This is a genomic window from Arenibacter troitsensis (genome assembly GCF_900177645.1).
Classification (GTDB): Bacteria; Bacteroidota; Bacteroidia; order Flavobacteriales; family Flavobacteriaceae; genus Arenibacter; species Arenibacter troitsensis.
In genome coordinates this window covers 115,343-163,161 of sequence record NZ_FXAO01000010.1, presented here as the reverse complement: position 1 = coordinate 163,161, position 47,819 = coordinate 115,343, and the positions used below count along the sequence as shown (strand labels likewise).

General features: G+C 40.8%; 36 protein-coding genes (1 of these 36 cut by a window edge). 2 read left to right on the top strand and 34 right to left on the bottom strand.

Features of this window, described 5'->3' with window-relative positions:
• From B9Y87_RS19290 to B9Y87_RS19170, 24 genes are all read right to left on the bottom strand, one after another.
• A partial coding sequence (locus B9Y87_RS19290; protein WP_176225686.1) for a carboxypeptidase-like regulatory domain-containing protein occupies positions 1-699 on the bottom strand: 699 nt, incomplete at its 3' end.
• Positions 700-933: 234 nt separating this feature from the next.
• Entirely contained in the window at positions 934-2,223 is a 1,290-nt protein-coding gene (locus B9Y87_RS19285) for a DUF5690 family protein (protein ID WP_085500589.1), read from the bottom strand.
• 164 nt (positions 2,224-2,387) lie between these two features.
• Positions 2,388-4,889 carry a heavy metal translocating P-type ATPase gene (locus B9Y87_RS19280; protein WP_085500588.1) on the bottom strand — a complete coding sequence of 834 codons (2,502 nt, stop codon included), beginning with the start codon at positions 4,887-4,889 and terminating at the stop codon, positions 2,388-2,390.
• Between the two features lie 74 nt (positions 4,890-4,963).
• Positions 4,964-5,527: a helix-turn-helix domain-containing protein gene (locus B9Y87_RS19275; RefSeq protein ID WP_085500587.1), complete on the bottom strand. Its 564-nt coding sequence runs from the start codon at positions 5,525-5,527 to the stop codon at positions 4,964-4,966.
• 254 nt (positions 5,528-5,781) lie between these two features.
• The gene (locus B9Y87_RS19270; RefSeq protein ID WP_217807549.1) at positions 5,782-6,363 is read right to left on the bottom strand and encodes a RidA family protein; all 582 of its coding nucleotides are present in this window, start codon (positions 6,361-6,363) and stop codon (positions 5,782-5,784) included.
• A 36-nt stretch (positions 6,364-6,399) separates the two neighbouring features.
• The gene (locus B9Y87_RS19265) at positions 6,400-7,614 is read right to left on the bottom strand and encodes an aminotransferase class V-fold PLP-dependent enzyme (protein ID WP_085500586.1); all 1,215 of its coding nucleotides are present in this window, start codon (positions 7,612-7,614) and stop codon (positions 6,400-6,402) included.
• Positions 7,615-7,680: 66 nt separating this feature from the next.
• Positions 7,681-8,934 carry an amidohydrolase/deacetylase family metallohydrolase gene (locus B9Y87_RS19260; protein ID WP_245808759.1) on the bottom strand — a complete coding sequence of 418 codons (1,254 nt, stop codon included), beginning with the start codon at positions 8,932-8,934 and terminating at the stop codon, positions 7,681-7,683.
• Positions 8,935-8,976: 42 nt separating this feature from the next.
• Complete coding sequence (locus B9Y87_RS19255; protein ID WP_085500585.1) at positions 8,977-10,695, bottom strand: PQQ-dependent sugar dehydrogenase; 1,719 nt, start codon at positions 10,693-10,695, stop codon at positions 8,977-8,979.
• Between the two features lie 335 nt (positions 10,696-11,030).
• Positions 11,031-11,759, bottom strand: a complete 729-nt coding sequence (locus tag B9Y87_RS19245; protein ID WP_085500583.1) for a carbohydrate-binding family 9-like protein — start codon at positions 11,757-11,759, stop codon at positions 11,031-11,033.
• 88 nt (positions 11,760-11,847) lie between these two features.
• Entirely contained in the window at positions 11,848-12,867 is a 1,020-nt protein-coding gene (locus tag B9Y87_RS19240) for an LLM class flavin-dependent oxidoreductase (RefSeq protein ID WP_085500582.1), read from the bottom strand.
• Positions 12,868-13,034: 167 nt separating this feature from the next.
• Entirely contained in the window at positions 13,035-14,441 is a 1,407-nt protein-coding gene (locus tag B9Y87_RS19235) for a c-type cytochrome domain-containing protein (RefSeq protein ID WP_085500581.1), read from the bottom strand.
• 5 nt (positions 14,442-14,446) lie between these two features.
• The gene (locus B9Y87_RS19230; protein WP_085500580.1) at positions 14,447-15,391 is read right to left on the bottom strand and encodes a beta-propeller domain-containing protein; all 945 of its coding nucleotides are present in this window, start codon (positions 15,389-15,391) and stop codon (positions 14,447-14,449) included.
• A gap of 27 nt (positions 15,392-15,418) precedes the next feature.
• A complete protein-coding gene (locus tag B9Y87_RS19225) occupies positions 15,419-16,870 on the bottom strand; it encodes a DUF1501 domain-containing protein (protein WP_245808758.1) in 1,452 nt (483 codons plus the stop codon).
• Positions 16,870-19,845: a PSD1 and planctomycete cytochrome C domain-containing protein gene (locus B9Y87_RS19220; protein WP_245808757.1), complete on the bottom strand. Its 2,976-nt coding sequence runs from the start codon at positions 19,843-19,845 to the stop codon at positions 16,870-16,872. Before B9Y87_RS19220 ends, B9Y87_RS19225 begins: the two co-directional genes overlap by 1 nt.
• Before the next feature lie 176 nt (positions 19,846-20,021).
• Positions 20,022-20,666, bottom strand: coding sequence for an HAD family hydrolase (locus tag B9Y87_RS19215; RefSeq protein WP_085500579.1), 645 nt, complete (start codon positions 20,664-20,666; stop codon positions 20,022-20,024).
• A gap of 28 nt (positions 20,667-20,694) precedes the next feature.
• Positions 20,695-21,699: a Gfo/Idh/MocA family protein gene (locus B9Y87_RS19210; RefSeq protein ID WP_085500578.1), complete on the bottom strand. Its 1,005-nt coding sequence runs from the start codon at positions 21,697-21,699 to the stop codon at positions 20,695-20,697.
• 18 nt (positions 21,700-21,717) lie between these two features.
• Positions 21,718-23,493: a purple acid phosphatase family protein gene (locus tag B9Y87_RS19205; protein WP_085500577.1), complete on the bottom strand. Its 1,776-nt coding sequence runs from the start codon at positions 23,491-23,493 to the stop codon at positions 21,718-21,720.
• Positions 23,494-23,542: 49 nt separating this feature from the next.
• A complete protein-coding gene (locus B9Y87_RS19200) occupies positions 23,543-24,361 on the bottom strand; it encodes a glycerophosphodiester phosphodiesterase (RefSeq protein ID WP_085500576.1) in 819 nt (272 codons plus the stop codon).
• A 54-nt stretch (positions 24,362-24,415) separates the two neighbouring features.
• On the bottom strand, positions 24,416-25,699 hold the full coding sequence (locus tag B9Y87_RS19195) for a DegT/DnrJ/EryC1/StrS family aminotransferase (RefSeq protein WP_085500575.1): 1,284 nt from the start codon (positions 25,697-25,699) through the stop codon (positions 24,416-24,418).
• A gap of 30 nt (positions 25,700-25,729) precedes the next feature.
• Positions 25,730-26,821, bottom strand: coding sequence for a sialidase family protein (locus tag B9Y87_RS19190; protein ID WP_085500574.1), 1,092 nt, complete (start codon positions 26,819-26,821; stop codon positions 25,730-25,732).
• Between the two features lie 59 nt (positions 26,822-26,880).
• The gene (locus B9Y87_RS19185; protein WP_085500573.1) at positions 26,881-29,451 is read right to left on the bottom strand and encodes a glycosyl hydrolase 2 galactose-binding domain-containing protein; all 2,571 of its coding nucleotides are present in this window, start codon (positions 29,449-29,451) and stop codon (positions 26,881-26,883) included.
• 12 nt (positions 29,452-29,463) lie between these two features.
• Positions 29,464-29,694, bottom strand: coding sequence for a hypothetical protein (locus tag B9Y87_RS19180; protein WP_084532464.1), 231 nt, complete (start codon positions 29,692-29,694; stop codon positions 29,464-29,466).
• A gap of 17 nt (positions 29,695-29,711) precedes the next feature.
• Entirely contained in the window at positions 29,712-29,927 is a 216-nt protein-coding gene (locus B9Y87_RS19175) for a hypothetical protein (RefSeq protein WP_031445978.1), read from the bottom strand.
• A gap of 1 nt (position 29,928) precedes the next feature.
• Positions 29,929-31,437 (bottom strand): sodium:solute symporter family protein, encoded by a 1,509-nt coding sequence (locus tag B9Y87_RS19170; RefSeq protein WP_085500572.1) that lies wholly within the window; start codon positions 31,435-31,437, stop codon positions 29,929-29,931.
• A gap of 457 nt (positions 31,438-31,894) precedes the next feature.
• On the opposite strand from B9Y87_RS19170, the gene B9Y87_RS19165 reads away from it, so the two are divergent.
• Entirely contained in the window at positions 31,895-35,308 is a 3,414-nt protein-coding gene (locus tag B9Y87_RS19165) for a SusC/RagA family TonB-linked outer membrane protein (protein ID WP_085500601.1), read from the top strand.
• A 28-nt stretch (positions 35,309-35,336) separates the two neighbouring features.
• A complete protein-coding gene (locus tag B9Y87_RS19160) occupies positions 35,337-37,031 on the top strand; it encodes a SusD/RagB family nutrient-binding outer membrane lipoprotein (RefSeq protein ID WP_085500571.1) in 1,695 nt (564 codons plus the stop codon).
• A gap of 112 nt (positions 37,032-37,143) precedes the next feature.
• Here B9Y87_RS19160 and B9Y87_RS19155 read toward each other — a convergent pair whose 3' ends face one another.
• The 10 genes from B9Y87_RS19155 to B9Y87_RS19110 all read right to left on the bottom strand — a co-directional run.
• Entirely contained in the window at positions 37,144-37,350 is a 207-nt protein-coding gene (locus B9Y87_RS19155; RefSeq protein ID WP_085500570.1) for a YgaP family membrane protein, read from the bottom strand.
• 21 nt (positions 37,351-37,371) lie between these two features.
• On the bottom strand, positions 37,372-37,677 hold the full coding sequence (locus tag B9Y87_RS19150) for a hypothetical protein (RefSeq protein ID WP_085500569.1): 306 nt from the start codon (positions 37,675-37,677) through the stop codon (positions 37,372-37,374).
• Between the two features lie 112 nt (positions 37,678-37,789).
• Complete coding sequence (locus tag B9Y87_RS19145; protein WP_085500568.1) at positions 37,790-40,987, bottom strand: efflux RND transporter permease subunit; 3,198 nt, start codon at positions 40,985-40,987, stop codon at positions 37,790-37,792.
• A gap of 308 nt (positions 40,988-41,295) precedes the next feature.
• On the bottom strand, positions 41,296-42,375 hold the full coding sequence (locus B9Y87_RS19140) for an efflux RND transporter periplasmic adaptor subunit (protein WP_085500567.1): 1,080 nt from the start codon (positions 42,373-42,375) through the stop codon (positions 41,296-41,298).
• A 74-nt stretch (positions 42,376-42,449) separates the two neighbouring features.
• Positions 42,450-43,754: a TolC family protein gene (locus B9Y87_RS19135; protein WP_085500566.1), complete on the bottom strand. Its 1,305-nt coding sequence runs from the start codon at positions 43,752-43,754 to the stop codon at positions 42,450-42,452.
• A 93-nt stretch (positions 43,755-43,847) separates the two neighbouring features.
• Complete coding sequence (locus tag B9Y87_RS19130) at positions 43,848-44,750, bottom strand: hypothetical protein (RefSeq protein WP_245808756.1); 903 nt, start codon at positions 44,748-44,750, stop codon at positions 43,848-43,850.
• Positions 44,751-44,824: 74 nt separating this feature from the next.
• The gene (locus tag B9Y87_RS19125; protein WP_245808755.1) at positions 44,825-45,502 is read right to left on the bottom strand and encodes a DUF6799 domain-containing protein; all 678 of its coding nucleotides are present in this window, start codon (positions 45,500-45,502) and stop codon (positions 44,825-44,827) included.
• Positions 45,503-45,745: 243 nt separating this feature from the next.
• Positions 45,746-46,375 carry a DUF2202 domain-containing protein gene (locus B9Y87_RS19120; RefSeq protein ID WP_085500563.1) on the bottom strand — a complete coding sequence of 210 codons (630 nt, stop codon included), beginning with the start codon at positions 46,373-46,375 and terminating at the stop codon, positions 45,746-45,748.
• Between the two features lie 299 nt (positions 46,376-46,674).
• Positions 46,675-47,415 carry an LOG family protein gene (locus tag B9Y87_RS19115; RefSeq protein WP_085500562.1) on the bottom strand — a complete coding sequence of 247 codons (741 nt, stop codon included), beginning with the start codon at positions 47,413-47,415 and terminating at the stop codon, positions 46,675-46,677.
• A 203-nt stretch (positions 47,416-47,618) separates the two neighbouring features.
• Positions 47,619-47,819, bottom strand: the 3' portion of a protein-coding gene (locus tag B9Y87_RS19110) for a Tll0287-like domain-containing protein (protein WP_085500561.1). 822 nt of this gene lie beyond the right edge of the window; only the last 201 of its 1,023 coding nucleotides appear in the window; the start codon falls outside the window, past its right edge; it ends in the stop codon at positions 47,619-47,621.

The following is a 47,819-nucleotide window of genomic DNA, read 5'->3' as shown; positions in this document are numbered from 1 at the left end:
GGCCCCATAAAGTGCCGCGGCGGCAGGACCTTTTAACACGTTGATCGATTCTATGTTCTCCGGGTTTATTTCCGAAGCTCCGTTTCCGTAATCCACATCCTGTGTGCCCGAACCGCTGGAACCTACAATTTCATTGCTGATCGGAGTACCATCCACAATGAACAAAGGAGAGTTGCCATTGATATTCAAGGAGGCATCGCCCCTTATGGACACCCTGGCAGAACCTCCAAGGCCCGAGGGACTGTTGGTAATCTGTAGACCGGCCACCTTTCCGGAAATACCGTTTAAAAGATTGGGCTCCCTGGCAGCGGATACCTGTTCGCCGTCCAGCTCCTGTGATGCATACCCCAAGGACTTCTTTTCCCTTTTTATACCCAAGGCCGTTACGACCACTTCATTCAATTTTTCAGAATCGGGAAGAAGGACTATTTCCGCCGATGTTTTTCCAGAGGTGGCAATTTCGGTTGGAATATATCCTAAATAGGTAACGAGTAGAATATCGTTTGCCGAATTTAATTCAATTTGAAAATTTCCGTCAAAATCGGTAGCTACCCCTTTGGAACTACCTTTAATGACCACCGATGCCCCTGGCAAAGGCGCATTGTTTTCATCCAAAACCTTTCCCGAAAATACCCCTTGGGAATGGCCCATGATAAATGCAAAAAAGGCAAATACCATAACAATACTTGTTTTGTTCATTCTTTTTAGTTTGTGATTTTATTAATTATTTAGTGAGCGCAAATATCCTAGGCATAGGTTAACTAAACCCTCAATTAATATTAAAAGATTGCAATGAAATCTGTCTATTTGTTAAAGCAACGTTAACAAAACTTTTAGGACAAAAGAATGAGCGCAAAAGTATTTAAGACAAGCCTAAAAAGGCTGATCTCCAGAAGTGGTGAGTTGATGAATGAGGAATAAGCGGGGAATAAATTATGCCTCCGCCAATTGTATTTCCGACTTTTCCACTAATAAATTCTTCTTGTATTTCCTTTTAAAGTAGAAAAGTGAAACTAAAGTAATAATAGACCCCAAAACGGCGATTAAATAAGTGCTGGCCATAAAGAATTTGAGCCAAGAAAGGGTACTCTGACCAAAATTCTTATAAAGCAGTACGCCCATACTGCCCAAATAACCAAAGGCATCCGCAATATATATAAGGTAACCTGCATTGCCCTTAATTCGGAAAGTAGCGATCATGCGATCGAAAAAAATGCAATTAAAAGGTACATAACATATATAGAGTCCAAAGCCAACACTGATCATCCAAAGAACAGGTGAAATTAAAGTCATTTGAAACAACAAGGTAGACAGCCCAATGGCAATAGTACCAAAAAGCAAAAGATAGTGATAGGAAACAAAGGCCTTATAATTATTTTTGATCACTCCCAAAAAACCTATGATGACCAATACCAATATGGCGATAGGCAATTCCGAGATGGTATATATTGCAGCATCACCCTCGAAACCTAGGGCATCCCAAATTTCCCGGGAAAAATTATCCCTGAAATCGCGCAATGCAGTTAAGAAAGTGTAGAAAAAAACCAAAATGATAATGGGGAACAGGAAGGTAAGAAAAACCCTTTTTCTATCCTTCCCTGTCATAGGTTTCCGTTCTGTTCTAAGTTCCTTATCCTCCTCTGTTGGTTGGGGCATCTTATTCAACAACCAGGCAAAAAATACAAAAGGAGCCAAAAAAACGCCACCGGTAACGGATGGCATCCAAAATTGGGATACCTGCCAATTTTCCATAACCAAAAGACCCACCGATTTTACAGCGCCACTAGATACTATAAAACTGGAGCACAAAGCCACTCCCAAAAATTCTGTAAACTTTCTACCTTCCAAATAAGAAAAAACAATTCCCCACACCATCCCCAATGGCAGGCCATTTAAAAACATGAATGCTATATTATAAGGCGCTGGGGTAAGGGCGAACAAAAGAAGACTTGCCTCTGCGGCAAGAATAAGCCCCAATAAATAAAATATGCGTTGATTGGGCTTTAGTTCTGAAATTACCTTAATCCCTATAAATTTTGAAAGCATGTACCCAAGTACTTGCGCAATGATCAAAATTATCTTGTAATCTACCCCCGCAAAGGAAAGGTCTTCAAATGTAGCTACCGTAAACGGTTTGCGAAAGGCGTACATGCAGAAATAAGTGCCAAAGGAGGCAAATGCCCCATATAGCAAAAACGAAAAATCTTTTTTTACTAGCTTCAAAAGTGTTGGCAGTTTGGTATAAAATTTCTCAAAAGATAAATATTAATAGACAATATTCACCCCTTTTTATGTTGAAATGAATTTTTTAAAGTTATTAGATCGTTATGTAAAGATTAAAATAATAAACCACTGCATATTTTGTCAATTTTCAGAATAAGTCCGGGTCAGGAAATATCGGCATTTCTCAATCTTAGCGCATTCGCAATAACGGAAACCGAACTAAAACTCATGGCCAATGCGGCGATCATAGGTGATAGTAGTAGCCCAAAAAATGGATAGAGCACACCAGCTGCTATGGGTACCCCAAGGGTATTGTAAATAAGTGCAAAAAATAAATTTTGTTTAATATTTCCCATCACTTTTACACTTAGGTTCCTAGCTTTTACAATTCCTTGTAAATCTCCTTTTACCAAAGTGATGGAGGCACTTTCAATAGCCACATCGGTACCTGTTCCCATAGCGATTCCAACCTCACTCTTCGCCAAGGCCGGAGCATCGTTTATGCCATCTCCTGCCACCGCAACTTTTTTACCTTGTGCTTGCAAGCTTTCCACTTCATTTAACTTATCTTGGGGAAGCATCCCCGCCTTAAAATCGGTAAGATCAAGTTCCTCCGCCACAGCCTTTGCCGTATCATAGTTATCACCGGTCAACATGATTACGGATATTCCCAAAGATTGCAAAGCCGAAATGGCCTTTTTGCTGGTTTCCTTTATTTTATCGGTAATCACAACAAATCCAACTACAATGCTATCTACAGAAATCATGGAAACCGTTTTACCCAGCTGCTGTTCAATTTTTACTTTTTTCATTAGCCCATTGGACATGGCAGCCTCCACTTCCTCCATCATGCTATCATTCCCCAATGCCAACTTTTTCCCATTGACAATTCCTGTTACGCCTTTCCCTGTGACCGAATTAAATTCTGACACCTTCAATATTTCCGCTCCCTGTTCCTTCCCGTATGCGACCGTTGCCTCCGCTAATGGGTGTTTACTCATTTGATTGAGGGATACAATGTATTGCAACACTTTTTCCTCAGGATATTCATCCGAGGTAACCACCACTTTTTCTACGGATGGCTTTCCCGCAGTAATTGTTCCTGTCTTATCTATAATTAGAGTATCAATTTTGTTCATTTTCTCCAATGCCTCCGCATTTTTGACCAATACCCCGGATTGCGCCCCTTTCCCTATTCCGACCATGACAGACATTGGTGTGGCCAAACCCAAGGCACAGGGACAGGCTATGATCAATACGGCAATAGCATTTACCAAGGCATAGACATATTTGGGTTCGGGGCCAAAAATAGCCCAAACGATGAAGGTAATAACAGAGACCAATACTACCACGGGAACAAAATATCCGGAAATCCTATCCGCCAATTTCTGAATGGGAGCCTGACTGCGACTGGCCTTATTGACCATCTCTATAATTTGTGCCAGCAAAGTGTCCGAACCCACCTTTTCTGCCTTCATTACAAAGGATTGGTTTCCATTGATAGTTCCGGAACTCACTTGGTCGCCTTCCTTTTTATCTACAGGTATGGGTTCTCCTGTAATCATGGATTCATCCAAGGAGCTCTCCCCTTCATGAATAATGCCATCGACAGGAATTTTATCACCGGGCTTAACCCTAAGCAAATCCCCTATTTTAATTTTATCGATAGCAATGACTTCTTCTTTCCCGTCCACCAGTTTAACAGCCTTATTGGGTGCCAATTTTAACAGCTCCTTCACCGCGTTGTTCGTCTTGCTATGGGCCCGGGCCTCCAAAAGTTGTCCCAATAATACTAGTGTCAAAATTACTGTAGCCGCCTCAAAATAAACGTGTACGGTACCGTGATGGGTTTTGAACTGGGAAGGGAAAACATCTGGAAAAAGCATCCCGAAAACACTAAATAACCATGCAACCCCAGATCCGATACCAATAAGGGTAAACATATTTAAATTCCATGTCTTTATTGATCGATATGCCCTCTCAAAAAACATCCAAGTAGCATGGAATACCACCGGAAGGGAAAGACCAAACTGGATCCAGTTCCAATATTTCATACCCAAAATAGTATACAATGGGTTGTTGGGTACCATTTCGGACATGGCAATAATAAAAATAGGCAGCGTAAAGGCAAGGGCTATCCAAAATTTCTTCGATAGCTTTTTATAGTTTTTCTCCTCTGCCGAAATATCTGTCTGTAATGGTACCAGATCCATTCCACAGATGGGACAGGATCCTGGTTCATCCTCGATAATTTCGGGGTGCATGGGACAGGTATATTGGGTGTTACCTCCATTATTTGCCTTTACCTCTTCCACCAAATCCATTCCACAAACCGGACAATCTCCCGGCTGATCATAGGTTTTATCCCCCTCACAATGCATGGGACAATAAAACGTTCCCGTCCCGGGACCACTAGGCTTTTGTTTCTTAGGGGAATGATACTCATGTTCTTCTCCTGGCATAGAAATACCATAGGCGCCGCCATCATCTTCCAATGCCTTTTTAAAGGTAGATAGAGGTATATGCCCGTCCATGTCAATTACAGCTTCAGCTTTTTCCAAAGCTACTGTTGCCTGGGTAACGCCTTCCACTGTATTTAAGGTATGCTCTACATGCGACCTACAACCGTTGCAGGTCATACCGTGTATCTTATAGGTGTGTCTCATATCCAAGCATTTTTAATTCGTAAGTAAAAATAGTCATATTGACATGGAACACTTTTTACAATTATGGAGTTTCTTTACACAATTTTGTCCAGCGGTTTTCTATCCCATTGTTGTAATTTTTTATACTCTCCCATAGACATACCCGTGACCGACTTAAACTGTGAGGCCAAATGACTACTGTTCCTGTAATTTAAGGCATACCCTATTTCAGAAAAATTGAGTTCGTTCATTTGGATAAGTTCCTTGGCTCGTTCAATTTTTAGATCGATATAGTATTTCTCAATGGTTACACCTTCCTTTTTACTGAACATTTTACTTAGGATGGAGTAATCTTTATTTAATTTTTTGGACAAGTAGGAGGACATGTTCCCCGCTATATCATTTTCTCCGTTGTTGATCGTATTGATTAATTGGATCTTTATGTTTTCAAGGATCATATCAGCTGTATCTTTAACCAATTCGAAGCCGTTATTTTTCAATATGCCTTCTATTATACCTTCCTCATTATCGGCATTTTCCTCATATACGATCTCCCCTAATTTTATAGATATAATTACAATCCCAGCCTTGGTAAACTCTTGTGCCAAAAGGGTTTTACATCTATCACAAACCATATTTTTGATTAGGAGTCTTTTCATCTGTTACAGATTTTAAATGTGGATATAGCCCAGCCTTAGTTGCGGACTTTTCCAAAAGCTATCATAAATAAAAATAACAATATTCCCCTTCACAGCTTTGGAAGGGGAATTCAGCAACATTCATTGCTCCTTGGTTACAAAGGTATAATTCCCAACCGCTCTATCAAGGAAATCCAATAGCTTTTGACCAGCGCTCTAGGCGGTTTATTGGTTGATGTTGGAAAAGAAGGAATATGCAATATTTGGCATCAAATTCATTCTGGCATTACCTCTACGATCATTTCGATCTCTACGGCGATATTTCCCGGAAGGGACCCCATACCTACGGCAGCGCGGGCATGTTTTCCCCTTTCTCCAAATACGGCTACCATTAAATCTGAATATCCATTGATTACCTTGGGATGATCGGGAAAATCCGGTCCTGCATTTACCATACCTAATACCTTGACCACCCTAACTACCTTATTTAAATTTCCCAATTCAGATTTTAAAACGGACAATTGATTAATACCCGTAATTTTGGCGGCCTCATATCCCTCCTCAATGGTTAGATCTGTCCCCACTTTACCCTCAATATTTTCGCCATTACTCTGAAGTGGCCCTTTTCCAGATAGAAAAATTAGATTTCCCGAGCGAACGGCATTGACATAATTGGCTACAGGAGCACTGGCTTCCGATAAGGTTATGCCCAGTTCCTTAAGTTTTTTCTCTGGGTCATAGTCGGCTGGAATTACTGGAGTTTCCTTTTCAACTGATGTTCCTACATCGCCCTTTTTTGCGTTACAGGAAATGATCATTATAGCCATTAAGGGGACTAAAAAATACTTGAAATTCATATGCTTGCTTTTAAAACTAATTTTTATTTAAACTAATTACACATTCTCCAATACGTCCTTAAGGCGTCTGGCCACTATTCTTTCCTGACCAGGATCCATCATCCAGGTAGTTATACCTATAGTTTCCTTATCTCCTACCGTAGCTATGGCAGGGTGGCCTTCCATTAACTTTTTCCTAGCTTCCTCTGGACTTATCTTAACCAAATTACTGTCCCATTTAATACGTAGGGAAGGGACATGATTGGCATAGGGCGGCACATGTATCTCTGTCTGCACCCCTTTTACGGATAAGGCACTATCGCTAATTAATTTAATTTGATTTTCCCAAAGCTCCCATTCCTTTTGATGATCCTTGGCCAAATACATTTCCAAGGCCACCAACATTCCCAAAACTTCCTCCTTGTTTACTTTCATGCCCCTACCAATAGTGCTTCCACGGGGTGGGGTATGTATTCTTGCCGCTTTTATCAGGTCCCTTTTGCCCAGCAATAATCCAGCGCTTTGAGGCCCTCTAATTCCTTTTCCTCCAGAAAATGCCACTAAATCGAACCCCATTTTAGTAAATTTAAACAAGTTCTCCACAGGAGGTACATCTGCTGCACAATCTATAAAAGTTGGAATGTTGTGTTTTTTTCCAATGGCGATAAACTCGTCATACTTAATTTCACCATTGTCCGTATTGGCATTTAAAAACCAGAGCATGGCCGTATTTTTGTTAATGGCCTTTTCCATTTCCTTCTTTGTTTTTACGGTGACTATTTTGGCGCCGACGTTCAATAGGGCATGGGTATAACCAATATTATGGCCTTCCTGTATTATTACCTCGTGCTTCAATCCTGTGGTATCCGGAAGTTGGGCGGCTATTTCGGAGTCCATTCCAGAAATTACCCCGGCAAGCCCAATGGACATGGCCCCGAAAGCTCCAGAGGATACCGTGGCATATTCGCACTCCAACAATTCTGCTATTCTCTCACCGACCTTGTCCTGTAGGTCGTCCAAATCTACATATTCCGTGGCCCCGAATACAATTGCCGAGGTAACCTCCTCGGACATTAGGGAACCGGTCATGGAAGTATAGGTTCCGGCAGCATTGATAAATGTACGTATGCCCAGCTCCTTGAAAAAATTCCGCTTTGCCGGTAGGCTTACTGTAGCACCAAGCAATTGTGGCGTTAATAATCCAGTACCTACCAATCCGCCCACCACTGGTACACTGGATAAGGTTTTTAATAATTTTCTCCTACTTAACATAATTAATTTTTTATAGATTAATCCAATTCAATGCACTTCCCATAGACTATTTTCAAATAAACGGGATTACTTTGCATTCCACATAGGTCTGGAAATACCGTTTAGATCCCAAACCACATCTCCCTCCCTTAGGGTAAGCTCACATTCCAATTTTTGGTCGCCCATCATTTTTTTCCCTTGTGTATCAATAAACCCAAAATTCCCTTTTTTAAGGTTTAAAATAGTTAGGTCTGCCACGGCCCCAACAGTCAGGTGCCCTAAATCCGTGCGTTTAATATACTGGGCAGGATTCCAAGTTGCAGTTTCAATTACCTGCTTTACCGGCATGCCCATATTGATAAATTTTGACATAATATTGAGGATATCCTTCATTCCCCCGTTCATACTTCCCGTGTGCAGATCCGTGCTTATGGAATTAGGTAAGAAACCTTGTTTTATGGCCGGAATGGCTTGCTCGAAGACAAAGCTGCCACCACCATGGCCAACATCAAAAATGATCCCTCGTTTTTGGGCATCAAAGACATACTTCCTAACCTTGCCACTTTCATCCACTACAGGAGTTCTTCCTTTTACGTGTGCATAGGCATGGGTAAAGATGTCTCCGGGACGAAGTTTTTCCATGAGCAATGTTTCCAAGGACAACTCCGGTTCACTGCCTCCAAAATCGATCATAACCGGGATATCGGCCATAGTCCCCGCTGCAACCACCCTATTTACAGGTTCCCAATCAAAACCACTATAATGGGCCAATTTCACTCCTACTATAGTCCCCTTGTTCTGCGAAGCAACATAGGCCGTTAATTTAGGATTCATATCCTCTATATTTTGCTCAATGGCGCCTCCCTTCATACCCGACCCAATAATATTTAAGAAAGACAATACTCTTGTTTTTGATTTATCTATCGTCTGCGTCTTAAAGGTTTTAAAATTCTTCCAACCGGCACCACCTACATCAACAATAGTAGTAACGCCACTTCTAAAAGTAAAGCCATCAGGGGGCAGGGCACTAAAACTGTTACTTAAATACGCATCTTCCTCGGTGCCAAAAAAATTGTGCCCATGTATATCCAAGAGTCCCGGGGCCACAATAAACCCCTTGGCATCTATCAATGTTTTCGCCTTATTTTCGGGAATTTTGGAATCGACTTTTGCAATTTTACCATCCTTAATGGCTACATCCATAACTTGGTCCAAATTGTTTTTTGTGTCTATAACATGTCCACCTTTTACCAAGATGTCATAGTCCTGTGCGGTCAAGGCAATAGTTGACGCTAACATTAAAATAATGGCCCAATTCCGTTTTTTTAGCATATTTTTCATTTTTAAAAGTATTGGTTGATTTAAACACTTGGTATGTGAATTCTATAAACTGCTTCTTAGCTTCCTTACTTCTTCTGGTTTTATCTCCCCCGCATCATTCCCAAAATTGGCCCTGATATAAGTCAGGACATCGGCCACTTCCTCATCACTTAAAAAACTATGTTGTGGCATTACCCCGTTATAAACCTCCCCGTTCACCTCCATGGAGCCTTCCATTCCATTCAAAACAATATTGATCAATCTCTCCTTGTCACCAATGACCCATTCCGTTCCGGTCAAAGGTGGAAATCTACCCGTTGCTCCCCTACCATCCTGTTGATGACATGTGCTGCAATAGGTATAATAAATTTTTTCACCTCCAGTAAATTTACCTGCCATAAGGTTATCCTTGGTTTCATCAGGTGTCCTTATATGCGACAATAGTTTTCTTTTTTCCATTCCCGCCAATTGATCATGGCCAAAATTATTTTTGTCGCCCTGGAATACTATCTTCCATATCTTTCCCTTTACCGAATCTGAAATATACATACTATCGTCTGCACCAAAAGCAATACCCATAGGCCTATATTCGGCATCTTTAACACTGACTATAGGATCTACCCCTGCAAAACCATCCGCGAAAACCTCCCAATCCCTGGAGGGCTTTCCGTCCTTAAAGGGGACAAATCCAACAAAATACCCAGATTGTGGATATGGAGCTCTATTAGTTGATCCATGGAAGGCTATAAATGCCCCATTTTTATATCTACTTGGTAGCTTATCCCCATTGTAAAAAACCAAATCGTTCGGGGCCCAGTGCCCAGGGAATCCCATTATAGGATTATCAAAATCCTGACATCTCCCGATTATTTTCCCATCACCCCCGTATTCCGGTGCAAGGACCTTTTTTTCCTGTATTTGGTCATAGTAACAATAGGGCCAGCCAAAATTTGAGCCTTCGGTTACCCTAATAAATTCTTCCGAGGGGAGCAGGGCACTTTCCCAACCGGAATAGATATTGGGAAATAGTCTAAGCAAATCATCCCGTCCGTGCATTACAATATAAAGATTCCCATCCTCAGAATTCCAATCCATTGCCACTACACTACGTATCCCCGAAGCATATTTGTAACCGTCCTTTTGGGTCTGACCCAGTTTATTGGCATCGAAACGCCAAACGCCGCCATGGTCCTCCAATTGTGGACATGGATCCATGCCCGGCGCTCCAGGGGTTCTTTTGGGGTTTTGACAAGCATTGGAAGGGGCACCAAAAGGAACATACATATACCCCTTGTTATCAAAAGCAATGGGCTTGCCTATATGTTCGTGCTTTCCATGCTCATGGTCATCGGTCATCACTATTTCCATTTCCCCTTCAGGTATTAAGGTTCCCGGTTTTAATTTATAGCGGTAAATGACCAATTCAGAACTAAAATACAAATAGCCATTATAGATCCTCATGGCTGTGGAATAACTCCATTTTTGAAGCGTACGATACGCGCCAAATTTTTGTATTATCTCTGCCTTTCCATCTTTATTTTTATCCTGTAATGCAACTATACCTCCATTTTCATTGGAATTTCTAAGTTTGCCATACACTATTCCATCGTTGGTCACGGCCAAATGCCGAACCCTTTCCTCTATGCTATCCACGACCACGACTGCCCTGAAACCTTCAGGTAAATAAAGACCTCCGTTAGGTGGTTGTACCTCACAATTCAACAGAGTCAAAATGGGCACTATACCAAAAAGTAATTTTTTGATTCGCGGGGAAATGGGCATTGATCGTATATTTAATAAACCTATGATTGACTCTCCATCATGGGTAATTTTCACCAATACCAACTATTCCCCAAATATGATTGGGATTGGAATTGAAGTTTTACCCGATAATAATATCCTCAGCCTGCATGTAGTTCCTGCCTTAAATTTTATAAGATGTGTTCGAACACATCTTAAATTTAATAATACTTTGAAGAATATGCCTATTATATTTCCAATATTTAACAATTAAATTGCCTAATTGAAATAAAAGTGTGATTTCTATTGAAAAATTACAAAAAATATCCCTTTAAAATATCTTGTTCCTGAAGCAACTCGGAATTACCTTGTTTTGTTTATTGAAAAATAAGTTTGCCAAAATATTCTGGCCTGTGATAATCGGGCTTTTCGGTTCCAACCGGATTCCAGGTTAAATAATGGCGTTGGGAAGTAGCGTCGCCACACTTATAAAAATTTGCAGTGCTCTCAAGGCCCTTTAATTTAATTTCAGGATTATGGGTCAGGATCCCAGCAGGTATTACAATGGTCAATTCCCAAGAAAAATCGCCCGTTCTTTCTGTGAAAGTCTGTGATCCCAAAGTACTTTGTACCTCGATTAATTTCCCAATGGTCTTTGGATCGACAAATTGACGCTGCCCTCTTCCAGGTCCGTAAGCCAAATGGACGGTGCCAATACAATTGAATTCAAAATTATAATAATTCCCGTTCCCCAAAGGGTCTAAAAAAAATTCCACGCAACTATCACGGGCCACTGGGCCATTGGTATCCCCAATACTGGCCAGAATGTTTTTTTCTTGGACATAATATTTTATCCAAATGGCATTATTGCTGTGCGCAATCCTAAAAGACACATTGGGCCTATAAGAAAATTGATCCCAATTTATTAAATCGATTGCCTGTAATTCAGTATGTTGCTCCAAAAGTTGGGATACCTCTTCCAAATCGGCTTGCCCCTTAAATTCTATTTCTTTAACCCTTAACATTTTCTCCTGACTATGTATTTCAGATTTGCATGCCATCATAAACCCACATAGGCACAATACTATATATTTCCGCTTATTCATATATGGCAAATCTATATAAGCACAAATTAACTAAAATTTGTCATCCAGAATCCACGAAACCATAAATATAACTTTAACAAAAGTAAATTTACTTCTCCGTAAGAAGACTACCCAAGATTTCATAGGACCTTAAGCGGTCCTGATGATCAAAAATATGGGATACTGCCATTATTTCATTGACCCTTGTAGCTTTAATAAAATTTGTAAGTTGTGCTTTTATGGTTTCCTTGGATCCTACAAAGCTATAGTGCATCATCCTTTGAATTTGGACTTTTTCCACCTCATGCCATAATCCATCCATAGTCTTCACTGGTGGTGGTAAAGGTTTTCTGGTATTCCTTATAATTCCCAAAGCCAATTGCTGAAGGCTGGTCTCCAAAAACTTGGCCTTTTCATCTGTTTCTGCGGCAATTATATTTACACAGGCAATAGTATAGGGAGCTTCACATTGTTCCGAAACTTGAAAATTTTGATGGTATAATTTAAGGGCTTCATGTAAATGGGTAGGTGCAAAATGACTGGCAAAAGCATATGGCAATCCCTTTGCTCCGGCCAATTGGGCACTAAATGTGCTTGAACCCAGTAAATACAAAGGAATATTCAAGCCTTCTCCAGGTATGGCCCGTACTGCAGCATAACTATTTTCTTTAGAGAAATAGGTCTGCAATTCCACTATATCCCTTGGGAAGTCGTGCACAGTTTCCGTACGATCCCGTCTTAATGCCTTGGCCGTTAGTTGATCTGTTCCTGGAGCCCTTCCCAAACCCAGGTCAATTCTCCCTGGATAAAGTGTCTCCAAGGTACCAAATTGTTCCGCTACAATTAACGGGGCATGATTGGGCAACATAATTCCACCGGAGCCTACTCTAATGGTCTTGGTGCCTTGGGCAATATGTCCTATTAAAATTGGTGTAGCCGAACTCACCAAACTTTCCATATTATGGTGTTCGGAAATCCAAAATCGTTCAAAGCCCAAAGTTTCTACGTGTTGTGCCAATTCCAGGCTCTTTTGCATAGACTGCAAAGGGGTTGAGCCCTTAGCTACAGGGACCAAATCCAAAACTGAGAATTTTGTATTCTTAATATTGCTATTGATGTTATCCTCCATTTTTCCGATATTTTCTTGATCTGATGATAGGGTTTAGTCGAAAAATGATATCTATACTTAAAACAAATTTAGGAATGGTAGATTTAGCAAAAGGAACATGCTAAAATTGATTGTTTCTATACCCTCACTATCACCGACCCCACTCTGATTTGATAAAAGTAAAAAACTTAATCCCGTTCAAAAATTATGGTGAGACCCGGATATTGTTCCTTCAATTGAGTTATGGTTTCTTTGGATACTTCTGATTGCCAGAGATAAATTTTCTTCAACCTGGTTAAATGGGGAACAAGTTCCAAAACTCCTTTCGAGACCTTGGTTCCATACAGGTTGAGCGATTCCAGATTCTCCAATTTAGATAAGTATTTTAACCCGTGATCGGTAATTTCATTTCCACTAAGGTCCAACTTTACCAGGTTTTGCAATAATCCAATTTTTTCAAGATAGGCATCCTTGATGTTTGAATTTCCTAGATTAAGCCAAACCAATTGTTCCTTTAATTCCAAAAGGGTGTCCATATCCGAAGCCTTTAGGTCATATTCGCTTAAACTAAAATTGGCCTCCAAAAAATAATTGTCCTTCATCAAAGGATTGATTACAAACCCGTTACCTAATAAGGTTTCAACCACAGCCTGATTTGGGAGGGGAACTTTTTTGTTAAAAAGGCTATTCTTGTCCAAACCAAGATAGTTACTGACCAAAGAGGTGAGTGTTTTTTCTTTATCCAATTGGGTAACATAACCACTGGGCGGGGCGCCCATTTTGATCCACCATTGTATTAACAACACTTCTTGATCGGTCATGGGCAGCTTTCCTTCGGAAGGCATAAAATCATCATGCGCCATAGGTAAGGTTATCCGCCGTACCAATTCGCTCTTTATGGCATCACCAGGGATAATGGTATTTCCACTTTCTCCTCCAAGCATCATATCCGCATAGGTGGTAAGTAAAAGACCCCCCTTCCTTTTCCCCTCGTTATGGCAACTAACACATTTAGTTTGCATCATGGGTAGCACCAAGTCCAGAAATACGTCAGCGGAATCCAATACCGTGACTTTTTCTCGCGGCACCACCTTGGAAGGCAATCCTGCCATGTTCCTAACAGGATTTGGTGCGTATTCCAGTAAATAAGTAGCGCCATGGGTGAGATTGCCACCCATGTGCCCAGTAAACATAAGTAAAAGTCCTACTATGACAACCATTGTCCATTTGGGAATGGAGAGTATTTTACTCGATTTCTTGTTGATTAAGTAACACCCAAAAGACAATAGCATTACGGCAATTCCACCCCACTGATGCCAAAAGAGGGTATCCTCATCGTAACCTCCACTTAAGGAAAGGAAATAACCAAAAACCACAGCCAATAGTGCACTAAATGCGCCCATTAGCCACATTAGTGGGAGATAGATCTCCAAAAGCTTGTATTTGGGCCAACGCGTAGCCAGCTGCGCCAAAATGGCCATAATTAAGAAGCCAATAGGAAGGTGCACAACTACCGGATGAAACCGCCCAAAAAACAATACTACATCTGGTGGATTATCCAAAATACCACCATTCATCAAGAAGATAAATCCCATTTATACTATTTAAGTGGAGTTCCTTTTATGGGTTTTCCATTGGTGGTCAATATTTGAAAGTGGTGCACCCTATGCCCTTCATAATTCCAAACCATAGATTTATCAGGTGCCAACTCAAACAATTTTATTCCCTTTTGAGCCCCATAACTGGCAATCACCGTATTGCCATTAGGCAATCTTTGTGCCCCACAGGGATCAACAAAAGGTGTTTCTTGCAAATCAGAATTGGACACTTTCCAGACTACCTTGCCATTGGAATCAAATTCTACCACCTTGTTCCCATGGGTTAAAGTAACCAGGGTATTACCATTCTCCAAACGAATAGCGGTAAAAGGCCAGTTTTCAGCTTCCCTTCCTCCCAAATCTTCCAAATCCGTATTGAAAACATTTACCACTTTCCCATCCGGCTGGTATTCCTTGACGGCAAAAGCCAATAAATGTGGCACCAAATAATTGCCATTGGATAATTTCCTGGCCATTCTAGTCTGCATATGAATATTATCAGTATCTGGCATTAAAGGTACAGCCCTAACAACCTCTCCTTTTTTATTTACCTCCACTATCCTAGGATTGGATCCCGATTCCGTAATCATGGTATTACCATTGGGCAAACGTACTGCGGTTCCCAATTCCATGGACTTCTCCGCTTTGGTATAGCTAAAAACTACCTTCTTTTTCTTGTTGTACTCCAGCACTTCATCTCCCCAACAAATGAGGATGTTACCATTCCTTAAGACATACCCGTCCCTGGCACTTTTTTTCCCGGAATCCCAGATTTCCTCTCCATTTTCCCCAATAATCCCGGTAAAATTGGGTCCCGCAATAAAAAACGAATGTTTAATCGAACCCTTATTTGTTGACTGGTATTGAGGGGTTAAGACAGTTGCTTGGCCTACCAAAAACAGGGGCGACATCATTAAGAACAGTAGTCCTTTGCTAAAAATATTCATATGCGAGTATTCCAATTAAAATTTTATTTAGGTTAAAATATCCTTTACCACATTTCCATGAACATCTGTCAACCTCATATCGCGACCTCCAAAACGGAAGGTCAGTTGCTTGTGGTCCAATCCCAACAAATGCATAATAGTGGCATGAAGGTCATGTATGGTTACTTCGTTTTCTATTACCCTATAGCCATATTCATCGGTCTTGCCAAAAATAGTTCCTCCTTTTACTCCTGCTCCGGCCATCCACATACTAAAGGCGGACGGATTATGATCGCGCCCGTCAGATCCCTGAGCGAAGGGCGTTCTTCCAAATTCTCCTGTCCAGACCACCAAAGTTTCCTCCAATAGTCCACGGGACTTTAAATCCTTGAGCAGTCCAGCAATGGGTTGATCTACCGCATGCGCATTTTTTTCATGGCCTTTTTTTAAATTACTGTGCTGGTCCCATCTGTCAACACCTGGGCCAACGTTGGGACAAGTAAGTTCTACAAACCTAACGCCCCTCTCTATCAGCCTTCTGGCCAAGATACATTGAGAGGCATATCCCCTTAAATTAGGGTCGTCAGAATCCATACCGTACAATTTTTTGGTAGCCTCGGTCTCCTCTTTGAACTCGGTAAGCTCCGGAATGGAGGATTGCATTTTATAGGCAAGTTCATAATTGGAAATTGCAGATTCCACGGCATCGGCCTCTCCAATTTTCCCGATCAAACCATCGTCCATTTGTTTAATAAATTGTAGTTTTTCCTCCTGAAGATTTTTAATGTCCTCCCTTGGATTGATATTGGCTACAGGTTCTGGACCAGCTTTAAAAACAGAAGCCTGGTAGGATGCCGGCAAAAACCCATTTTTAAAATTATCCAATCCACCCGGAGGAACCAGCCCTCCGTCCAAAACAACATAACCAGGTATATTTTTATTCTCGCTCCCCAAGCCATAGTTCATCCAAGCACCCATACTTGGCCGCCCCTGTAAACCACTACCCGTATGTAAAAAATAATTGGCATTGGTGTGTTCCGGAAAATTGGAAACCATAGATCGTATTAAAGCAATGTCGTCTACGCAGGTGGCAATATGTGGAAACAGATCACTTACTGGCATACCACATTCCCCGTATTGTTTAAAATCCCAGGGGCTTTTTAATATCTTGCCCACATTGTCGAACTGGGTGGCATCTACCTTAAATTTCTTTCTGGGATCCTCACCGTTCTCCTTGGCTAGGCGGGGTTTGGGGTCAAAAGAATCCACTTGTGATACACCCCCATCCATATACAGAAAGATGACATTTTTTGCCTTGGGCAAATAATGTGGTCCCAAATAAAGGTTGGAAGCTGAATCAAAAGATCCGGGCCTCTTGCAGCCCAAAGGCATAGTGCCAAACAGACTCATTAATGCCAATGAACCGAAGCCCCCAGCCGATAGCCCCAACATTTCCCGACGGGAAATAACTCTAGGTTTAGTATTGTGATGATGGCCCATTAGATTAGGTATATAAATTCTTTTAAATTAAAAATACTATGACAATACTCTTTCCAGAGTTCCATTTCCTGATTCTCCTTACCTGCCTCTTTCTCTTCCATAGTCCGGAGCGTCTCGAAAAAATCAGAAGCTTTTTTTAGTTCATCCAAACTTGCCAAACGCGAAAAAGCCTGCATATAAATCCACTGTACTTTTTCCTCAAAACCTTCCAGTTCCTTTTCCATCAATTTCCCAGCCATAATTTCGGCCTGTTGCGCCACCAATGGATCGTTCATTAAAATCAAGGATTGTGAAGGTACATTGGTAACGTTCCTACTTCCAAAAGTACTAAAGGGAATAGGACGATCAAAGGTCGTCATCATAGGCTCCAAGAAATTTCTCCTTACCTCCAAATAAATACTCCTTCGCCCTTCCCCATCTAGAGGTCCCGATTTCCCCGGCCTACCGCGTCCCTGCATAAACGCCGTTAAATGGGTGGCCACAGGTGTTCCGTACATGGTAGAATCCAAACTTTCGGAAACAGCCAATATTGCATCTCTGATGGCTTCCGCCTCCAATCTTCTTACTGGAAAAGAAGCTAAATAAATATTATTGGGATCCGTATTTGCCAGGGCATCACTTCTCACAGTACTTCTTTTAAAAGTTTCTGAGGTAACAATTGCCCTGATCAATTTTTTAACGGACCACCCTTCCTTCTGAAACTTAACCGCCAGGTAATCCAACAGTTCCGGGTGGGATGGTAATTTTCCTTGCAGACCAAAATTATCAACGGTCTCCACAATTCCCTTGCCGAACAAATGGTGCCAAATCCGATTTACCATTACACGAGAAGTCAAGGGATTATCTTCATTCAACATTACCTCTGCCAACTCCATACGTCCACTTCCTTCAGAATTAAATATGGAATCGCCCAATGACAAAACCGATAAAAATCTCCTAGGAATATGTTCTTCCGAGGGCTCCTTATAATTACCTCTATTGAAAACTGGACTATCAATTCCGTAACCATCGTATATCCCATTAACAAAGGATTCGTTTTTTAGACTTTTGGCCAACTGTTGGCTGCTATCCATAACCGATTTCAATTCAGGGAAATGTGAAGGTAGTTTTCCTTTCTTCAGATCATTATTAAGCCTTATTACCTTTGCCGGAGATATATCCAGAGATGCCCAATTTTCCTGTGGTAGTTGTGTGGCAAAATTCCCTTCCAAATCCGAAGGCCATTCCCCATCGTAAGCCACGGCGTATTGGACTTCAATAAAAGCATCCTCCTGTAGATTATACTCGTGGCGTTCATAAGTTCCCGGCAAGATTTCAATATATGCTTTTCTACCCTTCCAGGCCGCTACATTAAAAACAAAATTATTCCATCCACCCGTATTCACCTTTTGGTCTATTCCGCCATAAATTGGGTTTTGAATCAATTGAAAATTGTCTATTATAATTCTGATGCTACTATTTTTACCCCGTGCCCTAACACCTACATAATCTTTGTCCAAAATAATATTGGGAGAACGAAAAGCCCCGAAAATGCCCATCCCCATTGCCCTGCTAGAAGCTTTTCCCTCATCTAGGCCAAGCAATTCTCCTGTGGTCGGATCCACTATGGGATTCCCTAGGGTTGTCTTCTGCCCAAAAGCAAATCCATCACTTTTCCATCCATCAAAATCCCGGCCTCTAAAATCGCCAATGACGGTATAGGCTTCTTCATTTGTATTTAACGTTGTATTCTGGGCCTGATCAGTATTTTCATAAATGTTTTTGGCCGTGTCCCATTTTCCGGACACCAACTTCCGCATATAGGAATTAAGATTTTCTATTTCCTTGGCCACCAATTTTATATCCTTTCTTAGATCGGCAGGAACGGGAGAAAACCTTGTGCTCTCCATTACCCCATACAGGGCGTAATAATCCGCCGCAGTAATAGGGTCAAATTTATGGTCGTGACATTTTGCACAGGAAACCGTTAACCCTTGAAAAGTCTTGGTGGTAACGTCTATCATGTTATCAATGCGATCTGCCTCGTCCTGCCGCACATCTACGGGGCTATGGGTTCCTTCACCCATAACATAGAAAGTAGTGCCCAGCCAGGATTCCGAAACTCCGGTTTCCTTATTTTCCCTAGGGTTCTCCAGTAAGTCCCCAGCTAAATGTTCCTCCAATATCTGATCATAAGGTACATCCTCGTTAAATGCCCTTATCAAATAGTCACGATATTTCCAGGCACCCGTTATTGCATAATCAAACTCGTGGCCCTTTGTTTCTGCATAACGCACCAAATCCATCCAATGTCTTGCCCATCTTTCTCCATAGGCCGGTGAATTTAGGTAACGATCTACCAATTTTTCGTAAGCCACACTACTGGTATCCGAAATAAATTCTTGAACATCTTTAGGGTTGGGGGGTAAACCGGTAAGTAGATAGGATACCCTCCTAATGAGTGAGTTTTTATTGGCAACAGGAACTTTCTCCAACCCTTTTTCATCCAGTTTCTTTTCTATTATAAAATCGATGGCCCTTGGGTCCGATAACGCAATTTTTGTTTCCGGCTTAATGAAGGACCAGTGATCTTTCCATTCGGCTCCCTGATCTATCCATTTGTTCAAAAGGGCCTTCTCCCTCTCGGTAAGTTTTAGATTGGTCTCTGGCGGTGGCATGATCTTCCCTGGATCTTCATTATATATCCGTTTTACCAATTCGCTTTTTGAAGTCTTACCAGGAACAATGGCATGACCACCTTCCTTAAGCGCCGCTATGGCACCCTCGTAGGTATCCAATCGCAATTCTGCTTTTCTACTGCTTGGATCGGGGCCATGGCACAGATAACAGTTCTGAACCAATATAGGTTTTACATGAAAATTAAAATCGACTATTTTGGGTAGAGGTTCGGAGAATTTTTCTGATCGCTCACAGGAAATTCCCATACCACCTAAAGTACAAATCAAGATCAAAACTTTAATTTTACGAGGAAACATTGTCAAAATTTTATAACCATTGTCAAATATATTGATCTGATAGCTTAAAACCAACTACTAAAATTGCGGGAGTTAATACTTATTGTGCCAGCCAAATGACAAAAAGTATTGTTTATCACTTAATTATTGATAGTCGAAGCAACCTAAATTAGGGATAATTTATGAGAAGAAAAATATTAAAGCAAATCTTTTAAGGCCTCGATTTTATTGATAGTATATTTAGCTTTGGGTACATCCCCAAACCCGTATTGGGCGAAAATAAAGGGTATTTGGTTTCCTTCGGCAGCGGTATAATCCCCTAAGGTATCCCCTATATAGATGGGTTTGGAAAGTGTATTTCTTTCAATGACCATTTTTACATTTTCGGTCTTTGACAAACCCGTATTTCCCGAACATTCAAAATCCTTAAAATAGCCCCCCAAACCATGGTATGCATAAAAGGCTTCAATGTAACCAGCCTGACAATTACTGACTATATATAGATCGTACTTACTCCCCAATAACTTCAAGGTTTCTTCCAATCCATGATACAAAACCCCTCCATATTCCTTAATGTCGTTCACCTCCTGTACATAGCAACTGTTCATTACCTCGTCTTGCTGTTCCTTGGAAAGATATGGAAACAGCTTTTTTCCTACCAGGTCGTGCTGCATTCCAAGAATACCCTGAATATCTTCCTCTGAAATAGGATTTTTAATACAATCGAAGCCGTTCAAGGCAGTATGCCAAGCCTTGATACTCATGGGCATAGGATCCCAAAGGGTACCATCCAGGTCAAAAATGATGTTTTCAATATGACGGCTTAATTCACTCAGAGCCATTTTTTAATAGTTTTGAATAGTGCCAGTACTACATTAAATTTACAACTTCGCCTGTTTCGGCAGATTTATAGGCCGCATCTACAATGTCCAGTACTATTTGTCCTTCCATTAGGCCCGGAACTGGTTGTTGCCTGGTTTTGATACAATCCACAAAATACTCCATTTGACGGGTATAAATAATTTGGTCACAGTGATCTTCCCTTTTGGGAAGCTCTGGTACCGTTGTTACCGTACTTTCCCCTTCCTTCATTTTTAAAAATGTGGGAAACAGATTGGCATAACCCTTTGTTCCAAACAAGCTGGTGCTTGCCTCTGGCCCGTCCATATGGGGATGCCACCATCCACTTTCAATGATGCTTTCGGTGCCATTATCCCAAGTAATTACCAAGATTCCCGTATCATCTACATCATAATCCCCAAATTCCGTAGAAATTCTGGCATATACCTTGACAGGTTTTGGATCGTCCAATATATATCTCACAGCATCAATGGCATGGACCCCCATATCTGCCAAGGCCCCGCCCCCTGCCAATTCCTTTTTGGTAAACCAGCCAGAGGGACCCCAATTTTCATGTATTCCGTAACCCTTGGTCTTAAAAATTCTACCTAATGTTCCAGAAGCCACGGTATCCTTTATAAAACGCGTATCGGTATCAAAACGCCACATATGACCTACCATCACCAATTGGTTATGTCTGTTTGCCACCTCAGCTATTTGTCTGCCTTCATCTCCGCTCATTCCCATAGGTTTTTCAAGAAAAACATCCTTGCCATTTTGCAAAAATGCTATGGCATAGGGAGCGTGAAATTGATTGGGTGTACTTATAATTACGGCATTCAGATCATCTCTTTTTACCAGTGATGAAATATCATCAAGCGCCTCTTTAATATGATACTTATGGGCAAATTTTTCGGCATTTTCAAGGTTTTTGGACACCACGGCCACAATTTCAACATCGGCTAAGGTTTGTAGTCCACGAGCGTGATAATCCGATATAAATCCTGCACCTATAAGGGCTATTCTGGTTTTCATCTGTTTAATATTTTATAATTACTTTGTTATTAAAAGTTCATCTACGATTTCCCCGTCCAGATTGTAGGTTATGTATTTTAAAGTTCTATCGGTCAAAGTCATGTATTGATAAAATTGACCTTCTTTGAACCTCTTTTCAGCATAAGGTTCTTCCCCTATATTATCATGATTACCATGGGTTCCAATAGATACTGTATACACGGTGCCCTTTTTAAAGGAGTCCACCACCTTGCCATTATTCATAGGCTTGGACCGCATATAATAATGAATATGTCCGGACATGACCATGTCCACATGGTAGGTATCAAAAAGACCGCCCCATTCCTGTTGAATATCCAAATAGGGCTCTTCAAAATTAAAGGGCGGGAAATGAAACATGACGAATTTCCAAGTGGCATTGGAATTTTTCAATTGATTTTCTATCCATTCGGTTTGTGCTTCATTGGGTTGGGTAGAATCGATCATCAAGAACAAGGCGTTCCCATATTTGAAGGCGTAAGTGCTTTCCGGATCCACTTTTTCAGGTCCGTTCGTGGGCAAACTAAAGAGTTGATAATACATCCAAGCTCCCAAACCATCCTGCCGATCATGATTTCCAGGGACGGGCATTAAGGGCTTATGGGAGAACACCTCTTTTGAATACCCAAAAAACATGTCCCATTCCGTACGGTAAAGTCCTGTGGTCACAAGATCGCCGGCTATGGAATAAAATGCCGTTTCCGGATGTCGAAGGGTCGCATCATTGAGCATTTGTGCCCATTTGGGATCTCTATGGGTATCCCCAAACCATATAAATGAAAACTCCTTGGAATCCTTGGCTTCGGTCTTAAAGTTCCTAACCGTGGACCATGACTTTTCTTCGACCGAACCTACACGGTACTCATAGGTAACACCAGCCTCCAAATTGGTCAGATTGGCAGTAAATCGATTTATATATCTATCATTGAACAACATTCTATCTTCCATACCCGATACCGAGGCATTTAAGGAAATGGAGTCCGAAGTATTTTTCTTCCAATATTGTACAGTTCCATCCTTTACAGTCATATTGGTTCTCCATTGTACATCCATAGAATTTGTAGGATCCGCACTCCAGGTAAGCATAATCTGATCGGGTTGATCGGAAGATGGGAATATCGTTTTCCGAAAAGCGCCTTCTACATGTGCCTCCCGAGCCCTTCCCCTAACCGTAGTGAACAATACCTGACCCTCCAGTTCTTTGGGCAGGTCCGTAATTTTAAGGTCGGACCAGTCATGGTATGTAAAAGCCCCTTTTTTTAACACTTCCAAAGAATATTCCTCAGGATAGCGTTCGCTAATTGTAAGTTCCTCATTGGAATTCTGTGGGCCTACCGATATAAAATAGACGACCCTATCGATGTTGAACCCTGGGATTCCCAAATTAACCCAACCTGCATCAAAATCCTTTTGCCATACTTCATAATCATAGACTTCATTTTTTACGATCTCATCGGTCTTTACAAAACCGCTTTCCTTAAGCCAAAACGGTGCTTTATGATCAAGATGTCTCATCAAGGATACCGTTACGGGTACATTAACCTTAAAATATTGGTAACGGGAAGCCAATGTTGATTTCTCGTCATCGGTCAAAAATTGAAGCATAAAAGTATCATCAATGGAATCGTAGTCCTTGGGGTCCACTTTTTCATACAATCTGGTAATTACACTGTCCATTACTCCTTTTACAGAGCCTTGGGTATGGTCTACTTCCTTTTTGGTTTTGGAGCAGGAAAAAATTAAAAAGACTGCAAAAAGACTTATATATCTTCTCATTTGAATACTATGCTTTTATTGGGTTTTTCAATATTATTTTACTGGGTGACTAATTTGATTTTACAAAGGCATCCAACATATCTGCCAGATGGTCTGTGAGAATAAAATCGACCCCCGCATCCAACAATTCCTTAACGCGACTTCCTTCTTCGGAATGAAAATAATTGATGCGAATCCCATTATCCTTTAGCTTTTTTAGATCCGTTAGAATATTTTCATCGTCCCTACTACTTTTTAGTTGGAGAAATGTGAAGCCCTTTTCTATGGTTTCATTTATATATTCAGCACGGGTAGCTAAACGTTCCATATTGCACATCATAATCTTCGGATCTACCTGCCTTACCCCATTGGCAGCCTCATTTTCGCAGGCAATGACAGCCTGATGGGTTCTGTCCGCGGAAATCACGGCTTCGGCTGTTGCCTTACCCAAACGTTCGTCCCCTTTTAAATGGATATTAAGCCAGATATTTTTGGGCATAATTTCCAGGGCCTCCTGTAAGGTGGGAACCCTTTCTTTCTTAAAGTTTTTGGATTTCCATTTACCCGCATCCAGCCTTTTTATTTTACTCAATGTTAGATTCTTCACCAGTCCGCGGCCATTGGTAGTCCTATTTACCTTATCATCGTGCATAATAACCAATTGATTGTCCTTCGTCATCTGAACATCGAACTCTATCATCTGTGCGCCCAGTCTAATTGCCTCCTCAAAAGCTACCAAAGTGTTCTCTGGATGGGTTTCATTGGCTCCCCTATGCGCACAAATTCCCTTTAAGGGCATACTATAATTTTCCTTGACCAACATGGAATCTTGTCCAAAAACAAGATTGGACCAAGTGAAAAAAGATATTAGGCCTAAAAGTAATTTCATCTATTCAAAATAATATTATGTACGGGTTGCCTTGTTGATGCAACCGATACTTCCTTAGTCCATCAATTCCGCCGCATGGGTATAAATCTTTTTTATGGCCGTAGCCACCAAATCCATATCCGCTTTTGTCCCCATTAACACCTTGTGGTGTACACAAACCGATTCTTCCTTAAAAATGCGTTCACAGACCGGTAATGAAAACCTCTTTGGGTCAATGGCTTCCCAATAGGCATCATTTAATTTGTGTCTGGATGGTTTGGTGTGCGGCACGTATAATGAGCAATTATTTAAAGGCTCATAACAAGCATCCACTATTATGCCCAATTCCGCCTCCAGGGCAGACCGGAACTTCTCTATCGGCAAATTCTTGAACTTGCTTGAATCGTAACGAAAAGCAAAATTAAAATAAGCCTTTTTGGTTTCCCTATCATCTCTTTTTAAGGGTGTTATTCCTTCAATTTCTTTTAAAAGCGTATTTAAATAAGCCCCATTGGCATCTCTAGTTGCATTTTGCTCTGGCAACCTTTTTAAGCCCTCTACCAGTATAGCTGCTTGAAATTCGGTAATCCGATAGTTACCGGACTGTATAAAATTACCGTCATCGCCATAATCACCTATCCCTTTGTCCGCACCTATAAGCGAATCTCCCTCAGGTCTTCGACCCACATTTCTAAGGGCATCCAATTTTTCAGCTAAATCCGTGTCATTTGTAGTAACGGATCCACCTTCACCCGCGGTTAAATGTTTTGATAATTGAAAACTAAAACTACCCACATTGCCTATACTTCCAGCCTTTTTACTTTTCCATTCACCTCCGTGCTTATGGGCACAATCCTCAATGATATAGAGATTATGTTTTTTGGCAATGGTCATAATGGCATCCATATCCGCAAAAGCACCATATAAGTGTACCGGAATAATAGCTTTGGTTCTTGGAGTTATGGCTTTCTCTATTTCTTTTGGATCTATACACCAGGTATCCTCACAAATATCCACCAATATGGGAGTGGCATTAACGTCGATTACGGTGGCCGCAGTAGCCTGCCAAGTTAGGCCCGGAACTATAACCTCATCGCCGACGCCTATACCCAAGGCTTCCAACGCAATTTGCAAGGTTACGGTACCGTTTACGGCACAAATGGCGTGTTTTACGCCTGTATATTCTGCAAATAGTTTATTGAACTCCATTTCCTTTGGCCCATTATAGGACCAAACCCCACTATTCAGGACCTCTATTAGCGCAACTTCCTCTTCTTTTCCCCACACCGGCCATTTAGGCCAAGGACTCTTATTGGTATCACGACAAGGGCTCCCGCCATTTATTGCTAATTTTTTCATTGTCATATGGTTGTTATAAAATGATAATGTTTATAATTTTTCCGGGTCCAATACCACGTGTTTCACGGTCTTTCTATTCCATGTATATACTATGTGGATCATTCCGTCCGGCGTTTGAATCAGGGTGGGGTACGAATATTCCTCTCCCTTTTTATCGGTTGTTGCTGTTAGGGGTTCCAAATCCAACACTCTTTTCCAGGACTTGCCATCTTGGGAAAGGCCTACGCTCAATGGAACCCTGTCCTCGGATTCTATAGTGGTAGGATTGTAAATCAATACATGCCTACCATCCTTCAAGGTAATGGCATCAATCCCTGAGTCAGGATTGGGAAGTGATGTTGCCGTCATTTCACTCCAAGTAAGTCCCCCGTCATAAGACCAATTTTGCCCAATAGTTCCCTGATAGGTTCTACTTAATAATTGGATGGTGTCCTTACCGTGATCTAGAATAGCTGGTTGTATGGCCTTAAATGTCTTACCATCGTTCAAAGGGGCCGTTTTGGTCCATGTTTTGCCAAAATCCACACTTCTTTCCAAATGAATTTTATGGCCCTCCGTCTCGCTTTCGGTACTGGAGGGAGATAAAATATCCCCATTGGACAAGGTAACGGGCCTATTCTTTATTGGTCCCAAAATACTGTCTGCCAATCTGCTAGGGGCAGACCAACTAAGCCCATCATCCTCAGAGGTCTTATACATTCCCCACCAATATAATGGATCAGGGCCAACTTTGTAAAAGAGTATCAAAGGCTTATTTTCTGGTTTAAAAAGAACAGGGTTCCAACACGGATATCTAATTCCGTCTTCCTCCACGCCATTGGCTACTTCAACCGGGGTTGTCCATTTATCCTCAATTTTCCTAGAAACCCAAATACCCACATCATTGTTTTTTTCCTCCGTTCCCCCGAACCAGGAAGCCACTATTGTGCCATTGCTGACATCTATGGTGGGAGCATGACATTGTGGTGTTAGCCCTTGGCCTATGGGGTAAATGTACTCTTCAAGGGTTATTGCAGGATGCTTATCAGCCGTTTCAGATCCATTTACCTTTGGCTGTTCCTTACAAGACCCTGCCGATATTAGAAGGGGTATAGCAAGTAAGTATTTTGTCCAAATTAGCATAATTGCACTGATTAAAAATTAAGTAATCCAAACTAGGAAATGGACAATTAATAAGGGCATTAAATATTCCATCCCTCCACCTTCAATTCTGCCTCGGAGGTGCCTTTAAAATTGGCGCTAACCATACGTTCTTCCCCTGGTAACAAGTTGATGAAATTATCTTCCCAAAATATGGGCAGCATAAGCTCTCCTGTTATTTTGTCAACTACCTTAAGGTTAATTAAAAATGCTATATAATCACTGTTGTTCTTTAGTTCTACCTTGATATTTTGTTGTTCTCCGTCCTGCTCAAAATAATGCGACTGCTGCAATTGGATTTTAGGCAATTCATTCAACTGAGTGAAGTCCGCATATACCTTGCTGGGGGTGTGAAAGGCGAACGGCCCTAAATCGGCCTCATAGTCCAACACCTCCTCTTTGGTGGATAGCCAATAAAAATTATTGGCGAGCTCTTCCCCGTTTTTATCCAACAACCGAAGATCTACAAAATAGGTAGTTGTTAGCCCTTTCAGTTCCCCCAAATCCAAAATAGATTTTGATGAATCCGCTTCCACGGTTAGGGCTATCTTTTTCTCAAACAAAATTTCCGATCCAATGGAATAAACCCTAATATGGGCAGTTAAATTTTCTGCCGACCTAAGGTGGTCATTAATGGCATAAACATGTTTGTCCCCATAATTGTAAACAAGGCTTAAGGGCAAACAAGCCTTTTGGGTTGCGTAAAATGCAGCTGTTGGATTTAGATAATAATCATACAACTGCCAATACATCTTTGGCCATGCCGCATTTAGCATCCATTGGACAATCCCTGTAGATTTCTTTTTATTTACCTGAAAAGCCTCGAACATTGGCCGCATAAGCTCATAGTTCATGGCCTGGGCCTTTTTATCGAACTCTTCCAAAGATTTTGGAGCCCCATATTTTTCCGCAATAGCCTTGTTAAATCTACTGAGATCGGCAAACTCATACCGTCCGCAATGGTAGTTCCAAGCATCCCCCATAGGCCATAATTGCTCTTGAGGAATCATTTTTTTTAAACTTTCCAGTTGTGGCACCTGAGCTCCAGGACCAGTTTCCGTATTAAATCCATAGGCACCACCAAATTTGGTATCGGTAAACCAATAGACCGGGGCAGTATAGGCATAAGGACCCAACATTTTTACGCCGGAAGACCCACTGATCTCACTAATGACATCCTCGCTGCCTATGACATGTTGGTCACTTCCCACTCCCCCTGTAGAATTTAAATAAGGCCTTGTGGGGTCATATTTGGCGAAAGTATCTATATATTTTTGTTCCAATTCCGTAATCGGCACCTTGTCACTGGCAACGGTCCAAACAAATATACTGGGATGGTTGCGCAGCCATATCACCTGATCCTCCCAAGCTTGGGCAACATGGGCTATATGCTCTGGCTTGTATACGCCTCCAAAACGTTCATTGACGGGTACTCCCATATGGATCTCGTGTTCCCAATGACAGCTCCAACCTACCATTAACAGTATACCATGTTCATCACAGAGGTCGTAAAGTTTATGGTCCTTGCCCCAGAAGCCTTCCAAACGAATACAGTTGAGATTCATTTGTTTTACATACTTCACTTGGGCTTCAATGCTTTCATCGGTATCCATTAAAAGCAAGTCATCCGTCCAGCCGGCACCTTTAATCAATACCTTTTGTCCGTTTACCTTATAACCGCGATGTATATCATTTAACCAATAATCCTGTATATCACGAATTCCAAATCTCAGCTGGGCAGTATCCAAAACCTCCTCCTTGGCCACAAATTTCAAATCCAGATCATACAGATCGGGATTCCCCAAATTGATGGGCCACCAAAGTTTTGGCTCCTTAAAATTAAGCCCTACAAACTCCTTGCTGTTAAAGGTGATAAGCTCTTTATTATTTGGCGCCAAGTTTATGTTTTTCTTGAATACTGCAGCACCTATGGTGCCTATTAAATCTCCAGATATTGTAGTATTGGAATAATTGATCAATTCTGCCGAAACAGTTATATCGGCCTCTTTCAAGGTTTCAAGATTTACCTTGGTCTGTACAAAGGGTTTTTCAATTTGCACACCACCATGTAGATGAAGGGTTACTGGCCTAAAAACACCCATATCCCCATCTGGTGGGGAAGGATTCCAATCTACAAAGCCTATACTAAAATCGCCAGGTTGGGGCGGAATTACCTCTATGGCCAAAATATTGGATCCACTTTTGATATTTGTACTTACATCAAAGGAGGTAATACGAAAGGCCCCATCTATAACGGAGGCATCGGCAATGAGTTGTCCATTTAACCAAACATTGGCCTTGTAGTTAATACCATCAAATTTTAGGGTACCAAACCCATTGGCTTGCTCCTTTGTTAGTTCAAAACTAGTGGTGTACCACCAGGAAACTTTAAACTGTTCTGTTGGGATGGTCTTTAAATTCTCACCAAAATAGGGGTTTTCATAAACCTTATTGGCTACCAAAGTATTCAAAACGGTTGAAGGAACCACTGCAGGAAACCAATTATCCGAAATTGTGGCCTTAGTAGAGATTTCACTCCCCTTTTCCGAAACTTTATTTGAACTCTGGATTCTCCAATTATCCGTTAACTTTATTTGGAAGGACTTCTGCATTCTTTATCTTTTTTATTCCTTCTTGGATTTTAATTTCTTAATGGTACTTTTTGCCTTCCACATCATTCCTCCTCCTATGGAAATTAGTATTAATCCTGCAACCATATCGGTCATATGTTCTACAAATGTTTCCGTAAAGATCATGGCAAATAGTACAATAACCCCAAAAGCCATAATGAAAAATCCAAGAGCATTGTTAATTTGAGCGGCCTTTAATGCCGCATTTATTTCATTTGTCTCCATACTTGTTTTTTAAGGGGTTAAAAATGATTATAGATCGATGCCAAAATACAAAGTACGGCAATAGACCATAGTTTTAAATTGTTCCACCAATGCCTATCTTCCTTGGCAATGCCCTGGTAAACATACTCTGTAGGCAATAACAGCACCAATAGACCTATTAAGGCATACAGAGAAAGAAATATCATTTTTGCAGTTTCTTGCGAAACACCGGAAAGCCAGTCAAAATTGAACATATTACAGTTTTTTATTTTCCACTAAAATTTTAGAACTAAACACCAAGCCTTTAAGTTGTTCCTCGGTGTGCTTCTTGGTAAGCAAACTAACTACCACATTAATTATAAATCCTAATAGGAAGGACCACCAGGAAATATAGAGAAAGGGATCTTCTATGGTAAAGAATTGCTCCTTAAATACATTTAGATAAACGGCAAATCCAATACCTATGACCAACGCCGAAAGTCCTCCCCATTCCGTCGTCCGCTTCCAAAAAATACCCAAAAGGAGAATGGCGAATATTGGACCTTGGAAATAGGACATAAAGGTTTGTATGGCCACGTAAATCCCTGGGAAATCACTGCTAATGGGTGAAGTAGCAACTCCGATGAGCAGCAATACCAAGGTCGTGATCTGTCCAACCTTTAAATAATGTTTGTCATCGGCCCCTTTTTTAATAAAAGGCTCGTAAATATCCTTTGTAAATAATGTTGCCGTGGAGTTCAATAAAGAATCCACACTGGACATTAATCCTGCAAAAAATGCAGCGAACATAAGTCCGACCAAACCAGGAGGCAGAATGGATTTGATCATCATTGGAAGTGCCTGATCCCCATCTTCCAATCCAGGATGAACCACCACTGCCATAAGCCCTGGAAACAACACCAAAATTGGGATAAACATTTTAAGGGCAGATCCGAAAATCATACTCGCCTTGGCGTGCCATTCGTTCTTGGCAGTAAGGCAGCGCTGTACTATAGACTGGTTCCCTATCATGTAAGCATTGGCCATAACAAATGTTAGGCCGAATAAAATTCCAGTCCATGGAAAGGGTGATTTCGTATCCTGTGGTTGAATAATATCGAAATGGTTACGATACTCCGGTCCCATAGTGGCGATTTTATCTACCATGTTATCCCAACCTCCCACTTCGTAAAGACTAAGAAAAACTAGGGCAAAACCTCCTATAAACATAATGATGAACTGTACCACATCGGTCATAATTACAGCAGTAATACCCCCAAAATAGGTATATAGACCAACCACACCCGCTGTGGCCAATATAGATATCCAGATGGGCCACCCCATAAGTACATTTAAGAGCACCGCACTGGCCCAAAAAAGAACCCCCAAATCCAGGGCAAAAAACAGGATCCAGGTAACCGAGGCTATGGTCCTTACCTTTTGGTTATACCTTCTACCCAGATATTCGGGTATAGTATACATACCACCTCGCCAGAAATAGGGAATAAAAATAAATGCGGCCAACAACATGGCAGGAACGGAACCTACCCAATCAAAGTTGCCGACAGAAATACCATATCGATAAGCTTGACCCGACACCCCTACAAAATCCAATGCCCCTATATCCGATACAACAATAGACATACCAATAGCCCAAAAAGGTAAGCTCTTGCCACCTAAAAAATAGTCTTCGGAACTATTGACGAACTTTTTAAAATATAGCCCTAATAACAACATTCCTATTATATAAGCTATTACTATAAAATAATCTATACCTGCTAACATCGTATGGCATTTTGGTTAATTACCTACAAATTAAATTCAAATAGAGGTGATTGAATAAGTAAATCTTATTGCATTTACATGGTATATTAACATAAGACCATGTTTTTTTAGTTATTTCCGGATAATTAAGTTAAAATTATAGCAGTTGGTGCCGTAAAGGAATATTATCCAAGGAATAATGATAGGACCTAACGATACCTATATATATTATACTACCCATGTAGTTATAAAACTGGTCCAAAAAATACTTCAGATCCTATAAGTGAAATTGACTAAAAGAAATATTCTTGCCCAAAATCAAACATATCTTAACCTAAAATTATCAATATCATAATATTGACCTCTATAAGGGTAATATTCCATAAGTATCTAATAAAATACTATGCCTTTTGTCGATTATTTTACAATAGATTTGTTAACGAAATGCTAATTACTCAACCAATTAATATAAATGAATATGAAAAAAAGCAGCTTGAAATTTTTGACTTTCCTTTTGTTCAGCATGGTTTCTGGAATCATGTTGGCACAACAAGGTGTAACCGGAGTCGTCAGCAGTGATGATGGCGAATTGCTCCCAGGGGTGTCCGTGGTGGTTAAGGGAACAACCACTGGTGTAACCACCGATTTTGATGGAATATACAGTATTACTGTTCCGAACAGTAGTGCTGTTTTGGTATTTTCCTATTTAGGAATGGAAACAAAGGAAGTGGTAGTTGGCAACCAATCTACACTAAACGTTACTATGGCAACCTCATCCGAACAATTGGAAGAAGTTGTAGTAACCGCTCTTGGTATTTCAAGGGAAAAGAAATCCTTGGGGTATTCTGTAAGTGAAGTGGGTGGTGATGCTCTGGACAATGTTCCCCAAGAGAACGTTTTAAACGCTCTTTCCGGTAAAGTGTCTGGGGTGAATATCAACTCTACCGGTGTTGCAGGTTCTACTGTAAACATTAACGTTAGGGGTGCAGCTTCATTATCCAGTGACAACCAACCATTGTTTGTGATCGATGGATCTCCCGTAATTAATACGGCCAACAACATTACAGAGATTGGTAGGGATAACAAAGTGGATTACGGTAATGCCATTTCTGATATCAATGCGGACGATATTGCCAGTGTTACCGTTCTAAAAGGTGCCAGTGCTGCCGCACTTTATGGTTCCAGGGCAGGTAATGGGGTTATATTGATTACAACCAAGTCTGGAAAATCAAAAAAAGGATTGGGAGTAACAATTAATTCCAGTACTGTTTTTGATATTCCCAGTCGATTCTTGGATACCCATACTAGGTTTGCAACAGGTTCTAGACCTTATACCGAAGATAATTTCCCTGCGAATTCTTATGGAGCCATAATCATTGGTGAAACCTCATCTGCCTGGGCAGGTCCTGAACTGGACAAAGGCATCATGGCCATCCAATGGCCTTATAGCGCAGAGGAAATTGCTAGTGGTGTTCCTGTCCCAAGAGAATTGAAGTCGTACAACAACCCAAAGAACTTCTTTCAAACCGCCATTACAACAACCAACAACATCTCTATCCAAGATAATACGGAAAAGATTAATTACAGGTTGTCCTATTCCGATATGAAAAATAAGGGAAACATCCCGAATACCGATTTAAACAGACATAGCATCAGTCTAAATTCAGCATTAAAGTTAAACGATAAATTTACGGTTAGTACTAGTCTTAACTATACCAAATCTGGTGCAGACAATAGACCTGTTGGTAACCGTGGTGCCAACGCAATGCAGGCAGTTTACGAATTGAACCCGCATATTGATGTGCGCCAAATGAAGGATTATTGGTTGCCAGGATACGAAGGCATCTTCCAAAATTCACCTTATAATTTTGGGGACGACCCAACAGAAACCGAATGGAACAACCCTTATTTCTTAGCTTACGAGAATAACAATGGTTTTGAAAGAAACAGGTTTTACGGTAATGTAAAAGGAGAGTACAAAATCACTGATGATCTAACTGGAATGGTTCGTTACAACATGGATGAAATTAACGAAGTACGTGAAACCAAATTGTCCAAAGGTTATACTGGGGATATGAACGGAGCCTACGGTATCAACAAAATTTTCACCAATGAAACCAATATCGATTTCCTATTAACTTACGCGAAAAGACTGGAAGGATGGGATTTCTCAATATCTGCAGGTGGTAACAAAAGGGTTTTAAAAGGAAACAATTTGCTAAATTCTACAATAAGTAGAGGGTCTGGACTTTTAACCCCAGGTTTGTTTACCTTATCCAATATTGCCAACGACAATTTAGTTTATTCTTATAACAGTTATGAAAAACAAGTAAACAGTTTGTACGGAATGGCCAGTATTGGTATTAAGGATATGTTCTATGTAGACGTTACCGGAAGAAATGATTGGTCCAGTACCTTACCAGATAATAACAATTCTTATTTTTACCCTTCCGTGTCCACTAGTTTATTGGTTAATAGGCTTCTTGGTTTCGGCAATGGGGTATCCTTATTTAAACTGCGTGCAGGATATGCCGAAGTAGGTAACGATACTGATCCATACAGACTACAGCCTACTTTAAATGGCGGTTCCTCATGGGGATCAGGATCTTTGTTATCCGTACCTTCTACGCTACTTAACCCTGATTTAAAACCAGAAAAAATTACATCTTGGGAAGGAGGAGCCGATTTGGCCTTCTTTAACAATAGGTTAAGTATGGATTTCACTTATTACACCGCCGATAACGAAAATCAAATTTTTGGTATTGCGCTACCTATTTCCTCAGGATATAACTCTAAAAACACCAATGCCGGTCTATTGAGAAGTACTGGGGTAGAAGCTGGTTTAAATGCTACCATTTTAAACTCCAACGATTGGCGTTGGGATATGGGCTTCGTATTTAACAGAAACCGAACCAAGGTGATCGAATTGGCTGAAGGTATGAATTCCATTACATTTTGGACCGATGCCCGTGGTGGCGCTATAACTTGGGTTGGTGAAGAAATAGGAAACATTTTCGACGCTGCCCTAGTGCGTGTTGAAGATCCAAACTCACCTTATTTTGGCTGGCCTATAATTGATGATTCTGGATTTGAGAATAGTGACAGAACTAGAGAAGACGCTGACGGAAATAGAGTTGCCCCGATAATTGGTAACTTTAACCCAGATTTCAATTTAGGGATGACTACATCGGCCTCCTATAAGAACTGGAGCATCTCCATGAATTTTGACTGGAGAAAAGGCGGACAGTTTGTTTCACAAACCCACAGATACGGGGAATCTGATTTACACACCCAAAGATGGATAGATAAGTTGCACAATTTTAATGATATTGCCGATGTTCCAAGCTATTTAAGAGAGAATGCAGACCGATTCTTATCGGAAGATGGTGAATTCTATGTATTGGTAGGTGGGCCTACAGCAGCAGATGGTGGTCTTCCTTATACCGAAGGTGGAATTACATTGAACGATGGTGTATTTATGCCAGGTGTTCAAGGAGATTATGACGATGACGGCAACTTCATAGCTACAGCGGAAAACCTTGGTGGTCCTGGAACGGTAGTAACTAGATACCAAGATCACTACGGATGGGACTTTACTAGAAATGCAACCTTTGATTCCGATTTCGTAAAGTTAAGGGAAATTTCACTTACCTATTCCGTACCAAATAAACATATAAAACAAATAGGTCTACAAAATCTAAATGTATCTTTATTTAGCCGAAATATTATCCTTTGGACCAAGGCAGATATAGGAATCGACCCTGAGATGGCTTTCCAGCACGAATCAAGTACTCAAGGAGGAAGTGGAATCCAATTTAAACAAGGTATAGAGCGTTTCAACATTAATCCCTTTACCATTCCAATAGGTTTCAAACTTAACGTAAGTTTCTAATTAGGCACTAAACAAAAAACAAAAGATCATGAGTATAATAAATAAGATATTTAAACTATTTCTCGTAGTTTGTCTACTGTCCGCTACTTCATGCGACAATGAACTAACAGAAATTAACCAAAACCCCAACGGGGTAGATCCCAGCCAAGGCAATCCAAGTTTTCTATTAACACAGGTAATGGTAAATACTGCTTTGGACGTGGGTAATAAAGGCTACAGTGGAGAACTATCTGCCTTTGTGCAATACACCCAAAAAGATTCTTGGGGCAACAACAATTACGATTGGGATGGTAGTGGATGGAACACCTACTTCGATAACCTACGTAGTGCTAAATTGGCACTACAACGCTCTCAAGAATTAGGTTATACCTTACATGAAGCTATTGCCCAAATATTAATGGCGCAGAACTTTGTTTCTTTGGCAGATTACTATGGAGACGTACCTTACACCGATGCGATACAAGCTGACGAGGATGTTATTCTACCAACATACGATTCGCAGGAGGCTGTTTATAAAGGGGCTATAGCTGATTTTGTGGCTGCGGCAGCTTCCATATCCAACAATATGGGTAACCTAGAGGCTTTTGGGGCTAGCCAAGATATTTTCTTTGAAGGCGATGCCGAAAAATGGATGAAATATGCCAACTCCATGGCCCTAAGGTATTATATGAGATTGTCCGAAAAAGACCCATCTTATTCGCAGGCAGGGGTAACCGCTACATTGGCAAAACCTTTGATCAGTAGTGTTGATGAAGAGTGTGCCTTGGCCTATATAGGTACATCCGATGGCACTTCCCAACCAAGTAACAGTTCTACGGGTGGAGCATCTGCCTTCAATCGTGTTAAGCCTTGTACTACTTTTACCGATAGATTACGTGAACTTGATGACCCAAGAGCCAGCGTTTGGTTTGCACCTGTTGCAATACCAATTAAAGTGGTGCCTGCCGCGGACGTTCCTGGTGGGGAGGATGATGTAGTTGTAGATGGAGTACGTTATATCAATGAAGAAACTCTTGCAGCTAATGGCTTGAAGATTTATGACAAAAATACCTGGAAAGCCGATAGATTGGCCGGATTAAGTCTAATAGATACTAGTAGTACCTATGTGGGTCTTCCAGTATCCTACCAAGGATCAGAACCATATACTTATAACCTTAACCCTAACCCTGTACAAGGTGGCGGCAATGTACATGTTTCATTAATGAACGATCAGTTTAAGGAAGCAAGTGGTGAATTTTTAAAAGCCCGGGTTATGTCCTATGCGGAAGTTTGTTTCTTAAAAGCAGAGGCTGCTCTAAGAGGTTGGGGATCGGATGCTGAAGGGAATTATAACAGAGGAGTACAAGCATCTTTGGACACATGGGGAATTGGTGATGAATATGCAGATTATATAGACAATGCCGAAGTTGCCTATAACGGAACACTGGCCCAGATTATGGAACAAAAATGGATTGCCAACTTTGCTACCGCTTCTGAATCCTATTTGGATTGGAGAAGAACTGGATTACCTGATTTACAGACAGGCCCTTTTGCATTATCGTCAGTAATCCCGGTTCGTTTTCAGTATCCTGATGAAGAAAGGAATATTAATGAGGCCAATTACAATGCAGCATTATCTTCATTGGAAACAACCAGCCACACCAACGATGTGCCTGGAAAATACGAAAACGACACGCCTTGGTCCAAACCATGGATACTACAAGGAGTTACTAAGCCTTGGTAATAAAGATTGAGTTTTATTTATTGAGTTTTGAGTTAGTTTTGGAATGCCCCGGAAAACCGGGGCATTTTTTTTGTCCAATAATTATATTTAAACCCACTCCTTTTTTTGACCTTTATACGGTGCAGCTGTCCCCTTCCTTTTTTACTCCCAATTTGAACAAAATCTTTTCCATAAGGCACCATTGGGTAAATGCAGATTGGAATAGGTTAACCCCGACAAAAACGGTAAACCACAACCAGTTTATATTTACGTAAATGGCCAATACAACACTAATAACTACAAAAGCCCCGGCAATTGCCCTGATATATCTATTAATCATAATACTATTTTTTAAAGGTTATTAAATATACTTTTCTATAGGAACCACCGCTGCCCTTATAGGATTGTTGGTTTCCAAATTATTATTGAACGATAAAATGAGTTCAAATAAAAGCTCAATATTTTCCTCGGAGGTAAAGGAAAAAAACATGGCAGATTCCACACCTCCTTTTTCACTGGGGAACCAGTTTGAAGCCATAAGCACTTGGGCAGGATTTTTATACCCATCAATATCGGAGCTGCTAAAGCTCTCAATATTGGCCCTTTTAAATAGTTGTAAAATTTCCTTGGCGTATTCCTCTACAACGGTTACTATGAGTAGTTTCATTACTTTATATTTTAAAATTCAGTTATTAGAATTGGACTTTTATCCTGAAATCCGGTATGGACTAAATTAATCCTCTAGAAGAATCTCTTCGACAACGCCCAGAGACCCGTCCTTATTTATAGTTCTTCCTTTCTATCATATAATAGACCAAAGGAACTACCAACAGTGTAAGCACCGTGGATACAATAGTGCCTCCCATCAAAGAAATGGCCAACCCCTGGAAAATGGGGTCGAATAGGATTACAAACGCCCCGATTACAACAGTTCCCGCTGTTAATAGGATAGGGGTAGTCCTTACGGCACCGGCCTCGATGACGGCCAACTTTAAAGGAATACCTTCCTCCAAACGCAGATTAATAAAATCGATCAACAACACCGAATTCCGAACCATAATCCCCGCTAGGGCAATCATTCCTATAAAGGAAGTTGCTGTAAAAAACGCATCCAATAGCCAATGGCCCAATACAATCCCGATTAAAGAAAGCGGAATGGCCACCATCATGACCACCGGGGCCTTAAAATTCTGGAACCACCCCACGATCAATATGTATATGATGAAAATTACTCCTAGGAAGGCCAATCCAAGATCCCGGAATACCTCCAAGGTAATCTGCCATTCCCCATCCCATTTTACGGTGTAATTATCCTCAAAATCGGGTTGCTTTATGTACAGTTCATCAATGGTATAACCCTTTGGCAAATTCATGGCCTTTAACTTATCGGTCATCCCTAAAATAGCGTACACCGGACTTTCCAAATCCCCAGCCATATCGGCAAGGACATAGACCACCCTCTTTTGGTTTTTTCTATAAATACTCTTGGCCCTAGTGGTTTGCTCTATAGTAACCAAATCTGCAATTGGCACCATATTGCCATTTCCTTGTTGGGATTTTACCTTCAATTGGGCAATATCCTGAATAGTGGATTTCTCCTTTTCCTCCAAGGCCAATATTAAACCTATTTGATTGGAAGCATTTTCATCATATAGATTGGTCACCGCCCTTTCCGATAGGGCCATGTTCATAGTATGGGCAATTTGTTGTGGTGCCACACCGTAAAGCATTGCCTTTTCCTTGTCTATGATCAATTGATATTCCACTTGATCAGCTTCTACCATCCAATCCACATCCACTACATCCGGGGTGTTTTTAAGAATCTGCTGTACCTGGTCCGCAATATCCATCTGTGTATCATAATCAGGGCCATATATTTCCCCAACAATGGTAGATAGCACTGGTGGTCCAGGTGGCACCTCAACAATCTTAACATTGGCATTAAACTTCTCCCCAATACGTTGGATTTCTGGACGCAATAAACTGGCAATCTCATGACTTTGGGCAGTTCTGTTGCCCTTATCCAATAAATTCACCTGAATATCGGCCATATTACTTCCCCCCCTCATATCGTAATGACGTACAAGACCGTTGAACGTTATTGGTGCGGAAGTACCTACATAACTTTGGTAGTTTACCACTTCCGGACGGGTGTTCAAGTATTGGGCAATCTCCTTGGCCACTACTCCCGTACGTTCCAAGGTAGTACCTTCGGGCATGTCTATGACTACCTGAAACTCGTTCTTATTATCGAACGGTAACATTTTTACAGCCACCGATTTGGTAAAGAACATGCCTATAGAACCCAAGAGCAACAAGAAGGTAATTCCCAAAAACAGCCAACGTTTCTTTTTGTTTTCTATCAAAGGATTTTCAAACTTATGGTACATCTTGTAGATAAAGGTATTCTCCAAAGGTTTCTCTACCTTTACCTCTCCTTTTTTATCCTTCTCCCGAAGAAATATATACCCTAAATAAGGCGTAATCGTCAAGGCAACAAAAAGGGACAACAACATGGCAATTGAAGCTCCAATGGGCATTGGCGACATATAGGGCCCCATTAGACCGGAGACAAAAGCCATTGGCAATACGGAAGCAATTACCGTAAAAGTGGCCAATATAGTTGGGTTGCCCACTTCATTAATGGCATACAAGGCAGCCTGTTTAAACGGCAGGCGTTTCATTTTAAAATGCCGGTGCATATTTTCCGCAATAATAATGGAGTCGTCCACCACAATACCCGTTACGAAAACCAAAGCGAACAAGGTGATACGGTTCAGGGTATAGTCCAGCAAATAATAGCTCAGCAAGGTCAAGGCAAAGGTGATGGGTACCGATAGAAACACCACCAATCCTCCACGCCATCCCATGGCCAACATTACTACAAAGGTTACCGCTATTATGGCCCCAATAAGGTGCATTAATAATTCCGATACCTTATGGGAAGCTGTTTCCCCGTAGTTTCGGGTTACCTCCACATGCACATCATCCGGAATTAGATTCTTTTTTAAGTGATCTACTTTCTCCAATATAATATCCGAAATATTCATGGCATCCGCACCCTTGCGCTTGGCAATGGAAATGGTAACGGCAGGATATTCGGACTTGTAGGTTTCCCCCTTTTCACTCCCCTTCCCAAAACCTAGGGATACGTATTCCTTGGGAATTTCGGGTCCGTCCTGTATACTGGCAATTTGCTTCAAATAAATGGGACGGTTCTGTTGTACGCCTACCACCAGATTTTCCACATCGGTAGCAGATTCCAGGAATTTACCTGTGGTTACCATAAATTCAGTATCGTTCTTATCAAAACTACCACCGCTAATCTGTTGGTTGTTGGCCTTGATCATTTGGGCAACTGTAAGAAAATCCAATCCGCTTTCCGCCAATTTATCCTTGTCCAACACCACCCTTAATTGACGATTTCGGCCACCAATTCTTTGAGTGGCGGACACATCGTTCACTTTTTCAATTTCATCCGTAAGTTCCTGGGCAATTTGCTTTAATTGGTAATCGTCGTATTTCTCACTCCATAAGGTAAGTCCCAACATGGGAACATCATCTATGGCCCTGGTTTTTATTAAAGGAAAAGTAACGCCTTGCGGCATTTCGTCCATATGTTTATTGATCTCGTTTTGGAGTTTAACAAAAGAACGTTCAATGTCCTCACCTACATAAAACTGTACGATGACCATTCCCTGCTCCTCCATGGAAGTAGAATACACATATTCTACCCCCTTAATATTGGAAATCAACTTTTCCAAGGGTTTGGTTACCCTGCTTTCCACTTCGGTGGGACTTGCCCCTGGGTAGCCCACAAAGATATCGGCCATGGGCACATCTATCTGAGGCTCCTCCTCCCTTGGTATCAAGAACGAACTGTATACCCCAATGACCATGAACACGATCATTAGAAGGACCGTTAACTTGGATCCTATAAATGCTTTGGCAATTTTGCCTGCTAATCCTTCTTTCATCTTTATCTTTTATTTTTTATTTGGGCGTTACCTTCGCCAATTCTTGTCTTTGTCTTGAATGCTCTTTATACATTTCATGTCTTTTCCTATACCTACAAGGTCTTGGAGACCTTGCAGGAATGAAGGTCTTGGAGACCTTGCAGGATGGAGACCTTGCAGGAAAAACATTCAAGAATGCTCATGTTGGGCTTTCCGCTTTTACGCCAGCTACATTTTAGCCTAAATCAGCTAAAAAATCTGGGGTAATCACTGCAACCCCCGCCTACCTGAAGGCAGACCTAACACAAATCCTTTTTTTAAAACTTCAGTTATTGGATACTTATTTTGGCTCCATTGAACAACTTCCCCTTCGCCGATACTATATATTGTTCCTCGCTGGAAAGTCCTGACAGTACCTCTACACTGTCGCCATAAGTCCTGCCCAATCGCAGCCAGCGTAAAAGTGCCGTATTACTTTCACTAACCGTATACACCCCGGACAATTGTCCATTGTGCACTAAGGCATCTATAGGAATAAGCACTCTATTGGTATTCTCTTTTTTTGCAGTAGGAAATTGTACAGTGGCGTACATTCCAGAAAGTAAATTGGACTTGGACTCGTTCAACATTACCTTAACCACATACTGTCCTCCAGTATTTTTGGCCGATGTACTCACTTCGGCTACTGTTCCCTTAAAGGATTCTCCTAAAGTCTTGATCAAAACTTGTACTTCCGATCCCGATTGGATCTGAAGGATTTCCGATTCCGGTACCATGGCCAATACCTGAAAATTGCCAGGACTTTCTACTTCCATTAAGGGCATCCCTGGATTTGCCATATCCCCAACCTTAATAAATTTGTTGGTGACCACTCCGTTAAAGGGAGCACGTATATTGCTATAGGAAAATTGGGCGTTCACCTCGTTCTTCATTTGTTTGGCCCCTTCCAATCTAGCCTTGGCCATGTTGTAGTTGGCCGTAATATCGTCCAGTTCCTTTTGGGAAGCACTGTTCTCATTAAACAAGGCTGTATACCTGTTATAATCTTTTTCTGCATTGTTAAAAGCAGCAGTTGCTTCGGTAATACCAGCATTTACCTGGGCCAATTTGGCGGATAGATCAGTGTTGTTTATACTTATCAATTGCTGTCCTTTGTTCACTTTATCGCCGACCTGCACGTAAATTTTATCAACATATCCCATCATTCGGGTACTGATATTGGCACTGTTCACTGCCTCAATCTTTCCACTAGCGGAAAGGAAAGGACTGCCGTTCTCTTCGGAAACCGTGCTCACTTCAACGGCCACGGCAGGGGAATTGTCCGCCACAATTTTTTTATCATCGCTCCCACAACTGGAAATAGTTATGACTAGGGTGATGAGTGCTGCTATGTATAATTTTGTTTGCATGTTTTCTTTTAATTTTTAGTGCTGGATGTAAATATTCCTTTTTATGGTTTCTTATTTTGATGAACTATATGCTATTATTCCTTGGTTAAAAACTTTACATAGGCCAAGGCGTAATTATAATTGAAAATAGTGGTGTAATATTCCAATCTCTTCTGGGAAAACTGGGTTTCGGTATTTAATAGGTCGGTCGTTTTCTCCAATCCTTGTTTAAATCTATTGGTACGGATCCGGAGGGATTCTTCCGACTGTTGTAAGGCCAAGGAGGTAAGCTCCAAATTGTTTTTGGCGTCTTGAAGCAAACGCACGGCCCTATTTAACTCTACCAGACTTTCCGCTTTATATTGATGCATTTCCAGCTTGGATTTTTCAAATTCGGCCCTACTCTTTTGCACCTTTCCAAAACGATTGCTGCCTTCAAAAATGTTCCATTTTAATTCTGCCCCGATCAAATATCCATTGGCATTACCTTGAAAAACTTGATCATCGTGCAATTCATAGGTCCCAAACGCATTTAAGCTAGGAAGGAAACTCATTTTATCTGCCCTGTACATTTGTTGGTATGCCTCACTGGACAACGACATGGCTTGTAGGTCCTTTCTATTCTCTGGCAATCCTTCCGTATAAATGTCACTGACCACTAGGGTCAAGGAGTCCGATGGTTGTAAAACAGCATAGCTGTTATCGTTCATCAAGACGGATAAGTAATTGGAGACATTATGGATATTGCTCTTGGCGTACTGCAACTGATTGTCTATTTCAGTTAGCCTAACCTCTACGGCCAAGACATCCGATTTTTGAAGATAGCCCTGCTTAAAACTATTATCTGCCAAACGTCTATTTTCCAATGCCGCCTTTTTCGCTTCCTCCAAAACTTTTACGGACTTATAGGCCAATTGTAACTGCATATAAGTCTTTTCAACCTCCAAGTCCATATAGTCATTTGTTCTATCGGCTTTTAATTCCACAGCATTTAATTTGGCTTTTGCCGCCTTACGCTGAAAAATTCCGTCCAGATTTACCAAAGGCTGCTGAACAATTATTCGCGTGGCATAATCCTCGATCTGACTTGGGTTGTTTAATAAAAGGGGATCAAAATCGGCTTGTGTCAAAATTTCCTGGTTCAGTTTGGAACCAAATGCCATTAGAGGGTTGGTGGTGGCAATAGCGGTATGGGAGACACTTATATTGGGCAATATCACCGCATTGGACTGATTAAAATCTCCTTTGGCGGCCAACACATCCTGTTGGGACATTTTTAGGGTATTGTTGTTTTCCCTCACTTTGGTCAACACTTCTTCCTTGCTGATCAACACCCTTTCCTGAGCGTGAACCAAGGACAAGGTTCCCAAAAAAGACAATATATAAATGATATTCTTCATCGTTCAAATTATTTAAGACAAAATTAGGGGGAGAAAAAGGATTGCACAGTAACCAATGTTACCAAGGGATTAATACAATTGGGATAACCAATTTTAGTTTCCTTTTTTGGTATAAAACCAATAGCTAACACCAACGGACCAATAGAAGGTATTTTTTAGATCTTCCTTTATTATAGTATCCTCGGAGCTAATAGTGGCATTGCTTTGGGGAAAAGATAAAGAAGGGGTAAATGAAAAAATAAATTGCTTGTGATAAAGTTGAACGGGAATGCTTAGCTCCCAATTTAAAAAATTGAACTCCGATGCTTCCTTTATTTCCACTATATAGGTAGGTGAAGGCTCTGTTTCAATTGACCCTTTCCCTTTTCCCTTTCGGTTGCCCAAACGATTGCTGCTATAATATTCTTGATAAAAATATTGTGATCCTGCATAAAAGGAAATTCTGGGGTCTATTAATAATTTGTTATCCAGGGTATAATAGGTTCGATCTAACATGAATCCTGCAAAAATATCAGCAGAACCTTCCTTGTTAAAATAAACACTGGAAGAGAGTGTAATTTCCAAAAACTTTAGGTCATAACTTAAAACACCGGTAATATCGCCAATTACTTCGGACCTTACATTGTAACTGTCCTCATTAAAAAAATAAGCGGTTCCCGATATTCCTCCACTAATCTTTGATCCGGTAAATATATACCCTGAACTGATTAATAAAAGATCTACCCTGTTTTCGTTGGATGCCGTTAAATACGATATTGAGGCATCTGCAAAAAACCCAGTTTTATCGTAAAATCCAATTGATGGGAAAATATATGGGGCTGCGATTGAATCCCGCCTACCCATAAATACTGCATCATTAATGTAGCTTACATCGGTTAGAACGTAGGATTCATTGTTATTGAATTTATCTTGGATAGATTTTTTATTGTTTTGGGACATCATCCCAGTCTGAAAAGCAATGAATATTAAGGTAGATAAAATTAGCCGGGATTTCATTGCGTATAAGTTTAAGTTCTTTATTAGAAATGGGATGTAGAAATGTCAAAACCCCTACATCCCCATCATATTCCTTAATTCTTGCCTTTATTCATTTTTTTCATGGGAGCCTTATTAATACCTTTTTGCATATTCATGTTTTTATTGCCCATCATATTTTTCTGAACCATCATTTTTCGATGTTGATACGAATTTTTAAACATGGCACCATCCATATTTAAACATTCTCCATCTTGCAATTTAAGCTGTTTACGGTCTTGGCTTTGGTAGGTTCCATCAGGATTTACTACTACTCCTTCTCCAAGGTTCAATTGCTGCTGAAGACGTTTTTGTTCCTGATTTCTAATTTGATATACTTCCCCCCCTATTTGCATGATCTGAAACCTATTTTGGTTACGTTCCTGCATTTGAGCCTCGGTAAGCCCTTTGTTCTCCTGTTTTACTTTGTATCTGTATTGATACTCATTGCGGTATTTAATACCATCATTGTCCAAACATTCCCCATCTTTTAGACGAAGTCGGTCCCGATCCCTTGTTACATAAGACCCATCTGGATTTACTACCGTTCCATCATTTAAGGTTATTGGATCTTGTAACCTAATTTGGTCACGATCTCTAATTTGTAATACATCACCATCAACCAACATTAATCGGTCTTGGTCCCTATCACGCAACTGATCCCGATCTTGTGCGGTGAGCCTTATTGATCCCAACGCAATCAATAAGGCCAATAAAATTGTTTTATTCATCATTTAGATTTTTTAAATTGATATATGGTAAATGTATCACGCCCACCACTCATTGAAAATGACCTAGATCAGTTAACCTAAACAAAATCAACAGTTTGCAGCATTTTAAATGTAAAAGTGGTTACATTGGGAGCGTTATGGAAAATAGGTTTTGGTCAAATATCTGCAAGACCGCCAACACCTCTATAGTATTGGACCAGCGCTTGAAATCCATTTTTAAAAAGAGAATTTATTTATGAAGATCCATTAGCGACCACACTGTTCCCGACTATCGTTGATTATTAAGGTATAGTCTACCTGGGTTAAATACTTGGGCTCATAGGTATTCCCCAAAAGTTCAATGGCACTGACAAAGCTCCTGAGATGATTGCGGCTACCGCATTGTAGGCTTTCAAAAACTTGTATCATGGCACTGTTGGCCGTGGCGTCTATATAAAGGGCCAAATCCACAATGTCCAAATCTTCAATGTTGGCACCGACCTCCAAGGCATTTGCCACATTTTCACTACCATAATCAATAAACTGATCATAAAGTTTTTGAATGTCCGGGTTGTTAAACTCCCCATAGGATAAAAGGGAATAGGAAATATTATATTGGTCCAAAAGGCCTCTAACGGCATCCATATGGCTTTGCTCACTTTTCTTAATGTTAGAAAACTGATTTGTTACCCATAAATCCTCCAAATAGGTATACGTATCCCTTGCCAACTTTTCTTCCTCCAACATAAACAGTAATGCAGCCCTATCTTCATTAGTGAGGTTTGTATTACTCAGATCCGCAACGGATGAATCATCATTGTTACAGGAGAACACTGCCAAAAGGAACGGCAAAGCAAAAATGAATAAATCGGCTCTTATTTGTCTAAAAAGTTTCATTGCTAATAGTTTTACGTTACATAAGCAATTTCCAACATATTAAACACCTAAACAGCCACTTAAGTTACACAGGCCATGAGTTTTGACACATCAAGGAAGAATAAATTTACTTTGGAGGGTGTTCTAAATTTCAATTGGGGATAAGTTGAAATTCAGGGTGTCCAATTTTCTAGCCTGGATTAGAACCGCCTTTAGGTTACCATTGAATAGTCTTCGTAATTTTTAGCAATGTTTAAACTGGCTATAATTAGCTGAGAAGTATCCAATAGTTTTAGGATTATACAAAATGAGGAGCCTCCTTATTCTTCACCAAACCACCAATTAGGCCTTTGAGGTTTTTTAACCAATTTAAACCTTTCAATAGCATGGGTCTTTATGTGCGCAGCCATCTCCTCAACAGAGTCGGTTACGAACAACAACTCCATGTCTTTTGGGCTTATACTTTCATTCTCCGCCATAATCCTAATGTGTTCACAAAGCTCTTTATGGTATTCGGATCCGAAAATGACCACTGGAAAATTTTGGATCATCTTCGTTTGAATCAAAGTAATGGATTCGAAAAGCTCATCCAAGGTGCCCATACCCCCAGGCATAACCACGAAGGCGTAGGAGTATTTTATCAAAAGGAACTTCCGAACAAAAAAATATCTTATGTTGATCCATTTGTGCAGATAGGGGTTTGGTTTTTGTTCAAAGGGTAAGATGATATTACATCCTACAGAATAACCACCCGCTTCATAAGCGCCTTTATTGGCAGCTTCCATAATACCTGGACCTCCGCCCGTCATCACCGTAAAGCCCATATTGGCCAAGGCAGCACCTACCTCTTCTGCCTTCTTGTAAAATGGATTGGTAACGTCAAATCTGGCCGATCCAAAAACCGTTACGCAGGGACCTATAAAGTGCATTTTCCGAAAAGCCCGGATGAAGCTGTATTGAACCCTAAAGGTGAATAGCAGTTCTTTAAACCTGGAACGTGGCCCACTTAGAAAACGTGATTCTTCCGGTTGTAAATGGTTGTTATTGTGGTTATTTTCCACTAGCTAATTTTTTATAACCAATAGGTGCCTATACGTTCTATTAAATAGAATACCCAGGTTTATGCCAATTTTGTATAAATATCCGAAATATCAGCTCTATTTAGCATGACCATGCTCATAAAATCTGCATAATAATTGATCAGGTTAAAAACCAATATAACTTGGTGGCACTGGGCATACTCTCCATTGCAAAAGAAGAACTACTACTTGTTTTTGTCAAAAACCACAGTCCATATTCCACGGACCTCATTTACGTTATAGCCAACGGCCTTATCTTCCGGGTATAATTTTCTTAGAGTGGCCAGCGTAGTAGGCTTAACCTGTTCGTTGGGTTTTCCATGGCATTGGAGGCACATGGCGTTTGTAGTAATAGGATAATATACCGTAACTTCTTCGTTATCAGG

Coding starts and splice junctions, on each gene's coding strand:
- B9Y87_RS19180 (WP_084532464.1), bottom strand. CDS start 29,694: ATGGAGACAAATGAAATAAATGCGGCATTAAAGGCCGCTCAAATTAAC.
- B9Y87_RS19260 (WP_245808759.1), bottom strand. CDS start 8,934: ATGAAAAATATGCTAAAAAAACGGAATTGGGCCATTATTTTAATGTTA.
- B9Y87_RS19175 (WP_031445978.1), bottom strand. CDS start 29,927: ATGTTCAATTTTGACTGGCTTTCCGGTGTTTCGCAAGAAACTGCAAAA.
- B9Y87_RS19245 (WP_085500583.1), bottom strand. CDS start 11,759: ATGAATAAGCGGAAATATATAGTATTGTGCCTATGTGGGTTTATGATG.
- B9Y87_RS19145 (WP_085500568.1), bottom strand. CDS start 40,987: ATGAAAGAAGGATTAGCAGGCAAAATTGCCAAAGCATTTATAGGATCC.
- B9Y87_RS19120 (WP_085500563.1), bottom strand. CDS start 46,375: ATGAAACTTTTTAGACAAATAAGAGCCGATTTATTCATTTTTGCTTTG.
- B9Y87_RS19255 (WP_085500585.1), bottom strand. CDS start 10,695: ATGCCCATTTCCCCGCGAATCAAAAAATTACTTTTTGGTATAGTGCCC.
- B9Y87_RS19185 (WP_085500573.1), bottom strand. CDS start 29,451: ATGCAGAAGTCCTTCCAAATAAAGTTAACGGATAATTGGAGAATCCAG.
- B9Y87_RS19130 (WP_245808756.1), bottom strand. CDS start 44,750: ATGAAATCCCGGCTAATTTTATCTACCTTAATATTCATTGCTTTTCAG.
- B9Y87_RS19165 (WP_085500601.1), top strand. CDS start 31,895: ATGAAAAAAAGCAGCTTGAAATTTTTGACTTTCCTTTTGTTCAGCATG.
- B9Y87_RS19225 (WP_245808758.1), bottom strand. CDS start 16,870: ATGGGCCATCATCACAATACTAAACCTAGAGTTATTTCCCGTCGGGAA.
- B9Y87_RS19170 (WP_085500572.1), bottom strand. CDS start 31,437: ATGTTAGCAGGTATAGATTATTTTATAGTAATAGCTTATATAATAGGA.
- B9Y87_RS19135 (WP_085500566.1), bottom strand. CDS start 43,754: ATGAAGAATATCATTTATATATTGTCTTTTTTGGGAACCTTGTCCTTG.
- B9Y87_RS19230 (WP_085500580.1), bottom strand. CDS start 15,391: ATGAATATTTTTAGCAAAGGACTACTGTTCTTAATGATGTCGCCCCTG.
- B9Y87_RS19215 (WP_085500579.1), bottom strand. CDS start 20,666: ATGGCTCTGAGTGAATTAAGCCGTCATATTGAAAACATCATTTTTGAC.
- B9Y87_RS19280 (WP_085500588.1), bottom strand. CDS start 4,889: ATGAGACACACCTATAAGATACACGGTATGACCTGCAACGGTTGTAGG.
- B9Y87_RS19240 (WP_085500582.1), bottom strand. CDS start 12,867: ATGGAGGATAACATCAATAGCAATATTAAGAATACAAAATTCTCAGTT.
- B9Y87_RS19190 (WP_085500574.1), bottom strand. CDS start 26,821: ATGCTAATTTGGACAAAATACTTACTTGCTATACCCCTTCTAATATCG.
- B9Y87_RS19150 (WP_085500569.1), bottom strand. CDS start 37,677: ATGAAACTACTCATAGTAACCGTTGTAGAGGAATACGCCAAGGAAATT.
- B9Y87_RS19200 (WP_085500576.1), bottom strand. CDS start 24,361: ATGAAATTACTTTTAGGCCTAATATCTTTTTTCACTTGGTCCAATCTT.
- B9Y87_RS19210 (WP_085500578.1), bottom strand. CDS start 21,699: ATGAAAACCAGAATAGCCCTTATAGGTGCAGGATTTATATCGGATTAT.
- B9Y87_RS19220 (WP_245808757.1), bottom strand. CDS start 19,845: ATGTTTCCTCGTAAAATTAAAGTTTTGATCTTGATTTGTACTTTAGGT.
- B9Y87_RS19155 (WP_085500570.1), bottom strand. CDS start 37,350: ATGATTAATAGATATATCAGGGCAATTGCCGGGGCTTTTGTAGTTATT.
- B9Y87_RS19275 (WP_085500587.1), bottom strand. CDS start 5,527: ATGAAAAGACTCCTAATCAAAAATATGGTTTGTGATAGATGTAAAACC.
- B9Y87_RS19265 (WP_085500586.1), bottom strand. CDS start 7,614: ATGTTAAGTAGGAGAAAATTATTAAAAACCTTATCCAGTGTACCAGTG.
- B9Y87_RS19235 (WP_085500581.1), bottom strand. CDS start 14,441: ATGGGATTTATCTTCTTGATGAATGGTGGTATTTTGGATAATCCACCA.
- B9Y87_RS19195 (WP_085500575.1), bottom strand. CDS start 25,699: ATGAAAAAATTAGCAATAAATGGCGGGAGCCCTTGTCGTGATACCAAT.
- B9Y87_RS19125 (WP_245808755.1), bottom strand. CDS start 45,502: ATGATGAATAAAACAATTTTATTGGCCTTATTGATTGCGTTGGGATCA.
- B9Y87_RS19270 (WP_217807549.1), bottom strand. CDS start 6,363: ATGAATTTCAAGTATTTTTTAGTCCCCTTAATGGCTATAATGATCATT.
- B9Y87_RS19205 (WP_085500577.1), bottom strand. CDS start 23,493: ATGAGAAGATATATAAGTCTTTTTGCAGTCTTTTTAATTTTTTCCTGC.
- B9Y87_RS19160 (WP_085500571.1), top strand. CDS start 35,337: ATGAGTATAATAAATAAGATATTTAAACTATTTCTCGTAGTTTGTCTA.
- B9Y87_RS19140 (WP_085500567.1), bottom strand. CDS start 42,375: ATGCAAACAAAATTATACATAGCAGCACTCATCACCCTAGTCATAACT.